We start from the raw sequence: 57,671 nt of genomic DNA, 5'->3' as shown, positions 1-57,671 counted from the left end.
GCTGTTGAGCACTTCGCCAAATTGCGCGAGCTTGGCCGCCAGTTCCTGTTCGTGGGCGGCGTCCAGCGCGATCTGGCCTTCGACTTCGCTGAAGTCCTTGCCCAGCTTGCGGAATACCCCGGCCACGCGGGTGTAGGCGTACAGCAGGTACGGCGCGGTGTTGCCTTCGAAGTTGAGCATCAGGTCGAAGTTGAAGCTGTAGTCGCTGGTGCGGTGCTTGGACAGGTCGGCGTATTTCACCGCGCCAATGCCCACCACGCGGGCAATATTACGCAGGTCCGCCTCGGCCAGCTCCGGGTTCTTTTCCTTCACCAGGTTGTAGGCACGTTCCTGGGCTTCGGTCAGCAGGTCGATCAGCTTCACGGTGCCGCCGTCGCGGGTCTTGAAGGGGCGGCCATCGGCGCCGTTCATGGTGCCAAAGCCCATGTGCTCCATGTGCATCGGGTGGGTGACGAAACCGGCGCGACGCGCCACTTCGAACACCTGCTGGAAGTGCAGGGCCTGGCGCTGGTCGACGAAGTACAGCGCACGGTCAGCCTTGAGCACGCCACTGCGGTAACGCACGGCGGCCAGGTCAGTGGTGGCGTAGAGGTAGCCGCCATCGGCCTTGACGATGATCACCGGCAGCGGCTCGCCGTCGGCGGTCTTGAATTCTTCGAGGAACACGCACTGGGCGCCGTTGCTTTCGACCAGCAGGCCCTTGGCCTTGAGGTCGTTGACCACGTTGATCAGGTCGTCGTTGTAGGCGCTTTCGCCCATCACGTCGGCCATGGTCAGTTTCACATTGAGCAGCTCGTAGATTTCCTGGCAATGAGACAGGGAAATTTCACGGAAGCGGTTCCACAGCGCCAGGCACTCTTCGTCGCCGGCTTGCAGCTTGACCACCAGGCCCCGTGCGCGGTCGGCGAACTCTTCAGACTCGTCAAACCGCTTTTTGGCGGCGCGGTAGAAGTTTTCCAGGTCGGCCAGCTCGTTGCTGGTGATCGGGTTTTCCTGCAGGTAGGCCATCAGCATGCCGAACTGGGTACCCCAGTCGCCAACGTGATTCTGGCGGATCACGGTGTCGCCGAGGAATTCCAGCACCCGTGCCACGCCGTCGCCAATGATGGTGGAGCGCAGGTGGCCCACGTGCATTTCCTTGGCCAGGTTCGGCGCCGACAGGTCGATGACCACGCGCTGGCTGTCGCCGGCCTTGCGTGCACCGATGCGCGCATCGGCCAGGGCGGCATCCAGGCGCGACGCCAGGGCCTGGGTGTTCTGGAAGAAGTTGATAAAGCCTGGGCCGGCAATTTCGGCCTTGGTGACACTGGCATCAGCCGGCAGGGCTGCGATGATTTTTTCTGCCAGGTCGCGCGGTTTCATGCCGGCCGGCTTGGACAGCATCATCGCGATGTTGCTGGCGAAGTCGCCATGGGTCTTGTCGCGGGTGTTCTCCACCTGGATCGCCGGCGACAGGCCTTCAGGCAACACACCTTCGTTGACGAGTTGGGTGAGGGCTTGTTGGATCAGCTGGCGAATGGTGTCTTTCATGGTGTTCTCTTTCGACCGCAAGCGGCGGCGCGCGATGCGCAGGTGGAAAAACTGGGCATTATCCGTGGCGAGGGCGGGCTTGCCAACCGTTCAGACTATATGGCGGACCTGCGGGCCTCTTCGCGGGCAAGCCCGCTCCCACATTTAAGGGGGTTTACATTTCATAATGTGCGAGCTGGCTTGCCTGCGGTGACGTAATTACCCTCAATACAAATCTACCGGGTCTACATCCAACGACCATCGCACCTGCCGACCGCTGGGCAGTTGCTCCAGCTCAAGCATCCAGCGACTTAATAGCCGATGCAGCGGGGCGCGGGAGGTTGCCTGCAAGAGTAGCTGAGCGCGATAACGTCCGGCGCGCCGCTCCATGGGCGCTGGCACCGGGCCGAGTAGTTCGATGCCACTGAGGGCCAGTTCGCCCAATAAACGCTCAGCGGCGCTGCAGGCCTCATCAAGAAAGCCTTCGGCCTGCCCGGGTTTGTGAGCTTCGGCACGCAGCAGCGCCAGGTGCGCAAAGGGCGGGAGGCCGGCGGCGCGGCGTTCGCTCAAGGCCTGTTCGGCGAAGGCAAAGTAGCCTTGTTCCGTCAGTTGAATCAGCAGCGGGTGGTCGGCCAGGTGCGTCTGGATAATCACCCTGCCTGGCTCTTCGGCCCGCCCGGCGCGTCCTGCCACCTGCACGATCAACTGCGCCATGCGTTCGCTGGCGCGAAAATCCCCGGAGAACAGTCCTCCATCGGCATCCAGGATCGACACCAGGGTCACCCGTGGGAAGTGATGCCCTTTGGCAAGCATCTGCGTGCCCACCAGGATGCACGGTTGGCCTTTGTGGATGGTGGTGAACAGTTGGTTCATGGCGTCTTTGCGCGATGTGCTGTCGCGGTCCACCCTTAGCACCGGGTAGTCCGGGAACAGAATGCCGAGGCGTTCTTCGGCGCGCTCGGTGCCGGCGCCCACGGGCCGCAGGTCCACCTTGCCGCACTGCGGGCAATGGCGCGGTACCCGTTCCACATGGCCGCAGTGATGGCAGCGTAACTCGCCGTGGCGCTGGTGCACCGTCATGCGCGCATCGCAGCGCTCGCACCCGGACATCCAGCCGCAGTCATGGCACAGCAGCGTCGGGGCGAAGCCGCGGCGGTTGAGAAATACCAATACTTGCTGGCCGGCGGCCAGGGTCTGGCCAATGGCCTGTTGCATCGGGCCGGAAATACCGCTGTCCAGCGGACGGCTTTTCACGTCCAGGCGCAGGAAGCGCGGTTGTTTGGCGCCGCCAGCACGCTCGTTCAGGCGCAGCAGCCCGTAACGGCCGGTGTAGGCGTTGTGCAGGCTTTCCAGGGACGGCGTGGCCGAGCCCAGCACAATCGGGATGTCTTCCTGGCGGGCGCGTACCAGCGCGAGGTCGCGGGCGTGGTAGCGCAAACCTTCCTGCTGTTTATAGGAGCCATCGTGCTCCTCGTCGACGATGATCAGCCCGGGGTTTTTCATCGGCGTGAACAGTGCTGAGCGCGTGCCGATAATAATGTCGGCCTCGCCATCCCGCGCCGCCAGCCACGACTCCAGGCGTTCACGGTCATTGACCGCCGAGTGTACCAGGGCGATCCGGGCATTGAAGCGTTGCTCGAAACGCGCCACGGTCTGCGGGCCCAGGTTGATCTCGGGGATCAGCACCAGTGCCTGCTTGCCCGCCTGCAGGGTTTCGCGGATCAGTTGCAAATAGACTTCGGTCTTGCCGCTGCCGGTGACGCCGGCCAGCAGGAATGCATGGAAACTGTCGAAACCGGCGCGAATCGCCTCATACGCGGCGCGTTGCTCGGGGTTCAGCGGCAACTCCGGCTGGGCCAGCCAGTGTTCGTGGCGCGGGTCCGGGGCGTGCTTGCGGATTTCCACCTGCACCAGGCCCTTGGCCAGCAGCAGGTCGAGGCTGTCTTTGCTCAGCATCAGCTTGCTTAATAGCTGATGGGCCACGCCGTGTGGGTGCTGTGCCAAGGTGGCCAGGGCCTCACGCTGGCGCGGGGCGCGGGCGATGCGCGGGTCGTCGAGGCGTGCGCCCGGCACCATCGACCAGAAACGCTCCTGGCGCGCTTCGGCCAGTTCGCCCTGGCGCAGCAGCACCGGCAGCGCCCAGCTCAAGGTATCGCCCAGGCTGTGTTGGTAATACTGCGCGGTCCACAGGCACAGCTTGAACAGCGCGGGCGGCAGCGGTGGTGTGGCGTCGAGCAGGGCAATTGCCGGCTTGAGCTTTTCGGCAGGCACTTCGCTGTGGTCGGTGACTTCCACCAGAATGCCGATCATTTCCCGGCGTCCGAACGGCACGCGCACGCGCATGCCCGGCTGCAACTGCGCACGCGACACGCCGGGCGGGGCCCGGTAATCGAACAGGCGGCGCAGGGGCGAGGGCAGGGCTAGGCGCAAAATGGCGTCGGGCACGCGAGGAGTCTCATCTATTAAGGCAAGCGGTGGCGCAGGGGCGGGAGCCTAGCAGACCGGGGTTGTCACGTCTCCAGTACTGGAACCGGATCTTGTGGGAGCTGGCTTGCCTGCGAAAGCGCTAGTGCAGTAACAGATGCAGTGACTGACACACCGCCTTCGCGGGCAAGCCCGGCTCCCACATTGACGGCGGTGTGTGAGGAATATCTGATGAAAGGAAGTTTTCGACCATTCCCGCCGCTTGCGTGATTAAAAAGGTCTGGTAGAATCCGCGGCCTAATTACGTGCGGTATTCGACAATAGTGTCGAGTGGCGGCACGCTAGCCCGAGGAAGTGCCATGAAAGCCGATATCCATCCAGCGTACGAAACCATCGAAGTCACCTGCAGCTGCGGCAACAAGTTCGAAACTCGTTCGAACCTGTGCAAGCCACTGGGTACTGACGTATGCAACGAGTGCCACCCGTTCTACACCGGTAAGCAGAAAACTCTGGACACCGGCGGCCGCGTACAGCGCTTCGCAGATCGCTTTGGTGCTTTCGGCAAGAAGCCTGCTGCTACTCCAGCAGAGTAAGGTTCAAGAGCCTTATGGGCTTTTACCTGCTGTTGAAAAAGGCGTCCCTTGTGGGCGCCTTTTTTGTGCCTGGAATTTGGCTGGCAACCGCTCAGGCCGATGCATTTTGCCCTGCGCCGGCAGCCGTCGTCCGCGTCGATGTGCAGCGCGTGGTGGATGGCGACACGGTGCGCCTCAAGGACGGTCGCAGCGTGCGCATGATCGGCCTCAACGCGCCGGAAACCGGCAAGAAGGGCCGCCCTGACGAGCCATTCGCTGTCGCCGCCCGCCAGCGCCTGCAGGCGTTGGTCAAGGCCAGCGATGGGCGTGTCGGCCTGGTGCCGGGGCGCGAAGGCAAAGATCATTACGGGCGCACCCTGGCTCACCTCTACGGCGCCAATGGCGAGAACCTGGAGGCGCAACTGCTGGCCGAGGGCCTGGGGTACCAAGTGGGCGTGGCGCCGAATATAGACCTGGTGGCCTGCCAGCAGGCGGCCGAAAACAGCGCCCGCCAGGCACGACGCGGGCTGTGGCGCCAATCGCCAGTGCAAAGCGTGGCGAATCTCAAGCGCTCCGGGTTTGCCCTGGTGGCCGGTCGGGTCAGCAAGATCGAGCGCAATCGCGGTGGAATCTGGATTGAACTGCAGGGTTCACTGGTATTGCGTATTGCGCCCGAGCTGATCAGCCAGTTCGATACGGCCATGCTCGATGGTCTGCAAGGTCGCACCCTTGAGGTGCGCGGTTGGGTGCAGGATCGCGCCCGTCGTGGCGGCCTGAAAAAAGGTCAATCACGCTGGCTGTTGCCAATAACAGATCCCGGCATGCTGAAATCGACGCTTTGAAGAAAAAATTGTAGACATTTTTTATTTTGATTGTGAACAGTTGAGCCCTTGTATCCCGTGGCTCTTGGCCAAAAGTCGTAGCCCAGGGCCCTTGACACCTGTGACTGCCCAGTCTTGTAGGGACTTTACGACACGCGTATCCTCGGCGGTCCGTCGACCAACAGTAAAAGCGGAATGCCGATATGTCTGATTTGAAAACTGCCGCTCTCGAATACCATGCCAATCCTCGTCCAGGAAAGCTGAGTGTAGAGCTCACCAAAGCCACTGCCACTGCCCGCGACCTGTCGCTGGCCTACAGCCCTGGTGTTGCCGAACCCGTACGTGAAATCGCCCGTGACCCAGAGCTGGCGTACAAGTACACCGGCAAAGGCAACCTGGTTGCAGTGATTTCCGATGGCACCGCGATTCTGGGCCTGGGTAACCTCGGCCCATTGGCTTCCAAGCCAGTCATGGAAGGCAAGGGCGTGCTGTTCAAGCGCTTTGCCGGCATCGACGTTTTCGACATCGAAGTCGATTCCGAAAGCCCGCAGGCGTTCATCGACACCGTCAAGCGCATTTCCATCACGTTCGGTGGCATCAACCTGGAAGACATCAAGGCGCCTGAGTGCTTCGAGATCGAAAAGGCCCTGATCGAGCAGTGCGACATTCCGGTATTCCACGATGACCAGCACGGCACCGCGATCGTTACCGCGGCCGGCATGATCAACGCCTTGGAAATTGCTGGCAAAACCCTGGGCGAGGCGAAAATCGTCTGCCTGGGCGCCGGTGCCGCGGCCATTTCCTGCATGAAGCTGATCATCAGCATGGGCGCCAAGCTGGAAAACATCTACATGGTCGACAGCAAGGGCGTGATTCAGTCCGAGCGTACCGACCTGAACCAGTACAAGGCGATGTTTGCCCATCCGTCCTCCAAGCGCACCCTGGCTGACGCCCTCGACGGTGCCGACGTGTTCGTTGGCCTGTCCGGCCCGAACCTGCTGAGCGCTGAAGGCCTCAAATCCATGGCGCCGAACCCTATCGTGTTCGCCTGCTCCAACCCGGATCCGGAAATCTCTCCAGAACTGGCCCACGCCACTCGCAGCGACGTGATCATGGCCACCGGCCGTTCGGACTACCCGAACCAGGTCAACAACGTATTGGGCTTCCCGTTCATCTTCCGTGGTGCCCTGGACGTTCGCGCCAAGCGCATCAACGAAGAAATGAAAGTGGCCGCTGCCAACGCCCTGCGTGAACTGGCCAAGCTGCCGGTACCTCAGGACGTGTGCGACGCCTACGGTGGTGCCAAGCTGGAATTCGGTCGTGAGTACATCATTCCGAAACCAATGGACAAGCGCCTGATCACCCTGATCTCCGATGCCGTGGCCAAGGCCGCTATCGAGACTGGTGTGGCTACCCTGCCGTATCCAAAGAACTACCCGCTGCAAAGCGTGGATGATGTGTTCAACGGCTAAGCCGTTGTAGACACACCCGCAAAAAAAGCCCCGCCTGAGTGATCAGTCGGGGCTTTTTTGTGGCTGATGTCCCGTGGCTGATCGTTCCCACGCTCTGCGTGGGAATGCCCACCTGGACGCTCCGCGTCTGCTTTTAAGGTCGTGACGCAGAGCGTCACAGGATGCATTCCCACGCGGAGCGTGGGAACGATCGGCCGATCAGCGTGATCAGGTCAGAACAAATCGATCGGCGCACCTTCATCCGCCGGCAGCGGGCTGCCCGGCACTGCGCCATTGCCCAGCTCATTGACCGACGGCGGTGTGTCTTCGCTCTTGAACAGCTCGAAGTACGCATTCGGCGTGCTCGGTGAAGCTGCGCGGCCACTGATCGGGTCGATGCGCAGGCTGAGGATGCCTTCCGGCTCTGGCTGGGTGTGCAGCGGCTTGTCCTTGAGCGCTGCGCCCATGTAGCTCATCCAGATCGGCAGGGCGACGGTGCCACCAAACTCGCGGCGGCCCAGGCTTTCAGGCTGGTCATAGCCGGTCCACACGGTGGTCACGTAGTCGCCGTTGTAGCCGGAGAACCAGGCGTCCTTGGACTCGTTGGTGGTACCGGTCTTGCCAGCGATATCCGCACGACCCATAGCCAGTGCGCGGCGGCCGGTGCCCTTCTTGATCACGTCTTGCAGGATGCTATTGAGGATGTAGGTAGTACGGCCATCCACGATGCGCTCGGCAACCGCTGGCGCTTGCGGTTCGGTCGGTGCGCTGGCGTTTGCGGCCGACGGCGTGCCTGGCGTCGGCTCGATGGTGATACCGCCGTTGCTCGGTGCCGCAAGGCCGTCGGTTGCCGCCACGCCATTGACCACATCACCCGGTACCCGTGGCGGATTGGCAGTAAACAGGGTGTCGCCATTGCGGCTTTCGATCTTGTCGATCAGGTAAGGCGCGATCTTGTAGCCACCGTTGGCAAAGGTGCTCCAGCCGGTGGCGATTTCCATCGGCGTGAGGGTTGCGGTACCCAGGGCCAGGGACAGGTTCGGCGGCAGGTCCGACTTGGCGAAGCCAAAGCGCGTCATGTAGTCGATGGTCTTGCCTACGCCCATCGCCTGCAACAGGCGAATCGACACCAGGTTGCGCGACTTGTACAGCGCCTCGCGGATACGGATCGGGCCGAGGAACGTGTTGGTGTCATTCTTCGGGCGCCAGACCTTGTCCAGGTATTCGTCGACAAACACGATTGGCGCGTCGTTGACCAGGCTGGCGGCGGTGTAGCCGTTGTCCAGCGCGGCACTGTAGACAAACGGCTTGAAACTGGAGCCCGGCTGGCGCTTGGCCTGGGTAGCGCGGTTGTAGTTGCTCTGCTCGAAGGCAAAGCCGCCGACCAGTGCGCGGATCGCACCGTTCTGCGGGTCCAGGGACACCAGGGCGCCCTGGGCGAGCGGCACCTGGCTGAATTTGAGGCTGTCATCCTTCTGGCGTTGCACGCGGATCAGATCACCCACCTGGGCCACGTCGGAGGGCTGCTTGGGCATCGCGCCCATGCTGTTGGTGTTCAGGAACGGGCGTGCCCACTTCATGCTGTCCCAGGCTACATGGGCTTCGCCAGAACGGGTCAGCACTTGGATGCCGTCTTTCGATACCTGGGTAACGATGGCCGGGTCCAGGCCGCTGATCGAACGCTGTTTGCTCAATTCGGTGGTCCAGGCACTCAGGGTCTTGCCCGGCAGGCGGGACTCGGGACCGCGGTAGCCGTGACGCTGGTCATAAGTGATCAGGCCTTCATGTACCGAATGGTTGGCGATTTCCTGCAAGTTGCTCGGCACCGTCGTGGTGACGCGGAAACCTTCGGTGTAGGCCTCGCTGCCATAACGGCCAACCATCTCGGCGCGGGCCATTTCAGCGATATAGGGTGCATTCACTTCGGGCGTCGGCACGTGATAGCTGGCATTCAGCGGCTCGGCCACGGCGCTTTCATAAGCGGCCTGGTCGATCTTGCCCAGCTTGTACATGCGGCCCAGGATCCAGTCGCGGCGTTCTTTGCTGCGCGCCGGGTTGGCCAGCGGGTTGAAGCGCGAAGGTGCCTTGGGCAGGCCAGCAATCATGGCCATCTGCGCCAGGCTGGCGTCACGAATCGACTTGCCGTAATAGACCTGGGACGCGGCCTCGATGCCGTAGGCGCGGTTGCCCAAGTAGATTTTGTTGACGTACAGCTCGAGGATTTCATCCTTGGTCAACTGGCGTTCGATCTGCAGCGCCAGCAGGATTTCGGTGGCCTTGCGGGAAAAGCTGCGCTCGCTGGTGAGGAAGAAGTTCTTCGCCACCTGCATGGTGATGGTGCTGCCGCCCGATTGAATATGTCCGCTTTTTACCAGTTGTGTGGCTGCACGCACCAGGCTGCTGGGGTCTACGCCGTAGTGGTTGGCGAAATTATCGTCTTCGGCGGACAGCAATGCGCTGATGAAATTGGGTGGAATATCGGCGAAACGGATCGGTGTGCGGCGCATTTCGCCGAACTCCGCGATCAACTTGTCATCGCTGCTGTAGACCCGCAAAGGAATCTGCAACTGGATACTTCTGAGGGCCTCTACGGAGGGCAAACCCGGACTAAGGTAGAGGTAGGCCCCGCTGAACACGAGCAGCAGCCCGCAGACGATGGCGACAATGGAGTACCCGAAAAACTTCAGCAGACGAATCAAGGCTTTTGGATTTCCAGAGAAAAGAAAGAGTTACGCGTCGGGGCATGCATGGCAAACGATGGATCGACCCGGGCAGCAGATAAAAAGCGGGAAAAAACGCTGGGCATTAAAGCATTTTTCGGCTTGGGGCGTCATTCGCGAGCCTTGAACAAGCCGACCGAATGCAAGGTGCCTGGCAGCAATCAGGCGAGATGACAGCCGGTATGACAGGGAAAGTTTTGGGGAGTTTTATGGGAAAGGGATTTTTCAGGCGAAAAGTCGACACGGTGTTGGGGGTCGATATCAATGACAGCGGCATCAAGCTGATCGAACTAGGCCGTTCATCAGCGGGTTTCAGCGTCCAGGGCTACGTTATGCAAATGCTGCCGCCCCAGGCGGTGGTGGACGGCACCTTGCTGGACCTTGAGGGTGTGGGCCGTATGCTGCAACAGGCACTGTCGCGCCTGGGTACCTCGGCCCGGTACGCCGCCGTGGCGGTTGCGGGCCCGTCGGTAATTACCCGGCTGATTGACATGGACGCCGGCCTCAGTGATGAGGAAATGGCCTGGAAGATCCAGATGGAAGCCGACCAGTTCATCCCCTATCCATTGGACGAGGTGGCCATCGACTTTCAGGTTCAAGGGCCATCGGCTCAAGGCCCGCAGTGGGTAGAGGTGATGTTGGCGGCTTGCCTGCGTGAGCAGGTCGAAGCGCGCGAGGCGGTTTTGGCCCTGGCGGGGCTGGTGCCGCGGGTGGTCGATGTAGAAGGGTTTGCATTGGAGCGCGCTTGCCTTCAGGATTTTGCCAGCTTCACGCCGGGTCACAGAGTCGATGGTGCACAATGGGCCTTGGATGCCCAAGGGATGGGAGTGGCTTGCGGGCTGGCCCTGAGGAGTTTCGCTGGATGACACGAATCAATCTTTTGCCTTGGCGCCAGGCCCTCGCGGAGCGCAGGCGTAAATACCTGTTGGTGCTATTGCTGGCGTTTGCCTGCGTGGCGCTCGCGGCACTGTGGTTGGCTGATCAAGTGATCGACCAGGCGATAGACCGGCAGGTAAGCCGCAACAGCCGCCTGGAAGAGCACATCGCTACCCAGGACTCGCGGATCAGGACCATCGACGACTTGCAGGAGCGAAGCCAGCAACTGGCCGAACGCATGAAGGTGGTTCAGGACCTGCACGATGCCCGCTCTTCCGGTGCTCGATTGTTCGAGCAATTGGCTCGCTCGGTGCCTGAAGGTGTCCATCTGCATGAGGTGGTTGCGAACGGCGACACCATCAGCATTCGCGGCACGGCAGAAAGCAACCAGGATATCGCCCGTTTGATGCAGCAGCTCAAGCCAATCCACGGCTCCAGTTCGACCCGTCTGCAGCGCGTGCAAGCCGAAGGTGCACGCGGCGAAAGTGAATTCCAGCTGATGGTGCGTCAGGGAGAGTCCAGTGAGGCGCAACCATGAGCCTGCCCAGGCTCGATTTTTCCACGCTTTCTTACAACGCTGCCAAATGGTCCCTGCCGGGCAAGGTGTTGCTTGGCTGTGCGCTGGCCGGCCTGGTGCTGGTGCTGGGCGAGGTTTCGCATGGGGGGCCGCAGCGGGAGCGATTGCACGGGCTTGAGGCGCGGGAGCAGGCGCTGCAGCAGCAACTCACAGAAAAGACCGACCTGGCCGCGAGCCTTGAGCTGCGCACCCGGCAAGTCCGGAGCATGGAAGACAACCTTGCCAGCCTTCTAGGGCAATTGCCCGGCGAGTCCGAGCTGCCTGCCGTGCTGGAAGACATCGCCCGGCTGGCGTCTGCCCATGGGGTGTGGGTCGAAGGCATCACCGTGCTGGATGAAGCGCCTCGGCAGCTTTATATCGAACAACCCATGCAGATAAGCGCGTCCGGGGTTTACCACGACCTGGCGACGTTTGTCAGTGCCTTGGGTGGGTTGCCGCGGGTCGTTACCGTGCAGGATGTTGCGCTCGGGCATCAGGGTGCCTTGTTGCGTCTGAACATGCTCGCCAAGACCTATCGCAGCACCCTGCAAAACGGCAAGGCCCGCCAGGTGCTCGACCCAGGGCCGCAATTTGTCTACGAGCCCTCGTCCTTGCGCGACCCGTTCACGCCGCCCGCTTTGCAGGCACCCCACGTTCCGGGCCGGCCGGCCCTTGCCCCGGATTTCACCCGGCCACGGGGACTGTTGGAGGGTATGCGCCTCGATCAGTTCGAAATGGTCGGCACGTTGTCCCGTGGTGCGCAGGCCTTTGCCTTGTTGCGGGCTGGGGCCAGGGTGTATCGGCTGGCGGTGGGTGATTACCTGGGGCCGGACCATGGCCAGGTCACGGCCATTCAAGACGCTGCTGTCGAGCTGGTGGAGCTGTTTCCCGATGGACAGGGCGCCTGGCTCGAACGCCCGCGAACCCTTGTGCTGAACGTCAACTCATAACGGAATCAAACAATGAAAAGGACCTTCTCGTCCTTCGGTGTGGCGCTATGGATAGCGTTCACGGCACCGATGGCTGCTGCTGTGCCCAATCGCCTGGACCTCATCCAACTTCCGCCGCCCGACAGTGCCCCGCCGATCAGCTATACAGGCGCAAAACTGACCCTGAACTTCCAGGCCATCGACTTGCGTGCGGTATTGCAGCAAATCGCCGATGTCGCCGGGCTCAACCTGGTGACCAGCGATGAGGTGCAGGGCTCGATTACCCTGCGGCTCAAGGATGTGCCCTGGGACCAGGCTCTGGACCTGGTACTGCAAACCAAGGGCTTGGACAAGCGAGTCAAGGCGGGCGTGCTGCTGGTGGCGCCCGCCGATGAATTGGCTGCCCGAGAGCTGCTGATGCTGGAGTCGCGCAAGCAGATGGCCGAGCTGGCGCCCTTGCGTCGGGAGCTGCTGCAGGTCAATTACGCCAAGGCCGCCGACCTGGCCAAGCTGTTTCAGTCGGTGACCGGCTTTGAGGGCGCCACCGATGAGCGCGGTTCGGTGGCGGTGGATGACCGCACCAACAACATCATCGCCTACCAGACTGGCGAGCGGCTCGAAGAGCTGCGGCGCATCGTGGCGCAACTGGATATCCCGGTACGCCAGGTCATGATCGAGGCGCGGATTGTGGAGGCCAATGTCGACTACGACAAAAGCCTGGGTGTGCGCTGGGGTGGGCGGCTCACCCGCGGCAACGGCGACGTTGGCGGTATTGCCAAGCCGCCGGCGGAGGGTGCCGAGCCGCCGCAAAACCCACCCAGTTCACCCTTTGTCGACTTGGGGTCGCTGGCCGGAACCTCGGGCCTGGGGATCGCCTATATCACCGACAACCTGTTGCTGGACCTGGAGCTGACCGCCATGGAAAAAACCGGCAACGGTGAGATCGTCTCGCAGCCCAAGGTCGTCACCTCCGACAAAGAGACTGCACGCATCCTCAAGGGCACCGAGATTCCTTATCAGGAATCCACCTCCCAGGGCGCCACCTCGGTGTCGTTCAAAGAGGCTTCGCTGTCGCTTGAAGTCACGCCGCAAATCACCCCCGACGACCATGTGATCATGGCGGTCAAGGTCACCAAGGATGAGCCCGACTACCTGAACCGGCTCAATGACGTGCCGCCGATCAAGAAAAACGAGGTCAACGCCAAGGTTCTGGTCAGGGATGGCGAGACCATCGTCATTGGCGGGGTTTTCTCCAACACCCAGAGCAAAGTGGTAGATAAAGTGCCATTTTTGGGCGATGTGCCGTATCTTGGCCGCCTTTTCCGGCGCGATGTGCTGGCGGAGAAAAAATCCGAGCTGCTGGTATTCCTGACTCCGCGTATCATGAATAACCAGGCGATTGCTGTGAGTCGTTGATTCTGTGCGAAATTTGATTCTTGTAGGGCCGATGGGGGCTGGAAAAAGCACCATCGGCCGTTTGCTGGCCAAAGAGCTGCGCCTGCCGTTCAAAGATTCCGACAAGGAAATTGAATTGCGCACGGGTGCCAATATCCCATGGATCTTCGATAAAGAAGGCGAGCTGGGCTTTCGTGACCGCGAGCAGGCGATGATTGCCGAGCTGTGCGGCTGCGATGGCGTGGTATTGGCGACCGGCGGTGGCGCCGTCATGCGCGATGAAAACCGTCGAGCGCTGCATGCCGGTGGTCGGGTGGTGTATTTACACGCGTCGGTCGAACAGCAGGTGGGCCGTACCGCCCGTGATCGCAATCGCCCGTTGCTGCGCACCGCCGACCCGGCCAAAACCCTGCGGGACCTGCTGGCGCTGCGCGATCCGCTGTATCGGGAAATCGCCGATCTGGTGGTGGAAACCGATGAGCGGCCACCTCGGATGGTCGTACTTGACATCCTTGAGCGCCTGCAACGGTTGCCACCCCGTTAAAGCCTGGCCCGAAATGCGCTATTCTCGGCGGCGCGCCATGACCTTATAAGGTATGGCGTAGAGCCACCAGGCGGTGTCGAGAGTTCGACAGTGCCGGTCGTTAATACATCTTCAACGCGGGGACACATGCAGACACTTAAGGTCGATCTAGGCGAGCGCAGCTACCCGATCCACATTGGCGCAGGTCTGTTGGACCAGCCCGAACTGCTTGCGCCGCATATTGCCGGCCGACAGGTGGCGATCATCTCCAACGAAACGGTCGCGCCGCTGTATCTTGAGCGTCTGAGCCGCAGCCTGGCGGCGTACTCGGTGATCTCCGTGGTGTTGCCTGACGGCGAAGCCCACAAAAACTGGGAAACCCTGCAACTGATCTTTGATGGCCTGCTGACTGCGCGCCATGACCGTCGAACCACTGTGGTCGCCCTGGGCGGCGGTGTGATTGGCGACATGGCCGGGTTTGCCGCGGCCTGCTACCAGCGCGGCGTGGATTTCATCCAGGTGCCGACCACCTTGCTGTCCCAGGTCGATTCGTCGGTGGGTGGCAAGACCGGTATCAACCACCCGTTGGGCAAGAACATGGTCGGCGCGTTCTACCAGCCTCAGGCTGTGCTGATCGACACCGCTACCCTCAACACCTTGCCGCCGCGCGAGCTGTCGGCGGGGCTGGCGGAAGTCATCAAGTACGGCCTGATTTGCGATGAGCCGTTCCTGACCTGGCTGGAAGAACACATGGACGCCTTGCGCGCCCTCGATCAGGTAGCCCTGACCGAAGCGATCTCCCGCTCTTGCGCGGCCAAGGCGCTGGTGGTCAATGCCGACGAGCGCGAGTCCGGCGTGCGGGCCACGCTGAACCTGGGCCACACCTTCGGCCATGCGATCGAAACGCACATGGGCTATGGTGTGTGGCTGCATGGGGAGGCCGTGGCGGCTGGTACGGTGATGGCATTGGATATGTCGCAGCGCCTGGGCTGGATCAGCGCCCAAGAGCGCGATCGCGGTATCCGCCTGTTCCAGCGTGCCGGTTTGCCGGTCGTTCCGCCCACGGAGATGACCGAGGCGGATTTCCTTGAACATATGGCGATAGACAAGAAAGTGATCGACGGTCGACTTCGACTGGTACTGCTGCGCCACATCGGCGAAGCCGTGGTGACCGACGATTATCCAAAAGAGATTCTACAGGCCACGCTGGGAGCGGATTACCGCGCCCTGGCCCAGCTCAAAGGTTAATAAGACCCGATGACTAGTTTGCATGCCGACGAGGCGTTCCTCGGCCATTATCACTTGAGCCACGACCCCTTCGCTCCACGGGTGCCGGGTTTCAAGTTCTTCCCCGCCCAGCGCAAGCCGGTACTGGGGCAGTTGCATCACCTCGCGCGCTACAGCCAGTTGCTGCTGGTGGTGACCGGCCCTCTGGGCAGCGGCAAGACCTTGCTGCGCCAGGCGCTTGTGGCCAGCACCAACAAACAATCGGTGCAGAGCGTGGTGGTATCGGCCCGCGGTGCCGGTGATGCGGCTGGCGTACTGCGCGAGGTGGCGCAAGCGTTGAACGTCTCCAACGCCGAGCCGAACGCGATTCTCAAGCAGGTGGTGCAATTGGGCCTGACCGGCCAGGAAGTCTACCTGTTGGTAGACGACGCCGAGCAGCTCGACGAATCGGCCCTGGAAGCCTTGCTGGCGCTGGCAGCGGGTACGCCGGAAGGTCGCCCGCATGTGTTCCTGTTCGGTGAGTCGTCGTTGATCGCCGATCTGGAGCAGATCAGCGGTGAGCAGGAGCTGTTTCACGTCATCGAGTTGCAGCCGTACGAAGAGGAAGAAACCCGCGAATACCTTGCACAACGTCTTGAAGGCGCAGGGGCGGGTATCGAACTTTTCACCGCTGCGCAGATCTCTGATATTCACGAAAGCTCCGATGGCTGGCCTGGAAACATCAACCAGGTTGCCCGCGATGCCATGATCGAAGCCATGATTGCCAGCCGCTCTGCGGTCAAGCGTCCAAAGATGGGGTTCACTATGCCTAAGAAGCACGTATTGGCTATTTCCGCCGTTGTCGTGGTCGCTGTTGCCGCCGCCTGGTTGATCCCGGGCCGCAATAAAGCACCGACAACCACTGGCGCGCCAACCGAACAGGCGCAGTTGCCACTGGGCAAGCCCACGCCAAACGTCGAATTTGCCAACTCCGGCCAACCGACCAACCTGCCGATGGTCGGCCAACCTGTGATGCGCGGCCCTCTGGCTGAAGAAGCCGGTGGCATCTCCGAAGGCGACGACGGTGTGCCGGTGGAAGGCTCCAGCGCCACGCCGCCGACCGTGACCACTACCGCGCCACCTGCAGGCGTACCGGCCGGTGTGCCAGCGACGCCGGTTGCTCCGGTCGCCAAGCCGACTCCTACGCCGGCGCCCACCGTTGCTACCGCCAAGCCTGCTCCGGTGACCAAGCCTGTCGCACCAGCGCCAGCCGCCAAACCAGCCCCGGCCGCCAAGCCTGCGGAAAAACCAGCCGCCACCGTTGCCAAGGCCGGCGCTGCTGGCAGCAGCTGGTACAGCAGCCAGCCTACCGGTAACTTCGTGGTACAGATCCTCGGCACCAGCTCCGAAGCCAACGCCCAGGCGTTCGTCAAAGAGCAGGGCGGCCAGTACCGTTATTTCAAGAAAGTGCTCAACGGCAAGCCTCTCTACGTGATCACCTACGGCAGCTTCCCAAGCCGCGCCGCAGCCGATTCTGCTATCAAAGCCTTGCCAGCGAAGGTTCAGGCTGGTAAACCTTGGCCTCGCACTGTTGCCAGCGTTCAACAAGAACTGGCAGCAACTCGCTGAAGATCCGGCGGCCTTACCCAGGCCGCCCTCCCGGCACCTCAAAAAAATCCGCAAGTGCGTGCAGTCTCCCGAGACCGCGCGCTTTGTGGTGTCTGCGTCACAGTGGCTTTTGAGTCGTAGCGGTCAGAATTAAAAAAGTTTTGACTAGCACAGCATATCGCTTTAAACCTTTCATAAATGCGACATAGATTTGCGACATTTCGTCGCTAAATTTGTGAGCGTCTGTGTCGGTGTGTACAATGACCTCCCTTTTGCCCCCGCTAAGCCGGCGTACGTTCGGCGTGGAAGGTAACCGGTTGAATTGAAAAGAAATTTGCCTCGGTAAAAGAGGCAGCCTGGTGAGAAAGTGTCTATGAAAGCAGGTCTGTACCAACCCGATGAATTCAAGGATAACTGCGGTTTCGGCCTGATAGCCCACATGCAGGGCGAACCCAGTCATACCCTTTTGCAAACGGCCATCGAGGCCCTGACCTGCATGACCCACCGCGGTGGGATCAACGCCGACGGCAAGACCGGTGACGGCTGTGGCTTGCTGATTCAAAAGCCCGACCAGTTCCTGCGCGCTGTCGCCAAAGAGCAATTCGCGGTCGAACTGCCCAAGCAGTACGCCGTGGGCATGGTGTTTTTCAACCAGGACCCGGTAAAAGCCGAAGCCGCTCGCGAGAACATGAACCGCGAGATCGCCGCCGCCGGCCTGCAAATCGTCGGCTGGCGCAAAGTGCCCATCGACACCAGCGTACTCGGCCGTCTGGCCCTGGAGCGCCTGCCGCAGATCGAACAAGTGTTCATCGCAGGCGATGGCCTGAGCGACCAGGACATGGCGATCAAGCTGTTCACGTCCCGTCGTCGTTCGTCGGTGCTCAACGCCGCCGACACTGACCATTACATCTGCAGCTTTTCCCACAAGACCATCATTTATAAAGGCCTGATGATGCCGGCGGACCTCACCGCCTTCTATCCAGACCTGAGCGATGAGCGCCTGCAAACCGCAATCTGCGTGTTCCACCAGCGCTTCTCCACCAATACCCTGCCGAAATGGCCGCTGGCCCAGCCATTCCGCTTCCTCGCCCACAACGGCGAGATCAATACCATCACTGGCAACCGCAACTGGGCCCAGGCCCGTCGCACCAAGTTCGCCAACGATTTGATGGACCTCGAAGAGCTCGGCCCGCTGGTCAATCGCGTGGGTTCCGACTCCTCCAGCATGGACAACATGCTCGAACTGATGGTCACCGGCGGCATCGACCTGTTCCGTGGCGTGCGCATGATCATTCCGCCAGCGTGGCAGAACGTCGAGACGATGGACCCGGACCTGCGTGCGTTCTACGAGTACAACTCGATGCACATGGAACCGTGGGACGGCCCGGCCGGCGTGGTCATGACCGACGGCCGCTATGCGGTGTGCCTGCTCGACCGTAACGGCCTGCGCCCGGCGCGTTGGGTGACCACCACCAACGGTTTCATCACCCTCGCCTCGGAAATCGGCGTGTGGGACTACAAGCCTGAAGACGTGATCGCCAAAGGCCGTGTGGGCCCTGGCCAGATCCTGGCCGTGGACACCGAGACCGGGCAGATCCTCGACACCGACGCCATCGACAACCGCTTGAAGTCCCGTCACCCGTACAAGCAATGGCTGCGCAAGAACGCCCTGCGCATCCAGGCGACCATGGAAGACAACGACCACGGTTCGGCTTTCTATGACGTCGACCAGCTCAAGCAGTACATGAAGATGTACCAGGTCACGTTCGAAGAGCGCGACCAGGTGTTGCGCCCACTCGGTGAGCAAGGCTACGAAGCCGTAGGCTCCATGGGTGACGACACGCCAATGGCCGTGCTTTCCCAGCGCGTGCGCACGCCGTACGACTATTTCCGCCAGCAGTTCGCCCAGGTGACCAACCCGCCGATCGACCCGCTGCGTGAAGCCATCGTGATGTCCCTGGAAGTGTGCCTCGGCGCCGAGCGCAACATCTTCCAGGAATCGCCTGAGCATGCCTCCCGCGTGATCCTCAGCTCGCCGGTCATTTCCCCGGCCAAATGGCGCTCGCTGATGACCCTGGAGCGTCCGGGCTTCGATCGCCAGATCATCGACCTGAACTACGACGAGAGCCTGGGCCTTGAAGCCGCAGTGCGTAACGTTGCTGACCAGGCTGAAGAAGCCGTGCGTGCCGGCCGTACCCAGATCGTACTGACCGACCGCCACATCGCGCCGGGCAAGTTGCCGATCCACGCGTCCCTGGCGACCGGTGCGGTGCACCACCGCCTGACCGAAAAAGGCCTGCGCTGCGACTCCAACATCCTCGTGGAAACCGCCACTGCCCGCGACCCGCATCATTTTGCGGTGCTGATCGGTTTCGGCGCTTCGGCGGTGTACCCGTTCCTCGCGTACGAAGTGCTGGGTGACCTGATCCGTACCGGTGAAGTGCTGGGAGACCTCTATGAGGTGTTCAAGAACTACCGCAAGGGCATCACCAAGGGCCTGCTGAAGATCCTGTCGAAGATGGGCATCTCCACCGTCACCTCCTACCGTGGCGCGCAGTTGTTCGAAGCCATCGGCCTGTCCGAAGAAGTCTGCGAGCTGAGCTTCCGTGGCGTACCGAGCCGCATCAAAGGTGCGCGTTTCGTCGACATCGAAGCCGAGCAAAAAGCCCTGGCCTTGGAGGCCTGGAGCGCGCGCAAGCCGATCCAGCAAGGTGGCCTGCTCAAGTTCGTGCACGGTGGCGAATACCATGCCTACAACCCGGACGTGGTCAACACCCTGCAAGCCGCTGTGCAGCAGGGCGACTACGCCAAGTTCAAGGAATACACGAGCCTGGTGGACAACCGCCCGGTGTCGATGATCCGCGATCTGTTCAAGGTGAAAACTCTGGACACGCCGATGGACATCGCCGAAGTCGAGCCGCTGGAATCGATCCTCAAGCGCTTCGACTCCGCCGGTATTTCCCTGGGCGCCTTGTCGCCGGAAGCTCACGAAGCCCTGGCCGAAGCCATGAACCGCCTGGGTGCGCGTTCCAACTCCGGCGAAGGCGGTGAAGACCCGGCGCGCTACGGCACGCTCAAAAGCTCGAAGATCAAGCAGGTGGCCACCGGCCGTTTCGGGGTGACCCCGGAGTACCTGGTGAACGCCGAGGTGCTGCAGATCAAGGTGGCCCAAGGCGCCAAGCCGGGTGAGGGCGGTCAACTGCCAGGCGGCAAGGTCAACGGTTTGATCGCCAAGCTGCGCTATGCGGTGCCGGGCGTGACGTTGATCTCGCCACCGCCGCACCACGACATTTACTCGATTGAAGACTTGTCGCAGCTGATTTTCGACTTGAAACAAGTCAACCCCCAGGCCCTGGTCTCGGTGAAACTGGTGGCAGAAGCCGGCGTCGGCACCATCGCCGCCGGTGTGGCCAAGGCCTATGCCGACCTGATCACCATCTCCGGCTACGACGGCGGCACCGGCGCTTCGCCGCTGACCTCGATCAAGTACGCCGGTGCACCGTGGGAACTCGGCCTGGCCGAAACCCACCAGACCCTGCGCGGCAACGACCTGCGCGGCAAGGTGCGAGTACAGACCGACGGCGGCCTGAAAACCGGCCTCGATGTGATCAAGGCCGCGATCCTCGGCGCCGAAAGTTTCGGCTTCGGCACCGCGCCCATGATCGCCCTGGGCTGCAAATACCTGCGCATCTGCCACCTGAACAACTGCGCTACCGGCGTAGCGACTCAGAACGAAAAACTGCGCAAGGATCACTACATCGGCACTGTCGACATGGTGGTGAATTTCTTCACCTACGTTGCCGAAGAAACCCGTGAGTGGCTGGCCAAATTGGGCGTGCGTTCGCTGGAAGAGCTGATCGGTCGCACCGACCTGTTGGACATCCTCGAAGGCCAGACCGCCAAGCAACGACATCTGGACCTCACCCCGCTGTTGGGCAGCGATCACATCCCGGCAGACAAGCCACAATTCTGCCAGGTGGACCGCAACCCACCGTTCGACAAAGGCCTGCTGGCCGAGAAAATGGTCGAAATGGCCGGCTCCTCGATCAACGACGCCAGCGGTGGCGAGTTCGCCCTGGATATCTGCAACTGCGACCGTTCCATCGGCGCACGCATCTCCGGCGAAATCGCACGCAAGCACGGTAACCAGGGCATGGCGAAAGCGCCGATCACCTTCCGCTTCAAGGGCACTGCGGGCCAGAGCTTCGGCGTGTGGAACGCCGGCGGCCTGCACATGTACCTGGAAGGCGACGCCAACGACTACGTGGGCAAGGGCATGACTGGCGGCAAACTGGTCATCGTTCCGCCGGCTGGCAGCGTGTACAAGACCCAGGACAGTGCCATCATCGGCAACACCTGCCTGTACGGCGCCACCGGTGGCAAGCTGTTTGCCGCAGGTACTGCCGGTGAGCGTTTCGCCGTGCGTAACTCCGGTGCTCACACCGTGGTGGAAGGCACTGGCGATCACTGCTGCGAGTACATGACCGGAGGCTTTGTCGCGGTACTGGGCAAGACCGGTTACAACTTCGGTTCGGGCATGACCGGCGGTTTCGCCTACGTGCTCGACCAGGACAACACCTTCGTCGACAAGGTCAACCACGAGTTGGTCGAGATCCAGCGCATCAGCGGCGAAGCCATGGAATCCTACCGGAACCACTTGCAGCACGTGCTGGACGAGTACGTCGAGGAAACCGGCAGCGAATGGGGTCGTAACCTCGCCGAAAACCTCGATGATTACCTGCGTCGTTTCTGGCTGGTCAAGCCCAAGGCTGCCAACCTGAAATCGTTGCTTTCCAGCATCCGTGCCAACCCGCAGTGATATGCGCCTGAACAGTTTGATGAGGTTTTAACATGGCTGAACGTCTGAATAACGACTTCCAGTTCATCGATGTCGGGCGCAAAGATCCGAAGAAGAAACTGTTGCGTCAACGCAAGAAAGAGTTCGTGGAAATCTACGAACCTTTCAAACCCCAGCACTCGGCCGACCAGGCCCATCGCTGCCTGGGTTGCGGTAACCCGTATTGCGAATGGAAGTGCCCGGTGCACAACTTCATTCCCAACTGGCTCAAGCTGGTGGCCGAGGGCAACATCCTCGCCGCCGCCGAGCTGTCGCACCAGACCAACACCCTGCCGGAAGTCTGCGGCCGGGTGTGTCCGCAAGACCGTCTGTGTGAAGGTGCCTGCACTCTCAACGACGGCTTCGGCGCGGTGACCATCGGTTCGGTGGAGAAGTACATCACCGATACGGCGTTCGCCATGGGCTGGCGTCCGGACATGTCCAAGGTCAAGCCAACCGGCAAGCGCGTCGCGATCATCGGCGCGGGCCCTGCTGGCCTGGGGTGTGCCGACGTGTTGGTGCGCGGCGGCGTGACCCCGGTGGTGTTCGACAAGAATCCGGAAATCGGTGGCCTGCTGACCTTCGGTATCCCTGAATTCAAGCTGGAAAAAACCGTACTGAGCCACCGTCGTGAAGTGTTCACCGGCATGGGTATCGAGTTCCGCCTCAATACCGAAATCGGCAAAGACATCACCATGGAGCAACTGCTCGCCGAATACGATGCGGTGTTCATGGGCATGGGCACCTACACCTACATGAAAGGCGGCTTTGCCGGTGAGGACTTGCCCGGAGTATATGACGCGCTCGACTTCCTGATCGCCAACGTCAACCGCAACCTGGGCTTTGAAAAATCGCCGGAAGATTTCGTCGACATGAAAGGCAAGAAGGTGGTGGTGCTGGGCGGTGGTGACACTGCGATGGACTGCAACCGCACCTCGATCCGCCAGGGCGCCAAGTCGGTGACCTGCGCTTATCGCCGTGACGAAGCCAACATGCCCGGCTCGCGCAAAGAGGTGAAGAACGCCAAGGAAGAAGGCGTGAAATTTCTCTACAACCGCCAGCCGATTGCCATCGTCGGTGAAGACCGTGTGGAAGGTGTGAAGGTGGTCGAGACCCGTCTCGGCGAGCCGGATGCCCGTGGCCGTCGCAGCCCCGAGCCGATCCCGGGTTCCGAAGAGATCATCCCGGCCGACGCCGTGGTCATCGCCTTCGGTTTCCGTCCAAGCCCGGCGTCGTGGTTCGAGCAGTTCGAAATCCAGACCGACAGCCAGGGCCGCGTCGTAGCCCCGGAGCAAGGCCAGTACAAGCACCAGACCAGCAACCCGAAGATCTTCGCCGGTGGCGACATGGTGCGCGGGTCGGACCTGGTGGTCACCGCGATCTTCGAAGGCCGTAACGCCGCCGAAGGCATCCTGGACTACCTGCAAGTCTGATGATCGTTCCCACGCTCTGCGTGGGAATGCCGCCAGGGACGCTCCGCGTCCCGAACAGCATGACGCGGAGCGTGGGAACGATCCTGCGGCGGCATTGCCGCGACAAATTGACCCGATAGACAAAAGGCACGGTGCATTCCGTGCCTTTTGCGTCGCGCTCTGAGAAAATGCCCGCACTTTTTTTGCGGATGCCGACATGACTGCCCTCAAGAACGACCGTTTCCTTCGTGCCCTGCTCAAGCAACCCGTAGACGTCACCCCGGTGTGGATGATGCGTCAAGCCGGTCGCTATCTGCCGGAATACCGCGCCAGTCGCGCCAACGCCGGTGATTTCATGAGCCTGTGCATGAACCCGGAGTTCGCCTGCGAAGTCACGATGCAGCCGCTGGACCGCTACCCTCAACTGGATGCGGCCATCCTCTTCTCCGATATCCTCACCATCCCGGATGCCATGGGCCAAGGCCTGTACTTCGAAACCGGCGAAGGCCCGCGCTTCAAGAAAGTCGTCAGCACCCTGGCCGATATCGAAGCCCTGCCGATCCCTGACCCACACAAAGACCTGGGCTACGTGATGGATGCTGTGAGCACCATCCGCCGCGAGCTCAACGGCCGCGTGCCGCTGATCGGTTTCTCCGGCAGCCCCTGGACCCTGGCCACCTACATGGTTGAAGGCGGCTCGTCGAAAGACTTCCGCAAGACCAAAGCCATGCTCTACGACAACCCGCAAGCCATGCACCTGTTGCTGGACAAGCTGGCGCAGTCGGTCACGTCCTACCTCAACGGCCAGATCATGGCGGGTGCCCAAGCGGTACAGATTTTCGACACCTGGGGTGGCAACCTGTCGGCGGCGGCGTACCAGGAGTTCTCCCTAGCCTACATGCGCAAGATCGTCAGCGGCCTGATCCGTGAGCACGAGGGCCGCAAGGTTCCGGTGATCATGTTCACCAAAGGCGGCGGCCTGTGGCTGGAAAGCATCGCTGACGCGGGCGCCGATGCATTGGGCCTGGACTGGACCTGCGACCTCGGCGAAGCGCGCCGTCGCGTCGGCAACCAGGTTGCCCTGCAAGGCAACATGGACCCGACCGTGCTGTACGCCAAGCCAGAAGCGATCCGCGCCGAAGTCGGACGCATCCTGGCCAGCTATGGCAAGGGCACCGGTCATGTGTTTAACCTGGGTCATGGCATTACGCCGGAAGTGAATCCTGAGCATGCCGGGGCTTTCCTGCAGGCGGTGCATGAGTTGTCCGCGCAATATCACGTGTAGTCCCAAGGTTTTATGTCATCACCCTCTTGCAATAAGAGGGTGATGTTGTCGCTGATAACCTGAATAAACTGTTTATGGCTGGGCGGATTTCTTATCGCCTGGCCACAGTTCGTTTAAATTGTTTAAATACGTAGGACTATTCCTAGTCAAATGTGGTGTTTATATTTTTTGGGAGATTTCGATTGGCATTATTCAACTATTCCTACATTAATTAATTTCTATATCCGTAAAATTCGATCCCGCTCGCAGTACAGAAACCTTAAAAGCGTATTCCATATTTTCGGATGTGGGTTTTATTGTCTGGTTAAGTAGGGCTCGAATTTAATGATTAAAAAAGACCTGTCACGTTGGGGCGGTGTTTCTTCGCTGGCGTTGTTAAGTGCATTGTTGATACCTGCTCAGAGTGCACAGGCGCATGGTTATCTGAATGATCCACCTTCACGCGCCTTCCAGTGCCAGAAAGGCCTGAACAAAGATTGCGGCGGCGCGCAATACGAGCCGCAAAGTGTGGGTGAAACCTTCAAAGGGTTTCCCGCCGGCGTAGGCGGTGCTCCGTTGCAGGGCCCTGTGGACGGCAAGATTGCCAGTGGTGGTATCGGCCTGTTCTCGGCCATGGACGCTCAATCCGCCAATCGTTGGTACCAGACCGAAATCAAAGACAGAAACATCAACTTCGACTGGAAATACACGGCGGCGCACCCGGCCACCAAACATGAGTACTTCATTACCCGTAATGGCTGGAATCCCAACGAACCGCTCAAGCGTGCATCGTTTGACGGTACGCCATTCTGTGCGGTAGATGGTGGCAATGTGCTTCCCGTCAGTGGCGACAAGCATGCCTGTGTGATCCCCCAGGATAAGAGTGGGCCACATGTAATCCTCGGCGTCTGGACGGTCGGGGATACCGACGCGGCCTTCTATAACGTGGTCGATGTGAACATCCTGGCGGAGCCCGAGTTGCCGGGCGGTTGGAGCGCCGTTGGTAGCATCGCGCCATCCGCTACGCTGCTGGTGGGTGACAAGGTCAAGGCCCGGGCTTTCACCGCTAGTGGCGAGAGCGCGGCCTATTCGGTTGAAATCACGATTGATAGCGTCGACGAGGGTCAACCGCAGAACTGGTCGTTCAAGCTGGCTGAAAAGGTCAATCAGTCCCAGACCCTGATCCAGGCGGGTATTCGCGATGAGCAGGGCAATATTGCCCCTGTCAAAGGCAGCAACAATCTGTTCGCTCAAAAGGACAGCGGCGTTATTCGCTATGAGCTGACCCTGGACGTCAAGGAGGACACGCAGGCGCGCATGGCGTTGTCCGCAATCGCCAGCGAGTACGTATTGGACAAGGGCCGCGCAAAGGTACGCTTTGCCATGATCGCCAACCGCGACATGAACGTCGAAGCCACGCTGTTCGATGCCAACAACAAGTCGGTCGGCACGCTCAAGGCCCTCGCGCAGGGCTACAGCAACTGGCTGGAAATGGACGTGCGTAGCGAGCCGGGCACGCATCATATGACGCTGCTGGGCACCACGGTCGATGGGCGTACCACGCGCCAGGACACCCAACCTGTGAACCTGACGGGTGAAGGCGGGGCGAAGGACTATCACTTCGTCTTCCCTGAAGGGCTGGCAAGCTACGAAGCGGGTACCCGCGTATTGCATTCGAAAACGGGTGAAGTTTATGAGTGCAAACCGTTCCCTGCGTCGGGTTACTGCAAACAATACCTGCCCACTGCCAACGGTTTTGAACCGGGGGTAGGCCATCACTGGCAGACGGCGTGGGATCAACTTTGATTCATTAGTTGACTAAGCCCAGGCAAGTTGTATCGAACTTGCCTGGGTATTTTTTCTTAGGTGAATACTTTTTTTAAACAGGCTGCATTAATTGATGGCGCCTCGAGGTTGGTCCGTGGTCAGGATTTTCATGGGCCTCTGTTACTTGATGCTATTTGTTTCAAGGTTTTGATTTCTCGCTATGAAGCCGACCGTATTGTTGCTGCTATTGCCTTTGAGCTATGGGCTCTCGCTTGCCTATCAAGAATGGCAGTTGCGCCAAGTGTCGATCACATCTGTGCCGACGGCGCCTCTGCCCGTAGCCGCGGCACCGCAAGCCGTCACGCTCAATACCCTTGCAGTGGCGACAGTGTTTGGCCTGGCGACCCAAGGCCGCCGCTTGAACAGTACCGAGCCGCTGACACTGCGGGCCATTGTGGTTGCCAACGACAGCGATTCGCGCGCGCTGTTGGACGGCCCTGACGGGGCGCGGTTTTACCGTACCGGCGAGCGCTTGCCGGGAGGCAGCGTGCTGCGTCGCATCGAGACGGCGCAGGTGGTGTTGTGGCGCGAGGGGCGTGAAGAGTCGCTGAACCTGCACAGGGCAAACACCGGGCGATTTCTTCAGCTCGCGCAGGCGCAGAGCCCAGCCGCCACCGTTCATTTACGGCCTACGGTCGAAAAAACCAGGAGTCACTAGGCCCATGAGTACCCTGAAAGGCGCTGTCGGGGCGTTGATGCTAGGCATGTTGTGGTATGCCGAGCAATCGTTGGCAGCAGAGCAACGCTGGCAGTTGGCGATGAACGATGCCGAGCTGCGCGATGTCGTGGAGGAGATGTCGAGTATCCTCGACACCACGGTGATCCTGGACCCAAAAGTCCAGGGGCGCATCAGCGTGGTGTCACGTCAGGCGTTGGATCGCGAGGGTGTGCGACGACTGTTTTACAGTGTGCTCGATGCCCATGATTTTACGGTGATCGACCAAGGCGACCAGTTGCTCATCATTCCGGCAGCCCAGGCCAAGAGCCAGGCCGGCGATGCAGACGCGCAGGTATCGGCTGCACAGCAGTTCGTCACTCAAGTCATTGCCTTGGGGGCCAGCAACGCAGCAGATCTGGCGGGACTGGTGCGGCCATTGATTTCGGCCAACGGTTACGTCGGTCCTTCGGTATCAGCCAATGCGTTGGTGATCACGGATTCCGCTCGCAATGTGCGTCGTATTGGCGATGTCGTCCGGCAGTTGGATTCCGGTGCGAAGAATGCGCACGAACTGGTGGTCTTGCAGCATGGTGTGGCGGCAGATATTGCGCGCCTGATGGAGGCGTCCATCGGCAAGCAGGCTGCCGACAGTCCCATTCAGGTCCTGGCCGACACGCGCAGCAACCGGCTGGTGATCGTGGGCACGGCGGCTGCGCGCCAGCGCCTGGTACAACTGGCGCGTAGCCTGGATACGGCGACGCCCGCCCGCCTGGACAATGCCCGCGTCATCCGCCTGCGCTACAGCGACGCCAAGCAATTGGCCGAGGTGCTGGATTCCATGGGGCAAGGGATGAAAACCCAACCCAGCGGCGCAGCCCTGAAAGAATCGACGGCCAACGCGCCTTTCATGGTCAGGGCCGATGAAAGCCAGAATGCCCTGGTGGTCGTTGCCGAAGCGGTACAACTGGCCACCCTTGAGGGCATCGTGCGCGAGCTGGACCAGCCTCGCGCCCAAGTATTGATTCACGCCGCCATCGTTGAAGTCAGCGGTGATATCAGCGAGGCACTGGGGGTGCAGTGGTCGTTCAATCGGGGTAGCAGTCAAGGGCTTGTAAACTTCCCCGGTACTGGTATCCCAATCCTTGGCGCGCTCAAGTTCGATGATAAAACCGTCGCGCCGGAGGGGGCCCTGCTAAAGCTGGGTGGCGATCGATTCGGTGCGTTGGTATCCGCCCTGGCCAGCAACACGCGTAGCAACCTGTTATCGACGCCGAGCCTGCTGACCCTGGACAACCAGGAGGCGGAAATCATCGTCGGTCAGAACGTGCCGTTCAAGACCGGCTCCTACGCGACCAACAGCAGCGGTGCGGATAATCCCTTCACTACGGTGGAGCGCAAGGACGTCGGGATCAGCCTCAAGATCAAGCCCTATATCAACGAGGGCTCGACCCTGCGCCTGGAAGTCGCGCAAGAGGTCTCCGATATCGCGCCTGCGGTCGCTGGCGTCGACTCCTCTGACCTGATCACCAACAAGCGCGCGCTCAAAAGCACGATCCTGGCGGATGATGGCGAGATCATCGTGATCGGTGGCCTGATCAAGGACAGCGTACGAACGCAGACCAGCGGTGTGCCGCTGTTGCGTGACATTCCTTACCTGGGCGCGTTGTTTCGCTGGAGCCGTGATACCCAGGTCAAGAGCAACCTGATGGTCTTCCTGCGCCCGACGATCGTACGCAGTGGCCAGGACTTGTCCAGGCTCAGCCAGGAACGCTATCAGGACTTGCGCGGCGAGCGTCCACCTGGCGCCCTGCAATTGCCCGACGAAGCGGCCCAATTGTTCGACCTGCGCCAGCGTCCCGGGGTCAGCCAATGAAGCCATTGCCCTTCGGGTTTGCCCGGCGTTTCGGTGTACTGATCGACGATGGACATTTAATCGTCCGTGGCGCTACGCCATTGAGCGCGATTACCGAGGCCCTGCGCCTGTGTGAGCAAGAACTGCCGCCGCGCCTGGTGACTGACGAAGCATTTGCCCTGGCGTTGGCGCGGATTTACAGCGAGGGGCAGGCGGCAGCCGAGCAGGTCGCACAAGGCTTGGACGAGGAACTGGACTTGTTCAGCCTGGTGGACCAGGTGCCGCAAACGGCCGACCTGCTGGAGCAGCAAGGGGATGCGCCGATCATTCGGTTGATCAACGCATTGCTCAGTGAGGCCGTGCGGGCAAAGGCCTCGGATGTCCACCTGGAAACCTTCGAGCACACGCTGGTAGTACGCATGCGCGTTGATGGGCAACTGCGCGAAATGCTGCGGCCACGGCGTGAGCTGGCAACCTTGCTGGTGTCGCGAATCAAAGTCATGGCACGCCTGGATATCGCCGAAAAACGTGTGCCGCAGGATGGCCGCATGGCGCTACGCCTGGCAGGGCATGAGGTGGACGTACGGGTATCCACCTTGCCTTCGGCTCACGGCGAACGTGTGGTACTGCGCCTGCTCGACAAGCATGCCGGGCGCCTGCAACTGGCGCGCCTGGGGATGTCGCCGAGTACCCTCAGTCAGTTGCAGCAATTGCTTGGCAAACCTCACGGGATCTTCCTGGTGACCGGCCCCACCGGTTCGGGCAAGACCACCAGCTTGTATGCCGCGCTGGCCCATCTCAATGACCAGGCCCGCAACATCCTCACGGTGGAAGACCCCATTGAATATCACCTGCCGGGCATCGGCCAGACGCCGGTCAACCCCAAGGTCGACATGACGTTTGCGCGTGGCTTGCGAGCGATCCTGCGCCAGGATCCGGACGTGGTGATGGTGGGCGAGATCAGGGACAGTGAAACCGCCGAAATTGCCGTTCAGGCTTCCCTCACCGGGCACCTGGTGCTGTCGACGCTGCACACCAACAGCGCGATTGGCGCTGTCACTCGCCTGGTGGATATGGGCGTAGACGCTTATCTGCTGGCTTCGTCCCTGGTGGGTGTACTCGCGCAGCGCTTGTTACGCACGTTGTGCCCCGATTGCAAGACCGCCGTGGTGGCCGATGCCGAGGTGTGCCGTCGGCTGGGGCTCGATCCTGCCCAGGCGCCGCGTGTGTTCAAGGCTGCGGGCTGCGAAAACTGCCGCCAGGGTTACTGCGGGCGTATCGGTATCTACGAACTGGTCACGGTTACGCCGGCACTGTCCGCATTGATTCATCAGGGGGCCAGTGAGCAGGCGCTACTGGCCGAGGCACGACGGTACTCGTGCAGCTTGTTCGAGGATGGTCGTCGGTGCGTGCTTGAAGGGCTGACCAGCGTGGATGAGTTGTTGCGGGTAACCCAGGAAGACTAGCCATGCCTACCTATGACTATCGCGCCCATGACCGCTCTGGCCGTTCATGCAAGGGGCGCCAAGAGGCCGACAGCCCGCGCCATGCCCGGCAATTGCTGCGTGAGCGTGGCCTGCTGCCGAGCCGCATGCGACTGGCAAGCGAACGCATTGGGGCTGGAGTGGGTGGGGCGACGAGAATGAGCGCTGCGGACCTGGCGCTGCTGACCTTGCAGTTGTCGACCCTGGTCCAGGCCGGGCTTCCGCTGGAACAGGCACTGCAAGCGGTGGCCCAGCAGAGCCAGAAGCGCCGGGTCAGCACGGTGCTCTCGCAGGTACGCGACCGGGTGATGGAGGGGCAATCCCTGGCGTCGGCCCTCGGCGCCTATCCCAGGGCCTTTCCTGATGTGTTGCGCGCCACCATTGCGGCGGGTGAGCGCTCTGGGTACTTGGGGCATGTCCTTGAGCAGTTGGCGGCGTATACCGAAGCCCGTCAGGCGTCGCGCCAGAAGATCCAGTTGGCGCTGGTGTATCCGGCGTTGTTGATGTTCGCCTGCGTGGCCATCGTCGGTTTCCTGCTCGGCTATGTGGTGCCGGATGTGGTGAAGATTTTCGTCGACAGTGGCCAGCCGTTGCCCTGGCTGACCCAGGCGATGATCACCCTCAGCCAGGGTGTACGCGGCTATGCCTGGGTACTCGCGCTGATGCTGGTGGGCGCAGGCTTGCTGCTGCGTTGGAGCCTGCGTCAGCCGCACTGGCGCTGGCAGTGGCACCGCCTGGTGTTGCGCCTGCCGTTGTTGGGGGGAGTGTTTCGTGAGATGGAGGCGGCCCGGTTCGCCAGTACCTTGGCCATCCTTGGCAAGAGCGCCGTGCCTCTGGTGGATGCGCTGGAAATTGCCGCGGCGGTCATCGGTAACGTGACCATCCGCAGCCGCATGTGCGATGTCGCGCGCTCGGTGCGAGAGGGCGGTACGTTGACCCGAGGCCTCGAGGCCGGTGGAGATATACCGCCGCTGATGCTGCACATGATTGCCAGCGGCGAACGCGCCGGTGAGCTCGACAGGATGCTGGCGCGCGCCGCCGAGCAACAGGAAAAAAGCCTCGCCGCCCGCATCACGCTGGTGGTGAGTCTGTTCGAACCGGCAATGCTGGTGGTGATGGGCGGCGTGGTGCTGCTGATCGTCATGGCCATTCTGTTGCCGATCCTCAGCCTTAACCAACTGGTGAACTGAATGCCGAAGGGACAACGCGGTTTTACCCTGATCGAAATCATGGTGGTGGTGGTCATTATCGGAGTGCTGGGGGCCATTGTGGTGCCGCAGTTCATGGGGAGGCCTGATCAGGCCAAGGTGACCGCGGCCAAGACCGATGTGCAGGCCGTCGCCACCAGCCTGGAGATGTACCGCCTCGACAATGGGCACTACCCGTCGACCCTGCAAGGCCTCGAGGCCTTGAGCAAACGGCCAGCGGGCAACCCATCGCCGAGGCACTGGAACCCCCAGGGCTACCTGAAAAGTGTGCCGGTCGACCCATGGGGTACGCCCTATCAATACCTGAACCCGGGCGTGCGTACCGTCAATGGTGGCTACGACCTGTATTCCTTCGGCGCCGATGGCGCGCCGGGCGGCGAGGGGCATGCCGCCGATATCGGTAACTGGGGAGACTGATCCAGTGCCCAGGTATAGCCGTGGTTTTACCTTGCTGGAACTGATGGTGGTGATTGCACTGATCGGCATCGTGCTGGGCGCGATAAGCCTGGTGGCCGGGAATAACCCCGCCCGTCAGGCGCGGCAGGAGGCTTCGCAATTGGTGCAACTGATCGAGCATTTGCGCGAGCAAGCGGTGATCGAAGGGCATGAATACGGCATTCGCGTGCGGCGCGACGAATATCAGGCCTACCGTCTCGACCCCGAGGGTTGGCGCCCTGCGGGTGGGGCCCAGCGGCTGGTGGAAGGCGTGCAGTTGCACCTTGAACAGGAAGGGCGGCGCTCGAGCCTTGAAAGCTTCGCGCCGCAAGTGCTGATGCTCAGCAGCGATGAAGTCAACGCGTTTGTCTTGTCCTTCGTATCCGAAGGGCAGGTGTGGACGCGCATTATCAGCGATGGAATCGGAGCGTTGTCCATTGAAAGCTAAGCACCGGCGGCGTCGCAATCGCCACGCGAGCGATCGTGGTTTCACCTTGCTGGAAGTCATGATCGCCTTGGTGATCTTCGCCACACTGGCGGGCGCCGTGATCACCGCCAGCCACTACTCGTTGCGCCAGAATGCACGACTGCAAGAGCAGGCACAGTGTGCCTGGGTGGCAGACAACCAACTGACTGAACTGCGTTTGCAGCCAGCCGCGTCGGGACATCAGCAACTGCTGCGGCGCTTCGATGGGCGCGATTGGCTCGTCGACCAGGCGATAACCCCGACCACTGATGCTCGCCTGCTCAAAGTCGATATCAGCGTGAGTCCCGTCGGCAGTGATTTGCCGGTCTATCACACCCAGGGTTGGATACGCGCCGAGGATGAATAAGCAGGCGGGTTTCACTCTATTGGAACTGGTGATCGCATTGGCCATTTTCGCCCTGCTTGGGCTGGCCAGCGGGCGTCTGTTCGACACCGTGGTGCGGGCGCAACAAGGCACGGCCAGTCATGAACAGGAACTGCGTCGCCTGCAACGCGCCATTGCGGTCATCGAGCGGGATGCCTTGCAAGTGGCTTCCTCGGTATTTGCTCTTGGCCCCACCTCCCTGCAACTGCTGCGCACTCACTGGCGTAACCCGCAGGACTTGCCACGCAGTGAGCGCCAACAAGTGCTGTATCGCCTGGACAATCAGGTGCTGTGGCGTGAAAGCCGAGGCTTGGAGTCGTCAAGGGTCGAGCGCCAGAAGTTGCTGGAGGACGTGCGCTTGTTGAATTGGCGCCTGTTTGACCCCGACACCGGCTGGAGCAATGTATGGCCGGTGGGCAGGGGTGCTGCGCAGACGCCTCCTCAAGCACTCGAGCTGGTGTTGTCGGTCGGCCGCTTCGAGCAGGTACGCCGCGTGTTGCTTCTGCCCCAGGGGCCGCCATGAGACAGCGGCAGCGGGGTGTCGCCCTACTCAGCGTGTTGCTGGTCATGAGCCTGGCGTTGTTGCTCACTGCGGGCATGCTGCGCAGCCATCACTTGATGGTGCAGAGCAGTGCCCGCCAGATCCACCAGTTGCAACTGCGCCAGTTGGCGTTGTCGGCCGAGGCGTGGGCCATGGTGACACTGACGGCGCCGCACGATGACGCATCGTCGTTGACCCACCACGGCCAGGCATGGTCAAGCGCGGCCTGGCCCTTTGATGCGCACGGCGCGCGCGTCACGCTTGAGATAGAAGACCTTTCTGCACGCTTGAACGTCAATGCCCTGCTTGGCACCGGGCAAGTGGACCAAGTCATCGAGCAGCGCTGGTTGCGTTTACTCGCCTCCCTGGGGTTACCAGCACTGGACCTGCGGGCCACAGGTGACGTGCCGGCGCAACGTGAACTCAGCCAGTTGCGCCTGCTGCCGGGCATTGACGGCCAGACGCTACGACGACTGGAGCCGTGGGTAGCGCTGCTGCCCAAGGACGCTAGCTTGAACATCAACACCGCCTTGCCGCAGATGCTGGCGACCCTGGAGGGTGTCGCGCCACCCACTGCCGTCGCCTTGGCCAGCCAACGCCCGGCTACTGGCTACGCGAGTGTGCAGGCGTTCACCCGTGACCCGCTGATTGCCGGGTTGGGCGTGACCGGCCATGGGCTGGGCGTCAGCAGTCGTTGGTTTCGGATCAAGGTGGACGTGCGCTTGGGCACCGGCCGCTTGCATCTGGCCAGCGAGGTGGAGCGCGAGCTTAAAACCGGGCGCTGGCGCGTCGTACAACGTCGCTTTCCTGCGCCGTTACTGAGCGAGACCTCATCATGAAAACCTGGCTTCATTTAAGCCCCGAGGGCCGTGTGGGAACGTTGAGCGAATGGCCTTGCTGTGTCTGGCGAGCGCCGGATGACTGTCGACCGATGCATTTGGCTGACGCGGCTCGCGACCTGGAAGGGCAGCCTGTTCAATTGTTGTTGCCAATGGAAATGTGCAGTGCGTTACGTAGCCAGGCATGGCCCTCCAAGCGCCAGCCCGGCGCCCAGGCTGTTGCTTTCGCGATAGAAGACCAGTTGGGCGAAGAACTGGAAGCGGTGCATGCCGCGCTCGCTCAGCGTGACGCAATGGGTTGCTTCACGGTGCTGGTGACCCACAAGGCACGTTTCAAGGCACTGTTGGATGAACTGGCAACGTTGGGCATCAAGGTGCGCAGTGTGCATGTCGACGCCGACCTTCTTGGCAATGGCGGCCAGGTCGCGGTGCAGTGGTATGGCCGTCGGGTCGTGGGCGACCCCGTGCGCCTGGCGATGTCCGTTCCGGCTCTCAAAGCGCTGGAGCCATTGCTGGAAGCACCCCTGCAATGGCCTGACGAAGAGCAGAGCCGGGGTCATATCGAACGCGCGCTATGGGGCAACCCGGGTCAAGCGATCGATTTGCTGCAAGGTGAGTTTCGCCGGGTTGGATATGCCTGGCCCTGGTCAACCGTCGTGTTGGCGGCAGCCCTGGCGTGCGTGCTCGATTGGGGCTTCACGCAGCTGCGTATCCAGTACCTCGAAGGGCAAGCCCAGCAGCTTTACGCGCAGAGTGTGGCGCGCTTCCAGGCGCTATACCCGCAGCAGGCCCGTATTGTCGATCTCGCCGCGCAACTCAAGGCCGTGCAGGGCCAGAACCTGCACGAGGCAAAGACGCCGTTGGTACGCCTGGTCAGCCTCGCCGAACAGGTTATTGGCGGCGCCGACGTGGATGTCCACCGCATGGAGTTTCGGCGTGGCGATGGCTGGAAGATCCAGTTGACGGCCCATGACCTCGGCGCGCTTGCCCGCCTGCAGGAGCAAGGACGCCAGAGCGGCATGCCGGTACGCATGGGCAGCGCCAGCAAGGAAGGTAATCGTGTTCAAGCCGTGCTGATGCTGGAGGACCCGTCATGAGGGGGCTGCAAGCCTGGAATGCATTGTCGTCGCGTGACCGTTTTCTGCTCAAGGGGTTGGCAGTGTTTTTGATCGGTGTGCTGCTGCTCCAGACGCTATGGCTACCTGGTCGGGAGCGGTTGGCCACCGCTGAACGGTATCACCAGCAACAACTGCTATTGGCGCAGCAAGTACAAAGCGCCCAGCCGCAGCGTACCGGGCCCGCGGCCGTCCAGCCTTCGGCATCGAGCATCAACGACAGCGCCGAAGCGTCGGGGCTTGATGTTACCCAGGTCGAGGTACAAAACGAGCGCCTGCGTTTGAGCCTCAACGGCGAGGCAGAGGCATTGCTCAACTGGTTGGCAGTATTGGAGCGAGACGTGGATACCTTCGAGGTGCTCACGCTGGTGAAGCGCGCAGATCGTCTTGAGGCTCACATTGAGCTGTAGCTCGTGGCAACTATGGGCTGGATTTTTACAGGTGTACTTGGATGAAAGTGTCAGGTGATCAAACGATGAAAACTTCCCGTTATTCAACGACTCAAAAAGGGCTGCATTGGGTCTCGGCCATCGTCATTCTGTGGTCATTGCTGTCCGGCTTTTACGTCGCTGTGTTTACTGTTCCTGAGTCGGTCAAAGCGTGGGTCGGGTTCTTCAATGTGTCATTGACCGCCCTCTATATCCCCATATTTGTCTTGAGGATTTATTGCTCCTTTACCCACGGTCTGGATGCATTCGTCAAACGTTCGCCGCAGGAGTGGCTGGCGCTCTTGGTTCATAAGGCTATGTATGGGGTATTGGGTGTGGTGCTGGTGACTGGCGTGTTGATGATGGATCGTCCGATCAATATCTTTAATCTGGTCTTCATCCCGCCGTTCGACAGTGACCCGGCCGAGATTGCCGCGTTCACTCGCGTGCATGTCTTGTCCTGCGTGGTGTTGCTGCTGATGCTGATGGCGCATATCGGCGCGGTTGTTCTGCATGAGCTTCGGGGCAATCGGGTGATGACCAGGATGTCGTTCGCCACGGATCTCAGGCTGAGGCCAGCGGCGGCAACTTCGCCAGCTTCAACGCCACCAGCAAGGCGCCAACCAACAGAGCGACGATGAACGCGCCAATCCCGTTCCAGCCGGCAAAGTGCCAGAAAAAGCCTCCCGCCGTGCCGGCAATACTCGACCCCACGTAGTAACAAAACAGGTACAGCGAAGACGCCTGCCCCTTGGCCTTGACCGCGCGGCGGCCGATCCAGCTGCTGGCCACGGAGTGGGCGCCAAAGAAGCCGAAGGTGAAGATCAGCATACCCGGCACCACCAACCACAGCGGGGTGAACAGCGTCAGGGCCATGCCGGCGAGCATCAGCACGATGGTGCCCCATAGCACGCGGCGGCGGCCGAGGCGGTCGGCCAGTGAGCCGATCTTGGCCGAGCTGTAGATGCCCGAGAGGTACACCACTGACAGCAAACCGACCACCGCCTGGCTCAGCTCGTAGGGGGAGGCCAGCAGGCGATAGCCGATGTAGTTGAACATCGTCACGAAGGCGCCCATCAGCAGGAAGGCTTCGAGAAACAGCCACGGCAGGCCGGCGTCCTTGAAGTGCATGACAAAGCCGTCCACCAGGCTGCGTGGCTTGAGGCTGCTGGCGCGGAAGTTGCGCGATTCGGGGAGGATCTTCCAGAACACCGTGGCAGCGATCAACGCCAGAGCGCCGATGATCAGCATTGCGGTGTGCCAACTGACGAAGTCGATCAACACGCCGATGATCAGGCGCCCGCTCATGCCGCCAATCGCGTTGCCGCCGATGTACAGGCCCATGGCCAGGCCGATGTGCTGCGGGTGGATCTCTTCGCTGAGATAGGTCATGGCCACGGCGGCCAGGCCGCTCAAGGACAGGCCCACCAGTGCACGCATCAACAGGATGCCCTCCCAGCTCGGCATCAAGCCGCTGGCGATGGTGGCCAGCGCCGCACAGAACAACGCAGCGACCATCACCGGCTTGCGCCCCAGCCTGTCGGATATCGGCCCGGTGATCAGCAGGCCGCAGGCGAGCATCGCCGTGGCGACGGATAGAATCAGGCTGCTTTGCGCCGCATTGATGGAAAACTCATGGGACAGCACCGGCATCATCGGCTGTACGCAATACAACAGGGCGAACGTGGCGAAGCCGCCGGAGAACAGCGCCAGCACGGTGCGCATGAACATCGGCGTGCCTTTTTCGATGTACGCGTCGTTGAGCTGCGCCACTACGTCATCAAGGGCTGAGGGCGAGGTGTGTTGGGCAAGTGGGGCAACAGCAGGATTCACGGGGGACCTCGGGGAGGAAAGTCTGCCAGGACTGACAATACGAAAAAGAATATAGCTGGCTAATGATTCTTTCCAATATATTGTTCGACCTGTTTGATAGCTTTTACGACCTAATGAGGCTTGCATGGAATTTCGCCATTTGCGCTACTTCATCGCCGTTGCCGAAGAGCTGCACTTCGGCCGCGCCGCGCAGGTGCTGGGCATCTCGCAGCCGCCCCTGAGCCAGCAGATACAGGCGCTGGAACACGAGCTGGGCGCACGCTTGTTCGAGCGTACCAATCGTCGGGTCGAGCTGAGCGAGGCCGGGCGCTTGTTCTTGCAAGAGGCACGGCTGGTGCTGGCCCAGGTCGACAAGGCGGCAGATGTGGCGCGGCGTGCGCAGTTGGGGGAACTGGGTGAATTGAAGATCGGCTTCACCTCGTCTGCGCCGTTCAACGCCAGCATTCCCCAGGCGATCTTTGCCTTCCGCCAGGCATTCCCGGCGGTGCATCTGAACCTGCAAGAAATGAGCAGCACCCAAGTGGCCGAGTCGCTGGTGGACGAGTCGATTCAGGTTGGGTTGATGCGGCCTTTGCCCTTGGCCGACTCACTGAACGTGATCGAGTTGATGCGCGAGCCATTAGTCGCGGTACTGAGCGCCGGCCACCCATTGGCCCACGGCAGCGAGCGCGGCTTGCATCTGGAGCAATTGGCCGAGGAGCCTTTTGTGTTCTTCCCGCGCAGTTACGGCAGCGGCTTGTACGCGCAGTTGCTCAACCTGGCCCGCGACGCCGGGTTCAGCCCGCACTTTGCCCAGGAAGCAGGGGAAGCAATGACCATCATCGGCCTGGTGGCAGCGGGGTTGGGGGTATCGGTGTTGCCGGCGTCTTACCAGCGCATCCGCATTGATGGCGTGGTCTATCGCACCTTGCTCGACCCACAGGCGGTGACGGCGGTGTGGCTGGTGCAGCGCCAGGGCGCGCAAACGCCGATGGCGAAGGGGTTTGTGGAGTTGTTGACGCGTAAGGCCGCTCAATAACCTGTGGCGAGGGAGCTTGCTCCCGCTGGGTCGCGTAGCGGCCCTAAAAAATGGGCCTGCTGCGCAGTCCAGCGGGAGCAAGCTCCCTCGCCACAAGGGGGTCAGTTTTGGGGCGAAGTATTTGCTTCATTCACGCTGTAAGTACGCAACCCCGCCAGAATATCCCGATCCAGCATGCTCACCCAACGGTTGTAGTTGCGATGGATCTTGCCGTCCTTGTAGCCCAGGTCGCGGCTGTCGCGGTAGGTGATGGCGTAGCTGTTGCGGGTGTAGCGGATGTCGATGGCGGCGTAGAACTGGCCGCGCACGGTGATCTCGGCCTGCACCAGTTGTGGGCTCAGGCGTTGTACCGTCCACTCGCGTTTTTGCAGGGCGGCGACGATCACCTGTTTCATTTTTTCTTCGCTGACCTGGCTTGTGGCCGGTAACTCATGCTGGGTGTTGAGCACGGGTTTGCTGGTGCAGCCAGCCGTGGTCAGCAGGGCCAGGGTGATCAGGGTAGCGCGTAGCAGGGAAGACATTCCGTTTTCTCCAATCGATTAAAAAGTCAGGCCCAGCGGCGGAAGATCAACGAGGTGTTGACCCCGCCGAAGGCAAAGTTGTTGTTCATCACGTAGTCGTTGTGCATCTGGCGAAAGCCACCTTGCAGGTAGTCCAGCTCGCCGCATTGCGGGTCGACCGCGTCCAGGTTGAAGGTGTGCACGTACTGGTCGCGGTTCATCATCTCGATGCTGAACCACGATTCCAACGCCCCGCACGCGCCCAGGGTGTGCCCCAGGAAACTTTTCTGCGAACTGATCGGCATACGGCTGCCAAACAGGCTGCTGGTGGCCAGGGTTTCGGCGATGTCGCCCTGATCGGTAGCCGTGCCATGGCCGTTCACGTAGCCGATGGCGGACGGTTCAAGACCTGCGTCTTCCAGGGCCAGCTCCATGGCGCGGCGCATGGTTTTCTGTTCCGGGCGGGTGGTGTGCTGGCCGTCGGCGTTGCTGCCGAAGCCGACCAGCTCCGCATGAATATGCGCGCCTCGCGCGAGTGCGTGTTCCAACTCTTCGAGCACCAACATGCCGCCACCTTCACCGATCACCAGGCCGTCGCGGCCGCTGTCGTAGGGACGAGGGCTGGTTTGCGGCGCATCGTTTTTCAGGCTGGTGGCGTACAGCGCATCGAACACCATGGCTTCGGTGGGGCACAGTTCTTCTGCGCCGCCCGCAAGCATCAACGGCAGGCGCCCGAACTTGATTGCCTCATAGGCGTAGCCGATGCCCTGGCTGCCGCTGGTGCAGGCGCTGGAGGTAGGAATCAGCCGGCCCGTGAGGCCAAAGAAGATGCTGATATTTGCCGCCGTGGTGTGCGGCATCATGCGCACATAGGAGTTGGCATTGAGCCCCTCGGCCACCGAGTTGAGCAGCATATTGCCGAACGCCTTGATCTCATCGGTGCTGCCGGTGGACGAGCCACAGGCCACGCCCATGCGCCCGTCCTTGATCGACTCGTCACCCAGCAAGCCGGCGTCCCGCAACGCCTGCTCCGCCGCCCACACCGCCAGGCGCGAGACGCGGCCCATGCTGCGCAGTTGTTTGCGCGTCCAGTGAGCGGGCACGACGAAATCGTCGATAGGGCCGGCCAGGCGGGTGTTCAGTTCGGTGAAACGGTCCCACTCATCCATGCGCCGAATGCCGCTGCGGTTGGCGCGAAAGTTCGCGGCGATGGTGTCCCAGTCGCTGCCCAGGGAGGTCACGCCGGCCATGCCGGTGACGACAACGCGCTTCATCAGCACAGGCCCCCGTTCACGGCCAGCACCTGGCGCGTGATGTAGCCGGCTTCGGCCGACATCAGGAAGTTCACGGCGCCGGCGACTTCTTCCGGCGTGCCCATGCGTTGGGCCGGGATCATTTTCATCAGTTCTTCTACCGGCACGTTTTCATCCAGCATCGCAGTGTCGATCAGGCCCGGCGCCACGCAGTTGACGGTGATCTTGCGCTTGCCTAATTCAATAGCCAGCGCCTTGGCCGCACCGATCAAGCCGGCTTTGGAGGCGCTGTAATTGACCTGGCCGCGGTTGCCGATCAATCCGGACACCGAGGTAATGCACACGATACGCCCGGCGGCGCGGCGCCGAATCATCGGCATCATCACCGGGTGCAGCACGTTGTAGAAGCCATCCAGGTTGGTGCGCATCACCACATCCCAATCGTCTTCCGACAGCGCAGGAAAGGCGCCGTCGCGGGTCAGGCCAGCATTGAGCACCACGCCGTAGTAGGCGCCATGCTGCTCCACATCGGCCTCAAGGATCTCTTTGCACGCGGCGCGATCGGCCACGTCGAACTGCAGCACGCGTGCCTCGCGCCCCAGGGCTTGGACCTCGAGCTGTACCGCGTCGGCTTCGGCACGGCCGCTGCGGCAATGCAGCACGATGTCATGGCCGGCCTGGGCCAGGCGCAGGGCAATGGCGCGGCCGATGCCACGGCTGGAGCCGGTGACCAGTACGGATTCAGTCATGGCGTTTCGTCCTTCGATTCATCTAAATAGTTGGCCGCCTGGGGCGGTCGAAATACGTTCAAGCGCGCGCTGGCCTGGATACCGTCGCCGGTGAGGTGGCATTCGAACACGCCCATGCCGTTGTCGTCTTCCAGGGAGCGCAGGCCGTGGATATTCAGATCGGCACCGGCCGGAAAGTGCTCCACGTTGCACTCGAACTTACGTGTGCCCAACAGGAAACCGAGTTCCACGGCCTTGCCTTGCTGGCGTGCATGGCAACCGGCATAGGCGGCGACGCTTTGCGCCATCAGCTCGATGCCGACCCAGGCGGGCAGGCTACCGTCAGCACGGTTGAACAGGCCGCCGGGCTTGACGGTGACGCGGGTGTGGATCTGCTCTTCATCGAACGACAGCACCTGGTCGATCAGGATCATGTCGCCCGCATGGGGCAGCAGTTCGGCAAGTGGCCAATCGATCATGGGGCCTCTGCGATTATCAGGCTGACATTGTTACCGCCGAAGGCAAACGAGTTGCTCATCAGGCAGGGTTTTTTCAAGCTGTCGCCGCTGCGCGCCCATTGCAACGCGGGCAGCGCCGGGTCGGGGTGGCCGTCCCATACGTGGGGTGGCAGCAGGCGATGGGTCAGGCTCAGCCAGCAGAACGCGGCTTCCAGTGCCCCGGCAGCGCCGAGGGTGTGGCCGGTCATGGGCTTGGTCGATGAGCAGGCGACGCCGCCGGGAAAGAGGCTGGCGACCGCCAGGCTTTCCATGGCGTCGTTGTGTTGGGTTGCGGTGCCGTGCAGGTTCAGGTAGCCGATCTGCTCGGGCGAAAGCTTTGCACTGGCCAGGGCCTTGCGCATGGCCAGCAACGCGCCCTTGCCGCTGGGCTCGGGCGCAGAGATATGGTGCGCGTCGCAACTGGCGCCGCTGCCCAGCAAGGCGATAGGGGCCGGCTCGCGGCTCATCAGGAACAGCACCGCCGCTTCACCGATATTGATGCCGTTGCGGTTCACCGAGAACGGATTACAGCGCTCGGCAGACACTGCTTCCAGCGCGGTAAACCCGTTCAGCGTCAGCTTGCACAGGCTGTCCACGCCGCCGCAGATCACCGCATCGCACATTCCCAGGTCCAACAGGCGCTGGGCACTCATCAATGCACGGGCGCTGGAGGTGCAGGCGGTGGAAATCACATAGGCCGGGCCGCTCACGTTCAACCAGTCGGCGAGGAAGTTGGCCGGAGCGCTGAGTTCCTGTTGCTGGTAGTCGTAGTCAGCGGGGAACTGCGTGTTCTGCAGGTAATGGGCAATGCCACGGCTGGCTTCGTCAATGCCCGAGGTGCTGGTGCCGAGCACAACCCCGACCCGGCCAGGGCCGTAGGTTTGGATGGCCAGACGAATCTGATCTTCAATTTGCAGCGCCGCTTCCAGCAGCAACTGGTTATTGCGACTGCTTTGCTGGGCCAGTTCCGGGGGCAGGCCCGCCAGTTCGCCGTGTACGGCGGCCACCGGCACTACGCGTTCCGGCACCCAGCCGCTTTCGGCACGCATGCCCGAACAGTCGCCGGCAAACAGGTTGCGGCTGACTTGCGCCTGGCCACGGCCAAGGGCGCAGATCACGCCAAGGGCATTGAGGTAGGCGGTCATCGGCTCACACCCAGCGGGCTGATGCGGTAACTCAGCGGCGGGTCGGCCATGTTCACGCTGAACACCTCCGAAGACTGGTAGACGATCTGCCAGTGGCCCGGCAGCGTGCGCGTCAGGTCCATGGCCTGGGCAGTGGGATACAACGCTGGTACGTCACCGGGCGCGGTCAGGGCAAACAGCAGCGCGGCAAATAGCGTGCGCGCCTGGGGGTTGGGCGGCAGCAAGCCGTCTGCCTGCCACTGCCCATCAAGCAGTTTTTGCCGGGCCAGGGGAATGCCCAGCGGGTCCATCATCGACCAGCGAATCGCGCGGCCTTCGCGCTGGATCACCAGCAGCCAGTCCTGGCTCTGGCTGTCCGCCAGGCGCTGCACATGCAATTGCATCGGCAAGGCCAGGGCCGGCATTTTTTCCGGCAGCGGCGCCTGGCTGGCACAGGCGCCGAGCAGCAACAGGCAACTTATCAACAGCAGGCGCATCATGGGGCCGCACTCTCCACAGGTTTACGGGCCACGCAGTTGACCAGGGTTTCCTCGCGCTGGCCCACGGGCGGTGCCTTGCGCAGGCCCCAGCGTTCCAGCAGGCCGAAGTCACTGGAACGGCTCCACCACAAGTAAGGGTACGAAATGTTCTGTGCAGCGAACTCAAAGCCCTGCTCGCGCAGCATCTCCAAGTATTCTTCGGCGCTCTTTTGCACATGCATCGGGTGGCGGAACAGCCAGCGAATCACCCAGGTGTCGATGTAAGCTTCGGTGGATTCAGCAAACAGCAGATAGCCGCCCGGCTTGAGCACCCGATAGAACTCCTTGAGTGCGCGATGTTGTTCCACCAGATGATGGAAGGTCTGGTGGCAGAACAGGATATCGACGCTGGCATCCGCTAGGTTGAGGGTTGCGCAGTCGCTGCCGATCAGCTCGACGTCCAGGCCCAGGCGCGCGGCTTCTTCGCGGCTCAGTGCCAGGCTGTGGGGGTCGGCATCCAGGCCGATCAGGCGCGAAGGCGCGAACACCTGATGCAGCAACTGGAAGGATTTGCCCTGGCCGCAACCGGCATCCAGCAACACCGGCGCCACCGGCAGCGGCTCGCTGAACAGGCTGCGCAGGTCATTGATCGCCACGCGCAATACGTGATGCTGCCAGGTATGGCTGCGCAGGAACCAGAAGCCGAAGCGGGTTTCTTCGACGTAGTTTTGACTCAGGTAGTTTTTTTCGACGCCCGGGCTGCTCATACCGCTTCACTCGCACAAATATCCGACAACATCCGCAAGCGCCGTTTCGGCTCGCTGACAAACGGGTTACGTTCATCCCAGGCGTAACCGGCCAGGATAGAGCTGATCATGCGGCGAATCTCCGGTGAACTGCCAGGATGGAAAATCACGTCCTGGAACGTGCCCGCGTACCAGCCCTCGACGTAGCAGCGGAAGGTATCGACACCGCGCTTGAGCGGTTCGGCGAACTCGGTTTGCCAGTCCACCGTCTCGCCGCTTAATTGGCGGTGCAGCACCCCTGCGGCCATGCTGGCTGAACGCATGGCGATGGTTACGCCGGAAGAGAACACCGGGTCGAGGAATTCCGCCGCATTGCCCAGTAGCGCAAAGCCTGGGCCGTGCAGGGTTTTGACGTTGGCCGAGTAGCCGCCGATGGTGCGCGCCGGAGTGTCCCAGACGGCATTTTGCAGCACGCCGGACAGGCTTGGGGTTTGCTCGATAAAGCCGCGCAGGCAGGCGTCGAGGTCGCTGTCGGCACCCTCGAAATGCTCCTTGGCCGCAACCACGCCCACCGAACAACGGCCATTACTGAACGGGATGGTCCAGAACCAGATATCGCGCTGGGTCGGGTGAGTGGTCACCAGGATTTTGCTGCGGTCAAAGCCTGGGTGTTCGATACGGTCTTCGACGTGGGTGAATACGGCCTGGCGCAGCGGGAAATTCGACGGTGCTTCCAGGTCCAGCAGGCGTGGCAACACGCGGCCATAGCCACTGGCATCGAGCACGAACCTGGCCTTGAGGTGGTACTCGCTGCCATTCTGGCGGCGCACATGCAAATACCGGCTCTCGGCAGAAAAATCCACGCCGACAATGGTTTGGCCATAGCGGATTTCCACGCCTTGCAGTGCCGCCTGGTCGGCCAGCAATTTGTCGAACTCGCCGCGCTGCACCTGGAAGGTGGTGGGCTTGCCGTTGCTGAAGGTGTCGCTGAAATCAAAGGCACTGTAGCGCTCGCCCCAGGCGAAGGCCGCGCCGGTTTTTACCTGGAAGCCTGCAGCTTGCACAGCGTCGAGCATGCCGGCTTCTTCGATAAAGTCGATGCAGTGCGACAGCAGGCTTTCGCCAATCGAGAAACGCGGGAAATGCTCGCGCTCGATGATCAATACATCATGCCCTTTGCGCTTTAACAGCGCGGCCGCGATGGCACCGGAAGGCCCGGCACCGATCACCACCACCTGGCGACGTTCCATTTCAACTGTGGGCACGAGGGCTCCTTGCCGCATAGGCGCTAATCACATTCATAAGGCGTGTTTCTGCCGGCCGGCCCAGGGCGCCAGCATAAAGCTGAACGCCAGGCCCAGGCTGACCGACAAGCCGAAATTACTCACGGCCGGTGTACTGGAGACCGCCAGCAGGCCGAACGACAACCAAGTCGTCAGCGCTGCCAGCAGTGTTCCCAACAGGCTGACGGCAGGGCCGCCGATCTGCTCGCGCATCAAAATCGCATAGTCGACGCTGATGGCCGTGACCAGCAGCAGGCCAAACAGGCTGAACAAAGTCAGCGGCTGGCCCAGCCAACCGAGGCTGGCCAGGCTGCACAACGCGGCCAGCAGCGGCAGGGCGACGATACGCAAGGCGCCGCCAACGCCGAAGGGCGCAATCAGCAATAGCACGATCAGCACGCAAGACAGCAACTTCAATTCGGCAGCGCTGATCTGCGTGTCGGCAAATACGCGGTTCAAGTCGCCCAGGCGGTCGACCAGTTGCACGCCGGGCAAGTCCAGCGCCTGTACCCGCAGCAGCGCCGGGTTGTTCAAGCCTTGCAGGCTGACCATGGCTGCCACGCCGCCGTTCACCGGGCCGAGCCACAGCGTCCGCCAGGGCTCGGCCAGCGGGCCTTGCAGTGCGGCGTCGATGTCTGCGGTGGGTAGCGCCTGCAACTGCGCCACTTCGGCTTGCAGGGCACTGAGGGGCACGCCGAGGTCCAGTAGCGGTTGCCAGTGTGGCGCCAGGTTGTTCAGCGCCTCGCGCAGCTGTTGTTGCTCGCCAGGAAGGTTGACCAGTTGATTGAGCGCCAGGTAGCCCTGGAGCTTATCCATCTGCACCAACTGATCCAAGCGTTTGCCCAGGGCGGCCTGGCGTTCCAGCAACTGCTGCTGATTGTCCGCCCGCACCAGGAAAAACTGGCTGGTGGGCTGGAACCCGGTGATGCGCGCCACGGCCTGGGCTTCCTGCAGCAACTGCGGCGGTGCACCGATCCATTGGCGGATATCGTTTTTAGTGTTCAGTTGCCACAGGCCCGCCGCGCAGAACAGCAGCACCCCCACCAGCAGTACCGAACTGGGCACGCGTTTGAGCAAGGCCGTGCGCAGCTGCCATAGGCTTTGGGCGACACGCAGCGGCCATTGCGCCGGGCGCAGTTCCACGCCCCTGAGCAGCGCGGGCAACAGGCAGACGGCACACAAATAGGCACCGACCAAACCAGCAGCCGAAAACACCGCAATCTGGGTCAGCGCCGGGAACGGCGTCCAGGCCAGCGCCAGGTAGCCGATAGCGCTGGTGGCCAGGCTCAGGCTCAGCCCTGGCAGGGTCAGGCGCAACGCCGGCCAACTGCGCCAGGGTTGCAGGCTCCAGCTTTTGGACAGGTAGTGCAGCGGGTAATCCACCGCCACGCCGATCAGGCTGGAACCCAGCACCAGGGTCATCACATGCATATGCCCAAACAGCGCCACACATGCCACCGCGCCAAACAGCATGCCCACCAGTACCGGCACGAACGCCAGCAGCACCCGCCAGCGTCGGAACGCCAGCAGCAGCAATAACAGGATGCCCAGGGTGGCGCCGCCGCCGACCCAGGTCATTTCCCGCGTGGCCTGCTGTTGCCCGTTGGCCGCATAGAGCAAACCGCTGGCGGCGAGCAGTTGCGCGCCGTGTGCGCTGGCTTGCTCGCGGCTGGCCTTCAGCAAGTCCGCCACTTGCAGCGGCAGCTTCATGTCGAAGGCGTTGCCGGTAGTGCGCGCTCGCAGTAGCACCCAACTCCTGCCGTGGGCATCGGCGATCAAGGCGCCGCTGCCGATGTCCATTTGCACCGCACCGTGTTGCGGCTGGCTGTTCTGGATGCGCCCGGTGAGGCCGAGCCAATCGTCCTGGCTTGGCACCAGGCTGAAGCCGGTGAAGGGGTCGAACAGCGATTGCACGCGTTGCTGGATGAACGCCTCAGGCTGCTGGATCAGTTGTTCGCGGTCCTTGCACGAGAGCATCGACAAACGCCCACGCAGCAGTTGTTCGCGCAACGCTGGCAAGTCGGCTTGCAGGTTCCACTGCACCTTTTCAAACAGGCCGCTGGCCTGCCAACGCTCACCCAGTTGCTGCGCCACGGCCACCGCTTGCTGGCGGTCGGCATGCCCCACCAGTACCAGCATTTCGCGGTTGAGCGGCTCTTGCATGCGCTGTTCGGCTTGCAGCTCCAACGCGTCCGGCGTGCTGCCGGGCACCAGTTCCATCAGGTTGGCCGACAACGGCGCGCCATCACGCCACTGCCAGCCTGCCAGGGCCAGCACGGCCACCAGCAAGGTCAGGAACAGGCGCGGCAGCAGGCGCTCACTGGGCAAAGTCGTGTTGCTCCGCATTGCTCAACGGCTGGTCGGCGGTGCTGTCCTGCATGCGCAACAGCGTGCTGTCGCCCTGGGTTTCCAGCAGTTCAATGGTGCGCACCAGTGCGCCGCCGTCGATATTGATCTGGGTGAAGACTTGCTTGAGCAGCAGTGAGCGTGGGGTCAGCGTGAGCTTCCATTGTTGGGCCTCGCCTTGCAGTTGCAGGTCGAAGTCGCGCTGCAGGCCACTGCTGTCGCCCTGCAGTACTGCCAGGAACAAACGATTCTGTTCGGCGCCGGCACTCTTGTTTGGCAGTAGTTGCCAGCCATTGGCATCGCGGCGGGCAATGCCCTGGGCTGTAATGCGGTAGTCCTGTTGCAGCGGGGTTTTCAACAGCCACAGCAGGCCGTGATCCTTGGCGAGCACGAAGGTGCCTTTGCTCACCAATGGCTGGGGCAGGGCGCGCAGGTGTTTTTCCTGGGTGAAGTTGCCGTGGATCACGGAGGGTTTGGCAAGCTGATCGCTCAACTGCTGGAGGTCGAAGGCGTGGGCGCTGAAGCTCAGCAACAACGCGATCAATGTGGGAGCGGGCTTGCCCGCGAAGAACCTGAGGGCGCTGCGCAGCGTCAGGCGACCTGCGTTATCGTTAACGTCCATCGCGGGCAAGCCCGCTCCCACAGGGGATCTCATTTCAAGGCTCTCTCTACGGCGTCGATGAAGACTTTGGGCGAGGCCAGCTGCATTTCGCGACTGGCGATTTGCACCGCCACTTGCACGGTGCTGGCGCGGGTCAAGCGCTCGCCGCTGGCCAGGTCGGTAATCAGGTAGTTCACCTTCAAACGGTTCTCCCATTCCACCAGGCTGGCGCGCACATTGATGGTCTGGCCGAAGGTCGCGCCGCGTACATAGCGTAGCTGCATGTCGATCACCGGCCACGCATAGCCGGCTTCGAGCATTGCCGTGTAGTTATGGCCGATCTTGTCCAGTAACGCACAGCGCGCCACTTCCAGATACTTCACGTAATGCCCGTGCCACACCACGTTCATGGTGTCGATGTCGAAAAAAGGCACAAGGATTTCAGTGTCGCTGTGCAACACGCCGGGGCTACGCATGCAGCCTCCAGTGTTGCGCGGCGATACGTTGCAGGCACAGGCGCAGTTCGCCTTCCAGGGCGCGGTCTTCGATGACCGGCGCAAAATCCTGGGCCAGTTCCGCGTGCATCGCGGCCAGTGCCGGTGGCAGTGGGCGGGCATCCTCGGCCTGGGCGCGCAGCCACACGCCCTGGTTGGCGGCGAGCAGGGTCGCGGCGGCCACCTGTTCGGTCAACTCCAGCACGCGGATCGCATCGCGGGCAGCGATGGTGCCCATGCTCACCTTGTCCTGGTTATGGCACTCGGTGGAGCGCGAGAACACGCTGGCCGGCATGGTGTTTTTCAGCGCTTCGGCGGTCCAGGCGCTGGTGCCGATCTGCACGGCCTTGAAGCCATGGTTAATCATGGCACGGTCAGCCGGGGCGCCCGACAGGTTGCTCGGCAGGCCATGGTTGTAGCGCACATCCACCAACAGTGCGAGCTGGCGGTCGAGCAGGTCGGCAACGTTGGCGACCAAGGTCTTGAGGCTGTCCATGGCGAAGGCGATATGCCCGCCGTAGAAGTGCCCGCCATGCAGCACGCGTTCTTCTTCGGCATCGATGATCGGGTTGTCGTTGGCGCTGTTCAGTTCGATCTCGATGAACGCGCGCAGCCAGTTCAGGCTGTCGGCCAATACACCGAGCACATGGGGCGCGCAGCGCAACGAATAACGGTCTTGCAGGCGATGCAGGGGGGCCGTGGGCGCGTCGATGGCCAGGTCCTTGCGCAGCCACGCGGCCACTTGCATCTGCCCTGGGTGCGGCTTGGCGGCGAACAGGCGCTCGTCGAAGTGTTCCGGGTTGCCTTGCAGGGCCACCACATTGAGCGCGGTGATGCGCGTCGCCAGGTGCAGCAGGTAGTCGGCGCGGGCGAAGGCCAGGCAGGCCAGGCCGGTCATCACGGCGGTGCCGTTCATCAGTGCCAGGGCTTCCTTGGGGCGCAGGACCAACGGCTCCCAGCCCAGCTCGCGGTGCACGTCGGCCGCCGGACGGCGTTCGCCACGGAATAGCACCTCGCGCTCGCCGGACAAGGTCGCGGCCACGTAGGACAGCGGCGTCAGATCACCACTGGCGCCCACCGAGCCTTCTTCCGGGATCAGTGGCAGCACATCGTGTTCGAGGAAGGCGTGCAAGCGCTCCAGCAGCTCCACGCGTACGCCCGATACGCCATGGCACAGCGACTGCAAACGCGCCGCCAGCACGGCACGGGTGGCTTGGGCGTCGAGCAACTTGCCCAGGCCGCAACCGTGAAAGGTGTACAGATGACGCGGCAAGGCTTCGACGTGCTCCAGCGGCACCGCCACTACGCAGGAGTCGCCGTAGCCGGTGGTCACGCCGTAGATCACACCTTCCTTGTCCAGCAGCGAGTCGAGGAACTGCGCGCCCTTGGCGATGCGTTGGCGGTACGCGGCATCGTCCTGCAGGCGAGTGGGTACCTGGCGGTTGGCCAGGGCCAGCACGTCTTCGATGCGCAGGGGGCGTTCACCAAAGGTGATGGGCTCAAGAGGCGTGGTCATCGGTCTTCCAGAAAGGGTAAAAGTTGAACCATTGTTGGGGCGCTTGCAGGCAGAACTGGCCCAGGCGTGCGGCGTAGCGGGTGGTCCATTCGGCAATGACTTGCTCACGGGTGCTGCGCTTCCATTCGATCAAGTCGGCAAAGGGCTCGATAGTCAGGCGATAGCGGCCCTGGTGCTTAAGACACATCAGCAGATTGACCGGGCATTTGAGCAAGCCCGCCAGCAGCCATGGGCCTTGGGGAAATGCCGCCGTATGGCCGAGGAAGTCCACGCGCACCGTACGCCCGCCGTGCAGCGGGATGCGGTCGCCGGCAATCGCCAGCCACTCGCCATCGTCCAGGCGCTGGCTGAGCAGCAGCATGGTGGCCGGGTCCAGTTCGCTGACCTGGATCAGGCGCAAATGGGTCGCGCCGGCCTCGCCCAGCAGGCGGTTGAAACGCTCGGCGTGCTTGGTGTGCACCAGCACGTTCATGGTGACCTGTTCACCAATTTCCGCCAGGGCGCGGCACACTTCCAGGTTACCCAGGTGCGCACCCACCAGCATCTGCCCGCGCTCGCCACGCAGTTGGCTGCGCAACTGCGCCGGGTCGTTGATCTCGATTTGCTCCAGGCGCAGCTTGCCGTTCCACACGTCCAGCTTGTCCAGCAGCGAATCGGCGAAGGCCATGAACTGGGCAAAGACGGTGCGGTGGCTCGGCAGCAAGTCATCGCGCCCGCTCCATTGCCCCAGCCGCTGCTGGTATTGCCAGGCGCTGTGGCGTGCGGTGCGGCCGAACAGGAAGAAGTAAAAGACGATGCTGTAGAGCAACGGGCTCAATAGACGACGGCCGAGGACTTTGACCGCGACCGCGGTGAATTTCATCAGCCAGAAGCTGCCGCGTTCCTCGCGGTCGGCCCAATGTTTGGTGCTGTCGTTCATGCTTGCCACCGTCGCCACAGGATCATCGGCGCGCGCACGAGCATGCCGAAGAACAACCGCGTGTGCATGGCGCTGATGCGCAGGTTGTCACGCAACAAGCGAAAGTGCGACAGGCCGTCGGCGGGGTAGTGCACCTGGGTGGGCAGCCAGCGCATAGGCTGGTTGCGCCAGGCCAGGCGTACCAGGATGTCCGAGTCGAAATCCATGTGCGTGCCGATGTAGGCCGAGTCCATCAGCGCCAGGGTCGGCGCCAGCGGGTACACGCGAAAGCCGCACATCGAGTCGCGAATCTCAAGCGACAGGGTATTGATCCACACCCACACGTGGGTCAGGTAACGTGCGTACAGGCGACCCTTGGGCACGCTGTCGTCGTATTCGGGGTAGCCGCAGATGACGGCGTCGGGGTGCTGGCGTGAGGTGTGGATAAAGGTCTCGACTTCGCGCAGGTCGTGCTGACCATCGGCGTCCACTTGCAGGGCGTGGGTGTAGCCCAGGCGCGCTGCCTCGCGAAAGCCGGCCATCACGGCGCCGCCCTTGCCCTGGTTGCTGGGCAGGGTCAGCAGGGTGACGTTGTCCAGCGTCGCCAGGTGCGCCAGCACTGCTGCGCAGGCGGCGCTGCTGCCATCGTCCACCAAGAGGCAGGGCAGGCCGCTCTTCAGCACACTGTGGACCACGGCCGGCACGGCGGCTTCGTGGTTGTATACCGGGATCAAAGCGCAGGGGTTATGCATATTCAAAGCCTGCGCAAACCCCGTGGCGAGGGAGCTTGCTCCCGCTGGGCTGCAAAGCAGCCCCAATGGAGGCGACCGAGATCGTCCTGGGAGTGGGTGATGCCTGGGTTGGGAGCGCTTCGCACTCCAGCGGGAGCAAGCTCCCTCGCCACAAGAACAGGTTATGCATGCGCGGCCTCCAGCACGATCCGCCCGCTTGAGCACGCCGCAACCCCATTGCGATAGGCGAAGTACAGCTTGCTACGCTCCCGATCAAAGCGCAGGTGCAGTTCGATGTGATCGCCCGGGCGTACCAGTTGTTGGAACTTGAGCACTTCCATACCGGCGAAGGTGCTCGGCAAGTCGAGCAGTTGCTGGCCCAGGTTGAAGGCCCATTCCACTTGCACCACGCCGGGCAATACCGGCGTGACCGGGAAGTGCCCGCTGAAATAGGCCAGGTCCGGTGGGATGCTCAGTTGCAAGGTCCATTCACCTTCGGTTTCGACTTGCGCCAACACCTCGGGCCCCTTGGGGCGAGGCGCCAGCAACAAGGCTTCGACATCGGCCTGAGGCAGCTTGCCCTGGCTGTTCAGCGGCAGTTGGCGCAGCAAGCGCCAGCGGCGCGGCAAGGCCAGGGCCTCGCAATGTTGGCTCAAGTGCTGGCGCAAGGTTTGGGTGAGCGTGCGGCGGCCCTGGTTGCGCAGGGCATGCAAGCCATCGCTGCTGAGCACCACCAGCGCGCCGAGGGAGGCGCGGTTTTCCTGCACCACGCCCAAGCGGGTTTCGGCGACCCACGGGTGGGTCATCAACGCCTGTTCGAGCATCGGCAGGGAGATGCGTTTCTCTTCCAGCTTGACGATACGGTCCAGGCGGCCCAGCAACTCAAAACGGCCATCGGCATGGATGCGTGCAGCGTCGGCAGTCTGTTCGATGTGCCCTTCGGGCAGGTATTTTGATGCGATACGCAGAGCGCCGTCGGCATCCTGGCTCAGTTGTACATCGGCAAACGGCTGCCAGGGTTGCTCACCCTGGCGCCAGGCGATGCCGCCGGTTTCCGAGCTGCCGAGGATTTCCGTCGGCCATTGCTGTAAACGGTCGTAGAGGCTGCCGGCAGCTTCAATCGGCAATGCACCGCCGGAGGAAAACACTCGCGCAACCTGGCTCAGTGCCGGCCAGTCGAGGTTGTCGCCCATGCGCTTGAGCAACGCCGGGCTGGCCACCCAGGCAAATTGCCGGTGCTCTCGGCTGGCGCGCTGCATGTCTTCGGGGAACGCCAGTTGTTTGCGCACAAAGGTGCGACCTGCGCACAGCGGCCACAGCACGCGAAACAGCAAGCCGTAGATATGCTGGGTGGCGACACTGCCGATGATGCAGGCGTCCTTGAGGTCTTTGCCCCACAGGGCCTCCAGCGCCTCTACTTCATTGGCCAACTGGCGCAGGGACTTGTCGATGCGCTTGGGCTCGCCGCTGGAGCCGGAGGTGCACAGGCTCAGTTGGCAAGTGTCCAGGTCGAGGGCGGCGGCGCTCAAGGGCACTTGATACAGCGCGTCCAGGTCGCTGGCTTCGACCAGCCAGGCATCCACGGCGTCGGTCCAGCGTTGGCGCGTCTGGGGTTGCAGGTCGGCGGGCAGCAGCACGCTCGCGCCTGCGCGCCAGGCGCCCAGCAGCGCAATCGCCAGCAGCCCGGCGTCTTCCAGGTGCACGGCCAGGCGCCGGATACCCCGGGCTTGCAGGCCCGCCGCCAGGCTCAGCGACTGCTCCCACAGTTGCGCGTGGTTCATGAGGGGCTCGGTGGTCACCCCGCGATCTTGCAGTGGCTCAAGCAGCAAATGCTCAAGTTTCAACCCTTTCATACGCGGCCTCGAACCCTTTGTCGTACCAGCCATTCCACGGCAAACAACAGCCCCATCAGCCCGTAGGCGATCAGGCCGTTGTACAACGTCCACCAGCTCAGCGGCGCCCACAGGGTGAGCGCGGCGGCGAGCAGGCCATTACAGAGAAAAAACACACTCCACACCAGGGTGACCCGGCGGGTATACACCACCGCGTGGGGCGGCAGGTGCGGGTCGGTCATGCGTGCCAGGCGCTCGACCATCGGCGGGCCGTATTTCAGGCTCAGGCCGAACAGCGCCAGCATGAACCCGCTGACCAGGCTCGGGTACCAGCGCAGCCACTGCGGGTTATCGAACCATGCCAGTGCCAGGCAAAACACGATCACCACCACCGCCATCCAACGGCTGCCCGGGCGCCGCGCAGCGGTGAGCGCGCGCAACAGCCACAGGCTGCCCAGCAGCAAGCCGAACTGCCAGGGTGCAAAATGCTCGGTGCCGTAATACACGGCGAAGGGGTACAGCAGCCCCGCCAATAACAGGCCAAGGCCGATCAGCCGGCTCATGCGGCGGGCTGGACCAGACGGTACACCGCCTCTACCACGTCGTTCACCGTGCGTACCGCCTTGAACTCTTCGGCGGCGATTTTCTTGCCGGTCTGGCGCTTGATGTGGTCGATCAGGTCCACGGCGTCGATGCTGTCGATTTCCAGGTCCTGGTAAAGGTTGGCGTCGAGGGTGACGCGTTCCGGGGGCAGTTCAAACAGTTCCACCAAGGCGTCGCGCAGGGTGTTGAAGATATCGTCACGAGTTTGCATGGTACGGTCTCAAGCTGCCTGTCGGGCCGTGACGAACGCCGCAAGGCTGGCCACGTTGGTGAAGTGATTGCGGGTGTCCTTGGCGTCGGCATCGATTTTGATGCCGTATTTTTTCTGGATCGCCAGGCCCAATTCCAGCGCATCGACCGAATCCAGGCCCAGGCCTTCGCCAAACAGGGTCTGGTCGCTGCCAATATCGTCGGGGCTGATGTCTTCCAGGCCCAGGGCCTCGATGATTAGCGTCTTTATGTCGTGCTCAAGGCGGTGTTGGTCGCTCATCTTCGGCGAGCTCCTTAATGAAATAGTGATGCAGGTGATCGTTGAGCTTGCGTGAAGCCTGGGGCGCGGGCCCGACTGCGGCAAACGCTTGTGGCTCTATATCGGCGCCCACGCGCAAACTGAAGTGAAATCGACGGTGGGGGATGCGATACCAGGGTTCGGCCTTGGTCAGGGTGGTGGGGCTGACCTTGATCACCACTGGCGTGATGATTGTCGCACCACGCAGCGCAATGGCCGCACCGCCGCGATGAAAGGCCGGCGCCGCGCCCGGCGTGGTGCGGGTGCCTTCGGGAAAGATGATCAGCGTCTGGCCGGCGCGCAGGGCGTCGGCTGCGGCATCGAGCATGTCGGCACTGCCGTCATTGCTGATATAGCCGGCATCGCGCACCGGGCTGCGGGTGAACGGGTTCTGGAACAGGCTCTGCTTGACCACGCAGTTGGTCTGGCGCATCAGGCCGATCAGGAACACCACGTCGATCAGCGACGGGTGGTTGGCGACGATCATCTGGCCAGGGCGGCCAAGCTTTTCGGCACCCTCGACGCGGTACGTGAGAATGCCCAGGCCCTTCATCAGGCGAATGAAAAACCAGAACAGGCAACTGATGGTGTGGCGTGCGCGCCGTTGATGCTGGCTGGCGTCGCCCGGCAGGCAACTGAGCAACGGAAATACCAGCAAACGCAGGCACAGCCCGCCGATGCCAAACAGGCAAAAGCTGAGGGCCGTGGCGAACAGGCGCCAATAATAGGCCTGCCGTGGCTTGTGGGTCAGGGCTTGCGTTGCCAGTTCCATACTCGGTTCTTCCAGGCATGTTGGCAGGCGCCCTGTTCGGTCAGCAGGGTGCGCAGCAGGTTCAGGGCGTGGGGCCACTGGGTTTGAGTGAGTTGGACAGTGCCGGTGGTGAGTTCCAGTTGCCACTCGTCGCCCGGCGTGAGCAACAGGCCGAGGGCATAGGGGAAGGGCACATCTGTAATCCAGCTGGCGTAGGCGTGGGGCGGTTGTTCTTCGGTGATCACCAGCAATACGGCGGCGGCGCCTTCGTTGAGCAACGCGGCGGCTTCGAGCAGGCCGTGTTCGAGGCCATCGCCGGCGGCGGCGAGGGCGGTCATCTCGCTGGTTTCATTGCGCAGGATCGACCACAGGCCAATCACCGCGTTATGCACCGACAGGCTGAACTGAGTAGGCGACAGCGGCTGCTCGTTGGCCAGGTCACTGAGGATGTCCAGGGTGCGCGGGGTTTCGCCGTGGCGGGAAATAAACACCAGCGGCAGGTCTTCAAGGCCCTCGGCCAGCGGCCAGCCGACGCTGAATGCCATGCGCGCCAGCCGGCTCAGACGACGGCGCTGCATGGCTGGCAAAAATGACACATCGGGGGACGCTTCGCTGACAGGCGGCAACACCGGGTCCCGGCACCAGGCGTACCAGTCGTCCGCACTCGCAAGGCCAGGAGCCCAGGCGCGCCATTGGGCGATGTTGAAGTTGATCACTGAGAAGTTATCCCGCCCCTGCGGGCTTCCATGTGCGGCCAATGGCCCCGGATTCCGGGACAGGGAGCAATGGCCTTATGGCGCGCATTATCCCGGTGCCGTGGGGTTCTAGCAAATAGTGGTGAAAGTTTGTTCACTATTGATCACAAATAAGTTGGAAGAATTTACAGATTATCGGCGAGCGAAGGCCGGACTCGATCGGTGCGCGGTTTCCATTCATTTGTGAGCCAGGCAGCGCGCAAGGATGAACGAGGTAGCTAACCGGCGCTTTTGCGCTCTACACTCGGGGGATTCATTGATACACGGAGGTTTTTCCATGCGGCGCGTGGTGTTCAATCAAAAAGGCGGTGTGGGCAAGTCCAGCATCGCCTGCAACCTGGCGGCGGTCAGCGCCAGCGAAGGTTATCGAACCCTATTGGTGGACCTCGATGCACAGGCCAACTCAACCCAGTACCTCACTGGGCTGACGGGTGACGACATCCCCATGGGGATCGCGGATTTTTTCAAGCAGACGTTGTCTTCCGGGCCGTTTTCGAAGAAGAACAAGGTGGATATCTACGAAACGCCGTTCGACAACCTGCACGTGATCACCGCCACCGCCGAGCTGGCAGACCTGCAGCCCAAGCTCGAAGCCAAGCACAAAATCAACAAGCTGCGAAAGCTGCTGGATGAGTTGAGCGAGGATTACGACCGCATTTACCTGGATACGCCTCCGGCCTTGAACTTCTATGCGGTTTCGGCGCTGATTGCCGCTGATCGCGTGCTGATCCCCTTCGATTGTGACAGCTTCTCGCGCCAGGCTTTGTATGGCCTGCTAGCAGAGATCGAAGAATTGAAAGACGACCATAACGAAGGCCTGGAAGTGGAAGGCATCGTGGTCAACCAGTTCCAGGCCCGGGCGAGCCTGCCGCAGCAGATTCTCGATGAGTTGATTGCCGAAGGGCTGCCGGTACTGCCGGTGTACCTGGCCAGCTCCGTGCGTATGCGCGAGTCGCACCAGGAGAGCAAGCCGCTGATCCACCTGGACCCACGGCATAAGCTGACGCAGCAGTTTGTGGAGTTGCATAACTTGCTGGAAAACGCCTGACCCAACAGGCAACACCGAACACTGTGGGAGCTGGCTTGCCTGCGAAGGTATCGACTCGGTGCGCCTGAATCACCGAGTTGACTGAATCGCAGGCAAGCCAGCTCCCACAGTTTGGATTGCATTTCGACAGGTGAGTTGGATTTGTCTCACAGAGTCTGTAGGACTCCTCTGGTAATTGGGCTTGTGCCTTGTAACCTTGCCTACAGCTACGCCAGAATCCGCCGGCTTGTGCGTCTGGATGGGCGTCTCTAAGGTTTGCCGGTCGCTGAATGTTCAGTGATCGGGTTTAGTAGCCCACTCAGACGAAAGCATGTGCATCGCTCCAAGCATGGCGTTTTTTGCCTATCTGATGGTGGCTGTGCGCAGGGCGCCTTAGGGTGCGCCGGGTTTTGCTTTCGTTCTACCGGTCTACTAACCTGCGTACAGCTGCCGCCCCTTGTTTAGTAGCAAGAAGGCGATGGCCCTGGCAGAGAACGAAAATATGAATTTATTCACCGTTACACCCAACCTCCCCACCGAAACCCTCGTACTCAACAGCTACGAAACCTTCTCCTCGGTGCGCACCTTGCTGCTCAACCTGTCCAACGACCTCACCGGCGAACACCGCGACGTAGCGCTGGCCATCCACCAGTTAAGCGAACTGGGCGTCATGCTGGTCAGCCAGATGATGGACCGCGAAGTCCCGCTGACCTGAAGCTGAAATGCATTCAATGTGGGAGCTGGCTTGCCTGCGATGGCCATAGGTATCTACACAACTTCGGCACGACGCTAAATCTGTGGCGAGGG

52 protein-coding genes and 1 pseudogene (1 of these 53 running past the window's edge) are annotated in these 57,671 nt (G+C 61.9%); 29 read left to right on the top strand and 24 right to left on the bottom strand.

Annotation, left to right across the window (positions count from 1 at the left end; genetic code table 11):
- A protein-coding gene (gene argS / locus AC07S6_RS18870; protein ID WP_019817938.1) for an arginine--tRNA ligase crosses the window boundary here: on the bottom strand, positions 1-1,530 show its 5' portion. 207 nt of this gene lie to the left of the window's left edge; only the first 1,530 of its 1,737 coding nucleotides appear in the window; the start codon lies at positions 1,528-1,530; its stop codon lies off the left edge, out of view.
- Between the two features lie 204 nt (positions 1,531-1,734).
- Positions 1,735-3,954 carry a primosomal protein N' gene (locus AC07S6_RS18865; protein ID WP_057975393.1) on the bottom strand — a complete coding sequence of 740 codons (2,220 nt, stop codon included), beginning with the start codon at positions 3,952-3,954 and terminating at the stop codon, positions 1,735-1,737.
- Positions 3,955-4,292: 338 nt separating this feature from the next.
- On the opposite strand from AC07S6_RS18865, the gene rpmE reads away from it, so the two are divergent.
- From rpmE to AC07S6_RS18850, 3 genes are all read left to right on the top strand, one after another.
- A complete protein-coding gene (rpmE, locus tag AC07S6_RS18860; protein ID WP_005784030.1) occupies positions 4,293-4,526 on the top strand; it encodes a 50S ribosomal protein L31 in 234 nt (77 codons plus the stop codon).
- 14 nt (positions 4,527-4,540) lie between these two features.
- Positions 4,541-5,347 (top strand): thermonuclease family protein, encoded by an 807-nt coding sequence (locus tag AC07S6_RS18855; protein WP_490614866.1) that lies wholly within the window; start codon positions 4,541-4,543, stop codon positions 5,345-5,347.
- Positions 5,348-5,529: 182 nt separating this feature from the next.
- Positions 5,530-6,798 carry a malic enzyme-like NAD(P)-binding protein gene (locus AC07S6_RS18850; RefSeq protein WP_014716577.1) on the top strand — a complete coding sequence of 423 codons (1,269 nt, stop codon included), beginning with the start codon at positions 5,530-5,532 and terminating at the stop codon, positions 6,796-6,798.
- A 212-nt stretch (positions 6,799-7,010) separates the two neighbouring features.
- On the opposite strand, the gene AC07S6_RS18845 is transcribed toward AC07S6_RS18850, so the two are convergent.
- The gene (locus AC07S6_RS18845; RefSeq protein ID WP_495112799.1) at positions 7,011-9,473 is read right to left on the bottom strand and encodes a penicillin-binding protein 1A; all 2,463 of its coding nucleotides are present in this window, start codon (positions 9,471-9,473) and stop codon (positions 7,011-7,013) included.
- A 233-nt stretch (positions 9,474-9,706) separates the two neighbouring features.
- Between AC07S6_RS18845 and pilM the strand changes: the two genes are divergently transcribed.
- The 23 genes and pseudogenes from pilM to AC07S6_RS18730 all read left to right on the top strand — a co-directional run bounded on the left by pilM (position 9,707) and on the right by AC07S6_RS18730 (position 35,982).
- On the top strand, positions 9,707-10,363 hold the full coding sequence (gene pilM / locus AC07S6_RS18840) for a type IV pilus biogenesis protein PilM (protein ID WP_495112779.1): 657 nt from the start codon (positions 9,707-9,709) through the stop codon (positions 10,361-10,363).
- A complete protein-coding gene (locus tag AC07S6_RS18835; protein WP_495112778.1) occupies positions 10,360-10,911 on the top strand; it encodes a PilN domain-containing protein in 552 nt (183 codons plus the stop codon). Before pilM ends, AC07S6_RS18835 begins: the two co-directional genes overlap by 4 nt.
- The gene (locus AC07S6_RS18830; RefSeq protein WP_495112777.1) at positions 10,908-11,879 is read left to right on the top strand and encodes a pilus assembly protein PilP; all 972 of its coding nucleotides are present in this window, start codon (positions 10,908-10,910) and stop codon (positions 11,877-11,879) included. Before AC07S6_RS18835 ends, AC07S6_RS18830 begins: the two co-directional genes overlap by 4 nt.
- 138 nt (positions 11,880-12,017) lie before the next feature.
- Positions 12,018-13,274: pseudogene (locus AC07S6_RS18825) on the top strand (type IV pilus secretin PilQ); the annotation flags it as partial.
- A 4-nt stretch (positions 13,275-13,278) separates the two neighbouring features.
- On the top strand, positions 13,279-13,797 hold the full coding sequence (gene aroK / locus AC07S6_RS18820; RefSeq protein ID WP_003187914.1) for a shikimate kinase AroK: 519 nt from the start codon (positions 13,279-13,281) through the stop codon (positions 13,795-13,797).
- A gap of 126 nt (positions 13,798-13,923) precedes the next feature.
- Complete coding sequence (gene aroB / locus AC07S6_RS18815) at positions 13,924-15,024, top strand: 3-dehydroquinate synthase (protein WP_034125577.1); 1,101 nt, start codon at positions 13,924-13,926, stop codon at positions 15,022-15,024.
- 9 nt (positions 15,025-15,033) lie between these two features.
- Positions 15,034-16,611 (top strand): SPOR domain-containing protein, encoded by a 1,578-nt coding sequence (locus tag AC07S6_RS18810; RefSeq protein WP_054896205.1) that lies wholly within the window; start codon positions 15,034-15,036, stop codon positions 16,609-16,611.
- 352 nt (positions 16,612-16,963) lie between these two features.
- Positions 16,964-21,409 (top strand): glutamate synthase large subunit, encoded by a 4,446-nt coding sequence (gene gltB / locus AC07S6_RS18805; protein WP_197880881.1) that lies wholly within the window; start codon positions 16,964-16,966, stop codon positions 21,407-21,409.
- Positions 21,410-21,441: 32 nt separating this feature from the next.
- Positions 21,442-22,860: an FAD-dependent oxidoreductase gene (locus AC07S6_RS18800; protein WP_046070563.1), complete on the top strand. Its 1,419-nt coding sequence runs from the start codon at positions 21,442-21,444 to the stop codon at positions 22,858-22,860.
- A gap of 196 nt (positions 22,861-23,056) precedes the next feature.
- On the top strand, positions 23,057-24,124 hold the full coding sequence (gene hemE, locus AC07S6_RS18795; RefSeq protein WP_078731230.1) for a uroporphyrinogen decarboxylase: 1,068 nt from the start codon (positions 23,057-23,059) through the stop codon (positions 24,122-24,124).
- 324 nt (positions 24,125-24,448) lie between these two features.
- Positions 24,449-25,909 (top strand): N-acetylglucosamine-binding protein GbpA, encoded by a 1,461-nt coding sequence (gene gbpA / locus AC07S6_RS18790; RefSeq protein ID WP_105225485.1) that lies wholly within the window; start codon positions 24,449-24,451, stop codon positions 25,907-25,909.
- Positions 25,910-26,090: 181 nt separating this feature from the next.
- Positions 26,091-26,588, top strand: a complete 498-nt coding sequence (locus AC07S6_RS18785; RefSeq protein ID WP_495112776.1) for a type II secretion system protein N — start codon at positions 26,091-26,093, stop codon at positions 26,586-26,588.
- A gap of 37 nt (positions 26,589-26,625) precedes the next feature.
- A complete protein-coding gene (gspD, locus tag AC07S6_RS18780) occupies positions 26,626-28,461 on the top strand; it encodes a type II secretion system secretin GspD (protein WP_495112798.1) in 1,836 nt (611 codons plus the stop codon).
- On the top strand, positions 28,458-29,906 hold the full coding sequence (gene gspE, locus AC07S6_RS18775) for a type II secretion system ATPase GspE (protein ID WP_495112775.1): 1,449 nt from the start codon (positions 28,458-28,460) through the stop codon (positions 29,904-29,906). The genes gspD and gspE overlap by 4 nt, the downstream gene beginning before the upstream one ends.
- A gap of 2 nt (positions 29,907-29,908) precedes the next feature.
- Complete coding sequence (gene gspF, locus AC07S6_RS18770) at positions 29,909-31,114, top strand: type II secretion system inner membrane protein GspF (protein ID WP_495112774.1); 1,206 nt, start codon at positions 29,909-29,911, stop codon at positions 31,112-31,114.
- On the top strand, positions 31,115-31,549 hold the full coding sequence (gene gspG, locus AC07S6_RS18765) for a type II secretion system major pseudopilin GspG (RefSeq protein WP_495112773.1): 435 nt from the start codon (positions 31,115-31,117) through the stop codon (positions 31,547-31,549). It begins immediately after the preceding gene.
- A gap of 4 nt (positions 31,550-31,553) precedes the next feature.
- On the top strand, positions 31,554-32,015 hold the full coding sequence (gene gspH, locus AC07S6_RS18760; protein WP_495112772.1) for a type II secretion system minor pseudopilin GspH: 462 nt from the start codon (positions 31,554-31,556) through the stop codon (positions 32,013-32,015).
- On the top strand, positions 32,005-32,400 hold the full coding sequence (gene gspI, locus AC07S6_RS18755) for a type II secretion system minor pseudopilin GspI (RefSeq protein WP_256595267.1): 396 nt from the start codon (positions 32,005-32,007) through the stop codon (positions 32,398-32,400). The genes gspH and gspI overlap by 11 nt, the downstream gene beginning before the upstream one ends.
- A complete protein-coding gene (locus tag AC07S6_RS18750) occupies positions 32,393-32,941 on the top strand; it encodes a type II secretion system protein GspJ (protein WP_495112771.1) in 549 nt (182 codons plus the stop codon). The genes gspI and AC07S6_RS18750 overlap by 8 nt, the downstream gene beginning before the upstream one ends.
- Positions 32,938-33,798 (top strand): type II secretion system minor pseudopilin, encoded by an 861-nt coding sequence (locus AC07S6_RS18745; protein WP_490614877.1) that lies wholly within the window; start codon positions 32,938-32,940, stop codon positions 33,796-33,798. Before AC07S6_RS18750 ends, AC07S6_RS18745 begins: the two co-directional genes overlap by 4 nt.
- 92 nt (positions 33,799-33,890) lie before the next feature.
- A complete protein-coding gene (gene gspL, locus AC07S6_RS18740) occupies positions 33,891-34,895 on the top strand; it encodes a type II secretion system protein GspL (protein WP_490614878.1) in 1,005 nt (334 codons plus the stop codon).
- The gene (locus AC07S6_RS18735; protein WP_495112770.1) at positions 34,892-35,323 is read left to right on the top strand and encodes a type II secretion system protein M; all 432 of its coding nucleotides are present in this window, start codon (positions 34,892-34,894) and stop codon (positions 35,321-35,323) included. Before gspL ends, AC07S6_RS18735 begins: the two co-directional genes overlap by 4 nt.
- Before the next feature lie 65 nt (positions 35,324-35,388).
- Positions 35,389-35,982, top strand: a complete 594-nt coding sequence (locus tag AC07S6_RS18730; protein ID WP_495112769.1) for a cytochrome b — start codon at positions 35,389-35,391, stop codon at positions 35,980-35,982.
- On the opposite strand, the gene AC07S6_RS18725 is transcribed toward AC07S6_RS18730, so the two are convergent.
- The gene (locus tag AC07S6_RS18725; protein ID WP_495112797.1) at positions 35,906-37,114 is read right to left on the bottom strand and encodes an MFS transporter; all 1,209 of its coding nucleotides are present in this window, start codon (positions 37,112-37,114) and stop codon (positions 35,906-35,908) included. The genes AC07S6_RS18730 and AC07S6_RS18725 overlap by 77 nt on opposite strands.
- Positions 37,115-37,298: 184 nt before the next feature.
- Between AC07S6_RS18725 and AC07S6_RS18720 the strand changes: the two genes are divergently transcribed.
- Positions 37,299-38,192, top strand: coding sequence for a LysR family transcriptional regulator (locus AC07S6_RS18720; RefSeq protein ID WP_495112768.1), 894 nt, complete (start codon positions 37,299-37,301; stop codon positions 38,190-38,192).
- A 101-nt stretch (positions 38,193-38,293) separates the two neighbouring features.
- Here the strand turns inward: AC07S6_RS18720 and AC07S6_RS18715 are convergent, their stop codons facing one another.
- From AC07S6_RS18715 to AC07S6_RS18620, 20 genes are all read right to left on the bottom strand, one after another.
- A complete protein-coding gene (locus AC07S6_RS18715; protein ID WP_003187927.1) occupies positions 38,294-38,713 on the bottom strand; it encodes a hypothetical protein in 420 nt (139 codons plus the stop codon).
- Between the two features lie 26 nt (positions 38,714-38,739).
- On the bottom strand, positions 38,740-39,966 hold the full coding sequence (locus tag AC07S6_RS18710; protein ID WP_014716588.1) for a beta-ketoacyl-ACP synthase: 1,227 nt from the start codon (positions 39,964-39,966) through the stop codon (positions 38,740-38,742).
- Complete coding sequence (fabG, locus tag AC07S6_RS18705) at positions 39,966-40,694, bottom strand: 3-oxoacyl-ACP reductase FabG (RefSeq protein WP_014716589.1); 729 nt, start codon at positions 40,692-40,694, stop codon at positions 39,966-39,968. Before fabG ends, AC07S6_RS18710 begins: the two co-directional genes overlap by 1 nt.
- Complete coding sequence (locus AC07S6_RS18700; RefSeq protein ID WP_495112767.1) at positions 40,691-41,152, bottom strand: hotdog family protein; 462 nt, start codon at positions 41,150-41,152, stop codon at positions 40,691-40,693. The genes fabG and AC07S6_RS18700 overlap by 4 nt, the downstream gene beginning before the upstream one ends.
- On the bottom strand, positions 41,149-42,315 hold the full coding sequence (locus AC07S6_RS18695; RefSeq protein WP_495112766.1) for a beta-ketoacyl-[acyl-carrier-protein] synthase family protein: 1,167 nt from the start codon (positions 42,313-42,315) through the stop codon (positions 41,149-41,151). The genes AC07S6_RS18700 and AC07S6_RS18695 overlap by 4 nt, the downstream gene beginning before the upstream one ends.
- A complete protein-coding gene (locus AC07S6_RS18690; protein WP_236279538.1) occupies positions 42,312-42,794 on the bottom strand; it encodes a hypothetical protein in 483 nt (160 codons plus the stop codon). The genes AC07S6_RS18695 and AC07S6_RS18690 overlap by 4 nt, the downstream gene beginning before the upstream one ends.
- The gene (locus AC07S6_RS18685; protein WP_495112765.1) at positions 42,791-43,540 is read right to left on the bottom strand and encodes a class I SAM-dependent methyltransferase; all 750 of its coding nucleotides are present in this window, start codon (positions 43,538-43,540) and stop codon (positions 42,791-42,793) included. Before AC07S6_RS18685 ends, AC07S6_RS18690 begins: the two co-directional genes overlap by 4 nt.
- A complete protein-coding gene (locus AC07S6_RS18680; protein WP_014716594.1) occupies positions 43,537-44,784 on the bottom strand; it encodes an NAD(P)/FAD-dependent oxidoreductase in 1,248 nt (415 codons plus the stop codon). Before AC07S6_RS18680 ends, AC07S6_RS18685 begins: the two co-directional genes overlap by 4 nt.
- Before the next feature lie 33 nt (positions 44,785-44,817).
- A complete protein-coding gene (locus AC07S6_RS18675) occupies positions 44,818-47,148 on the bottom strand; it encodes an MMPL family transporter (RefSeq protein ID WP_495112764.1) in 2,331 nt (776 codons plus the stop codon).
- Positions 47,120-47,803 (bottom strand): outer membrane lipoprotein carrier protein LolA, encoded by a 684-nt coding sequence (locus tag AC07S6_RS18670; RefSeq protein WP_395605651.1) that lies wholly within the window; start codon positions 47,801-47,803, stop codon positions 47,120-47,122. Before AC07S6_RS18670 ends, AC07S6_RS18675 begins: the two co-directional genes overlap by 29 nt.
- Entirely contained in the window at positions 47,800-48,225 is a 426-nt protein-coding gene (locus tag AC07S6_RS18665) for an acyl-CoA thioesterase (RefSeq protein WP_495112763.1), read from the bottom strand. The genes AC07S6_RS18670 and AC07S6_RS18665 overlap by 4 nt, the downstream gene beginning before the upstream one ends.
- Entirely contained in the window at positions 48,218-49,759 is a 1,542-nt protein-coding gene (locus AC07S6_RS18660; RefSeq protein ID WP_441345596.1) for an HAL/PAL/TAL family ammonia-lyase, read from the bottom strand. The genes AC07S6_RS18665 and AC07S6_RS18660 overlap by 8 nt, the downstream gene beginning before the upstream one ends.
- The gene (locus tag AC07S6_RS18655) at positions 49,743-50,678 is read right to left on the bottom strand and encodes a lysophospholipid acyltransferase family protein (RefSeq protein ID WP_495112762.1); all 936 of its coding nucleotides are present in this window, start codon (positions 50,676-50,678) and stop codon (positions 49,743-49,745) included. Before AC07S6_RS18655 ends, AC07S6_RS18660 begins: the two co-directional genes overlap by 17 nt.
- The gene (locus AC07S6_RS18650; protein WP_019818323.1) at positions 50,675-51,409 is read right to left on the bottom strand and encodes a glycosyltransferase family 2 protein; all 735 of its coding nucleotides are present in this window, start codon (positions 51,407-51,409) and stop codon (positions 50,675-50,677) included. The genes AC07S6_RS18655 and AC07S6_RS18650 overlap by 4 nt, the downstream gene beginning before the upstream one ends.
- A 161-nt stretch (positions 51,410-51,570) precedes the next feature.
- Complete coding sequence (locus AC07S6_RS18645) at positions 51,571-53,241, bottom strand: ApeI family dehydratase (protein ID WP_495112761.1); 1,671 nt, start codon at positions 53,239-53,241, stop codon at positions 51,571-51,573.
- Positions 53,238-53,783, bottom strand: a complete 546-nt coding sequence (locus AC07S6_RS18640) for a COG4648 family protein (RefSeq protein WP_014716602.1) — start codon at positions 53,781-53,783, stop codon at positions 53,238-53,240. Before AC07S6_RS18640 ends, AC07S6_RS18645 begins: the two co-directional genes overlap by 4 nt.
- On the bottom strand, positions 53,780-54,034 hold the full coding sequence (locus AC07S6_RS18635; protein WP_003187949.1) for an acyl carrier protein: 255 nt from the start codon (positions 54,032-54,034) through the stop codon (positions 53,780-53,782). The genes AC07S6_RS18640 and AC07S6_RS18635 overlap by 4 nt, the downstream gene beginning before the upstream one ends.
- Positions 54,035-54,043: 9 nt before the next feature.
- Complete coding sequence (locus tag AC07S6_RS18630) at positions 54,044-54,313, bottom strand: phosphopantetheine-binding protein (protein WP_034125597.1); 270 nt, start codon at positions 54,311-54,313, stop codon at positions 54,044-54,046.
- Positions 54,291-55,103 carry a lysophospholipid acyltransferase family protein gene (locus AC07S6_RS18625; RefSeq protein ID WP_020301661.1) on the bottom strand — a complete coding sequence of 271 codons (813 nt, stop codon included), beginning with the start codon at positions 55,101-55,103 and terminating at the stop codon, positions 54,291-54,293. Before AC07S6_RS18625 ends, AC07S6_RS18630 begins: the two co-directional genes overlap by 23 nt.
- Positions 55,079-55,798, bottom strand: a complete 720-nt coding sequence (locus tag AC07S6_RS18620; protein WP_054896224.1) for a beta-ketoacyl synthase chain length factor — start codon at positions 55,796-55,798, stop codon at positions 55,079-55,081. The genes AC07S6_RS18625 and AC07S6_RS18620 overlap by 25 nt, the downstream gene beginning before the upstream one ends.
- Positions 55,799-56,114: 316 nt before the next feature.
- Here AC07S6_RS18620 and AC07S6_RS18615 point away from each other — a divergent pair, with 316 nt between their 5' ends.
- A complete protein-coding gene (locus tag AC07S6_RS18615) occupies positions 56,115-56,885 on the top strand; it encodes a ParA family protein (protein ID WP_020301660.1) in 771 nt (256 codons plus the stop codon).
- A 481-nt stretch (positions 56,886-57,366) separates the two neighbouring features.
- The gene (locus AC07S6_RS18610) at positions 57,367-57,579 is read left to right on the top strand and encodes a DUF6124 family protein (protein ID WP_495112760.1); all 213 of its coding nucleotides are present in this window, start codon (positions 57,367-57,369) and stop codon (positions 57,577-57,579) included.
- Positions 57,580-57,671 lie beyond the last annotated feature (92 nt).

The sequence above is a fragment of the Pseudomonas sp. GW821-FHT07B01 genome (assembly GCF_059419065.1).
This window is presented reverse-complemented; position numbering and strand designations above follow the sequence as displayed.

Coding starts and splice junctions, on each gene's coding strand:
- rpmE (WP_005784030.1), top strand. CDS start 4,293: ATGAAAGCCGATATCCATCCAGCGTACGAAACCATCGAAGTCACCTGC.
- AC07S6_RS18855 (WP_490614866.1), top strand. CDS start 4,541: ATGGGCTTTTACCTGCTGTTGAAAAAGGCGTCCCTTGTGGGCGCCTTT.
- AC07S6_RS18850 (WP_014716577.1), top strand. CDS start 5,530: ATGTCTGATTTGAAAACTGCCGCTCTCGAATACCATGCCAATCCTCGT.
- pilM (WP_495112779.1), top strand. CDS start 9,707: ATGGGAAAGGGATTTTTCAGGCGAAAAGTCGACACGGTGTTGGGGGTC.
- AC07S6_RS18835 (WP_495112778.1), top strand. CDS start 10,360: ATGACACGAATCAATCTTTTGCCTTGGCGCCAGGCCCTCGCGGAGCGC.
- AC07S6_RS18830 (WP_495112777.1), top strand. CDS start 10,908: ATGAGCCTGCCCAGGCTCGATTTTTCCACGCTTTCTTACAACGCTGCC.
- aroB (WP_034125577.1), top strand. CDS start 13,924: ATGCAGACACTTAAGGTCGATCTAGGCGAGCGCAGCTACCCGATCCAC.
- AC07S6_RS18810 (WP_054896205.1), top strand. CDS start 15,034: ATGACTAGTTTGCATGCCGACGAGGCGTTCCTCGGCCATTATCACTTG.
- gltB (WP_197880881.1), top strand. CDS start 16,964: ATGAAAGCAGGTCTGTACCAACCCGATGAATTCAAGGATAACTGCGGT.
- AC07S6_RS18800 (WP_046070563.1), top strand. CDS start 21,442: ATGGCTGAACGTCTGAATAACGACTTCCAGTTCATCGATGTCGGGCGC.
- hemE (WP_078731230.1), top strand. CDS start 23,057: ATGACTGCCCTCAAGAACGACCGTTTCCTTCGTGCCCTGCTCAAGCAA.
- gbpA (WP_105225485.1), top strand. CDS start 24,449: ATGATTAAAAAAGACCTGTCACGTTGGGGCGGTGTTTCTTCGCTGGCG.
- AC07S6_RS18785 (WP_495112776.1), top strand. CDS start 26,091: ATGAAGCCGACCGTATTGTTGCTGCTATTGCCTTTGAGCTATGGGCTC.
- gspD (WP_495112798.1), top strand. CDS start 26,626: ATGCTAGGCATGTTGTGGTATGCCGAGCAATCGTTGGCAGCAGAGCAA.
- gspE (WP_495112775.1), top strand. CDS start 28,458: ATGAAGCCATTGCCCTTCGGGTTTGCCCGGCGTTTCGGTGTACTGATC.
- gspF (WP_495112774.1), top strand. CDS start 29,909: ATGCCTACCTATGACTATCGCGCCCATGACCGCTCTGGCCGTTCATGC.
- gspG (WP_495112773.1), top strand. CDS start 31,115: ATGCCGAAGGGACAACGCGGTTTTACCCTGATCGAAATCATGGTGGTG.
- AC07S6_RS18750 (WP_495112771.1), top strand. CDS start 32,393: ATGAATAAGCAGGCGGGTTTCACTCTATTGGAACTGGTGATCGCATTG.
- AC07S6_RS18745 (WP_490614877.1), top strand. CDS start 32,938: ATGAGACAGCGGCAGCGGGGTGTCGCCCTACTCAGCGTGTTGCTGGTC.
- gspL (WP_490614878.1), top strand. CDS start 33,891: ATGCATTTGGCTGACGCGGCTCGCGACCTGGAAGGGCAGCCTGTTCAA.
- AC07S6_RS18735 (WP_495112770.1), top strand. CDS start 34,892: ATGAGGGGGCTGCAAGCCTGGAATGCATTGTCGTCGCGTGACCGTTTT.
- AC07S6_RS18730 (WP_495112769.1), top strand. CDS start 35,389: ATGAAAACTTCCCGTTATTCAACGACTCAAAAAGGGCTGCATTGGGTC.
- AC07S6_RS18720 (WP_495112768.1), top strand. CDS start 37,299: ATGGAATTTCGCCATTTGCGCTACTTCATCGCCGTTGCCGAAGAGCTG.
- AC07S6_RS18715 (WP_003187927.1), bottom strand. CDS start 38,713: ATGTCTTCCCTGCTACGCGCTACCCTGATCACCCTGGCCCTGCTGACC.
- AC07S6_RS18710 (WP_014716588.1), bottom strand. CDS start 39,966: ATGAAGCGCGTTGTCGTCACCGGCATGGCCGGCGTGACCTCCCTGGGC.
- fabG (WP_014716589.1), bottom strand. CDS start 40,694: ATGACTGAATCCGTACTGGTCACCGGCTCCAGCCGTGGCATCGGCCGC.
- AC07S6_RS18700 (WP_495112767.1), bottom strand. CDS start 41,152: ATGATCGATTGGCCACTTGCCGAACTGCTGCCCCATGCGGGCGACATG.
- AC07S6_RS18695 (WP_495112766.1), bottom strand. CDS start 42,315: ATGACCGCCTACCTCAATGCCCTTGGCGTGATCTGCGCCCTTGGCCGT.
- AC07S6_RS18690 (WP_236279538.1), bottom strand. CDS start 42,794: ATGATGCGCCTGCTGTTGATAAGTTGCCTGTTGCTGCTCGGCGCCTGT.
- AC07S6_RS18685 (WP_495112765.1), bottom strand. CDS start 43,540: ATGAGCAGCCCGGGCGTCGAAAAAAACTACCTGAGTCAAAACTACGTC.
- AC07S6_RS18675 (WP_495112764.1), bottom strand. CDS start 47,148: ATGCGGAGCAACACGACTTTGCCCAGTGAGCGCCTGCTGCCGCGCCTG.
- AC07S6_RS18670 (WP_395605651.1), bottom strand. CDS start 47,803: ATGAGATCCCCTGTGGGAGCGGGCTTGCCCGCGATGGACGTTAACGAT.
- AC07S6_RS18665 (WP_495112763.1), bottom strand. CDS start 48,225: ATGCGTAGCCCCGGCGTGTTGCACAGCGACACTGAAATCCTTGTGCCT.
- AC07S6_RS18660 (WP_441345596.1), bottom strand. CDS start 49,759: ATGACCACGCCTCTTGAGCCCATCACCTTTGGTGAACGCCCCCTGCGC.
- AC07S6_RS18655 (WP_495112762.1), bottom strand. CDS start 50,678: ATGAACGACAGCACCAAACATTGGGCCGACCGCGAGGAACGCGGCAGC.
- AC07S6_RS18650 (WP_019818323.1), bottom strand. CDS start 51,409: ATGCATAACCCCTGCGCTTTGATCCCGGTATACAACCACGAAGCCGCC.
- AC07S6_RS18645 (WP_495112761.1), bottom strand. CDS start 53,241: ATGAAAGGGTTGAAACTTGAGCATTTGCTGCTTGAGCCACTGCAAGAT.
- AC07S6_RS18640 (WP_014716602.1), bottom strand. CDS start 53,783: ATGAGCCGGCTGATCGGCCTTGGCCTGTTATTGGCGGGGCTGCTGTAC.
- AC07S6_RS18635 (WP_003187949.1), bottom strand. CDS start 54,034: ATGCAAACTCGTGACGATATCTTCAACACCCTGCGCGACGCCTTGGTG.
- AC07S6_RS18630 (WP_034125597.1), bottom strand. CDS start 54,313: ATGAGCGACCAACACCGCCTTGAGCACGACATAAAGACGCTAATCATC.
- AC07S6_RS18625 (WP_020301661.1), bottom strand. CDS start 55,103: ATGGAACTGGCAACGCAAGCCCTGACCCACAAGCCACGGCAGGCCTAT.
- AC07S6_RS18615 (WP_020301660.1), top strand. CDS start 56,115: ATGCGGCGCGTGGTGTTCAATCAAAAAGGCGGTGTGGGCAAGTCCAGC.
- AC07S6_RS18610 (WP_495112760.1), top strand. CDS start 57,367: ATGAATTTATTCACCGTTACACCCAACCTCCCCACCGAAACCCTCGTA.